The following is a 50,244-nucleotide window of genomic DNA, read 5'->3' as shown; positions in this document are numbered from 1 at the left end:
TTCTTGCCTGGGGGGGGGGCGCGGAGTTTTTTAAAACACACATAGCCTAGGCGGGCTATATGGCCCGGTTCCCCTTGCCCCCGGCGCGGGGCATCGCCCCGCGCGCCTCTTTTCTGCCCAAGGACCGACAGCATGTTTTCAAACTTTGATAGTGAGATTTTAGTCGCCGCCCGCTTGCTGCTCGGCGGCGCCTTTGTCTTTGCCGGCCTGCGCAACATTCAGAACGCGGCCTTTGTGACCCAATTGATGACGACGCGCGGCGTGCCCCAGGCACGGCTGGTGCTGTGGCTGGGGATTGTCCTGCAGATCGTCGCCGGAGTGCTGGTGATCGCGGGCATCTGGACCGCTCCGGCGGCGGCATGCCTGATCCTGTTCCTGATTGTCGCCACGCCGATGTTCCATAACTTCTGGGATCACCAGGGGCCCGAGCGCGCGTCCGGTATCAATGGCTTTGTCGGCAACGTCGCGCTGACCGGAGGATTTCTGGCGCTGATCGCGCACTTGCTTTGACAGCGATCATCGCGTCGACGTAGCCCGTTACGCCGCATACCGCAAGCCGCCATCACAGGTCAGGACCTGGCCGGTGACGAAGCTGTTCGAAACCAGGAACGCAATCGCCTCGGCGACGTCCTCGGCCCGGCCGATACGGCCGACCGGCGTCTTGCCGGCATACTCGGCAAACACCGCCTGCCGCTGATCGTTGGGCAGGAAATCCCACCATGGCGTGTCGATGACACCCGGTGCCACGACATTGACGCGTAACGGCTTCAGCTCCATCGCCAGGATCGGCACCACGGTCAGCAGCATGCCGTTGACGGCGGCGATGCCGGCGACACCCGGCGCCGACAATTGCGCCGACACCGCCGAGATGAAAGTCACCGAACCGCTCTTGTTCAGCGTCGGCAAGGCGGCCTGCAGGCAGGAGAGCTGTGGCCGGACCTTCTCGTCGACGCCGCCGCCGATGTCGGTCAGGTCAAGCGTTTCGAACGGGCCGAGCCCCTTGCCGCCGCTGGCGGCCAGCACCAGGTGATCGAAAGGGCCGAGATCGCTGAAGAACCGGCGAACCTCGTCCGGCTTCGCGGCATCGAAGGCAGCTCTTTCGACCGCGCCGCCAAGGCTGTGCCATGCGTTGTCGAGCCTTTCCCGGTTGCGCCCGGTGATCGTCACCTTCATGCCCGGCCCGAGCAGCTTTTTCGCGGTGGCGAGGCCGATGCCGGAGGAGCCGCCGACGACCACGGTGTGACTGGTTTTCTCGATCATGAATTTTCTTTCTTCGATGTTGCGGAAGCGGGTGCGAGCCCGACTAGGCCGAGGGTCAATTCGCGCAACTGCTGCCTCGCCTTGGCGTCATAGGCTTGGGCATCGGCGCGGGATTCTCTTTGGCCGTCGAAATAGAGGCCGCTTCGCCCTTCGAGCGCCGGCGACGTCGCGAGATTGATGATGGCCTCGGCGCCGGTTTTGACCGAACTCCACGGCGTGATGCCCGCCTGCCGCACCATCGTAGTGTTCATGTAGCTTGCCGGATGCAGGCTGTTGACGGTCACATTGGTGCCGTTCAGTTGCTCCGCCAGATCGATGGTAAACATGATCTGCGCCAGCTTGCTCTGGCAGTAGGCACGGACGCCGTCATAGGAGCGGGTCAGCATGACGTCGTCGAAATCGATCGCCTGCTGGCCTGCCGAGGCGACGTTGACGATCCGCGCCGGCGCGCTGGCCTTGAGCAGCGGCAGCAGCTCCGTGGTGAGCAGGAAGCCGGCGAGATAATTGACGGCAAAGCGCAGTTCGTAGCCGTCGGCGCTGACCTGCCGTTTGGAGTTGGGGCCGGCGGTGCCGACGCCGGCATTGTTGATAAGGATATCGAGCCGCTTGGTCCTTGCGCGCACGGCCTCGGCGAGGCGGCGGACTTCCGCCAGGGAGGAGAGATCGGCGACGAGAAGCTCGGCCTTGCCGCCGGCGGCTTCGATCTCGGCCACGATCGCCTTGCCCCTAGTCGCGTCGCGGCCATGCACCAGGATGCGGGCGCCGCCGGCGCCGAGCCTTTGCGCGACGACGCGGCCGACGCCGTCGGTCGACCCTGTGATGAGGATTGTCTTGTCTTTCAGTTCCATGTTCAGAGCCTCCGTCTCATCGTTCTGAGCGGAAAGATGGGGCACCAGCCACTTGCCAAACAGTTCAAACTTTATCCTGGTATCGATACTGCTATAATAGCGCCGATGGATTCCACCACGCACTCCGCCGAAGACAGCCGCCGCCGCGAGCTTGGCGCCTTCCTGCGCTCGCGGCGCGAAAGGCTGACGCCTTCGGCCACGGGCATCTCGACCGGCTTGCGCAGGCGCACACCCGGGCTGCGGCGCGAAGAGGTGGCGATGATCGCCGGCGTCGGCACGACCTGGTACACCTGGCTGGAGCAGGGCCGCGACGTTCGGCCGTCGGTGGAAGTGCTTACGGCGCTCAGCCAGGCGCTGCGCCTGGACGCGGCCGAGCAACGGCATCTGTTCATCCTTGCCGGCCGACCGCAGCCGGAGCGTCGCGTCGACGCGCCGGAAAAGGTCGATGGCCCGTTGCTGCACATGCTGCAGAGCCTGGTCCTGCAGCCGGCCTATGTCGTTGGGCGGCGCTGGGACGTGCTGGCCTGGAACTCTGCCGCGGCAGCCGTGTTCGGCGACTATGGTCTGCTGGAAGGCGATGCCCGTAACATCGTCCACATGGTTTTCACCAGCCCGCAGCATCGGCGCCTGCTCGTCGACTGGGAGGAATTGGCGCGTGCCGTGCTGGCGTCATTCCGGGCAGAAAGCGCCAGATATGTCGGCGATCCGGATTTCGAGCGGCTGATCGCGCTGATGACGCGCTCGAGCCCGGAGTTTCGCGCCTGGTGGCCGCTACGCGACGTCGCCCGCAACCTATCGGGTGTGAAGCATGTCAGGCATCCGATAGCGGGCGCCATGGCGTTCGAGCATATGAGCCTGTCGATCGATGACGGCTCGGACATGAAGCTGATCGTCTACACGCCGCTCGCCGAGCAGAACTCGATCGCCAAGCTCGAACAACTGCTGGAGACGCTTCCGGCCGAGCGGCGCAGCGCGTGAACCATCAAGGCTAGCCCTTCGGCTTCAGCCCCTCGATGAACAATTGCTCGAGAAATCTTGCGGCATCCTCGAAGCGGCCATCGCCGCCGCGGTCGGGGCCGAGCACGGCGCGGACCTGGACGTCGAAATCGGCATAATGCTGCGTCGTCGCCCAGATCGAGAAGATCAGGTGCCAGGGGTCGGTGCGGGAAATCTTACCGGCGCGCATCCAGCCCTTGATGACGTTGGCCTTCTCGTCGACCAGTGTCTTCAACTCGCCCTCCAGCATCGGCATGATGCGCGGCGCGCCCTGCAGGATCTCGTTGGCGAACAGCCGGCTCTCGCGCGGGAAGTCGCGCGCCATTTCGAGCTTGCGCCTGATGTAGCTGCGCAGTTCGGTCAAGGGATCGCCGATGTCGTCGAGTTCGCGCAACGGCGCCAGCCAGGTGTCGAGAAGCCGCTGCATCAGCGTCTCGTGGATGTCCTCCTTGCGGCGGAAATAATAGAGCAGGTTCGGCTTCGACATGCCGGCGGCTTCGGCGATCTGGTCGATGGTGGAGCCGCGAAAACCGTTGGTCGAGAAGACTTCGAGCGCCGCCTCGAGGATGAGCTCGCGCTTTTCCAGCTGGATGCGGGTGCGGCGAGGAGCGGAGCTTTCGACCGCCCCCGTCACCTCGAAAAACCTTCACTGCGAGGAGTGTCTGGACCAATTCTCTGGACCAGTTTTTCTCCGCCCTGTGGAGCGCACTTCGAAAGCCGCATTTCCGCTAGTAATCCCTTGACCGCTGATAAGGCGGTGCTAACGTTTGTCCAACCGGTCAAAAATTTGCGTAGCACGAAAACGTCGCGAAGACCAAGTGTTGGAAAGACCAAGCGTCAGCCGCACCGAAACAGGTTACAAGGGGAAGTCTTGGTCATGTCCAACCGGCTGAAAGTCACGCCGAACGATCTCAGCGCATTCTGGATGCCGTTCACGGCAAACCGGCAGTTCAAGCAGGCGCCGCGCATGATGGTGTCGGCCAAGGACATGCATTACACGACCAGCGACGGGCGCAAGGTTCTCGACGGCACCGCCGGCCTGTGGTGCGTCAATGCCGGCCACTGCCGTCCGAAGATCACCGAGGCGATTCAGAGCCAGGCGGCCGAGCTCGACTATGCACCCGCTTTCCAGATGGGCCACCCGATCGTGTTCGAGCTGGCGAACCGGCTGGTCGACATCGCGCCGAAGGGTATGGACCATGTGTTCTTCACCAATTCCGGATCGGAATCGGTCGAGACCGCGCTGAAGATGGCGATCGCCTATCACCGCGTAAAAGGCGAGGGCTCGCGCACCCGCCTGATCGGCCGCGAGCGCGGTTATCACGGCGTTAATTTCGGCGGCATTTCGGTTGGTGGCATCGTCACCAACCGCAAGATGTTCGGCACGCTGCTCGGCGGCGTCGATCACATGCCACACACGCATCTGCCGGAAAAGAACTCCTTCACCAAGGGCGTGCCCGAGCACGGCGCAGAATTGGCGAACGAGTTGGAGCGCATCGTCGCCCTGCACGACGCGTCGACCATCGCCGCCGTCATCGTCGAACCGGTTGCCGGTTCCACTGGCGTCATCCTGCCGCCGAAGGGCTATCTGCAGAAGCTGCGCGAGATCTGCACCAAGCATGGCATCTTGCTGATTTTCGATGAGGTCATCACCGGTTTCGGCCGTCTCGGCACGCCGTTTGCCGCGGACTATTTCGGCGTCACGCCGGACATCATGACCACCGCCAAAGGCGTCTCCAACGGCGTCATCCCGATGGGCGCGGTGTTCGTCAAGAAGGAAATCCACGACGCCTTCATGACCGGCCCCGAGCACATGATCGAGTTCTTCCACGGCTACACCTATTCGGGCAATCCGATCGCCTGCGCGGCGGCGCTGGGCACGCTCGACACCTACAAGGAAGAGGGGCTGCTGACGCGCGGCGAGGAACTGGCGCCGTACTGGGAGGACGCGCTGCACTCGCTGAAGGGCGAGCCGAACGTCATCGATATCAGAAACATCGGCCTGATCGGTGCAATCGAGCTGGCGCCGATCGCCGGCCAGCCGACGAAGCGGGCCTTCTCGGCCTTTGTGAAGGCGTTCGAGCGTGGTGCATTGATCCGCACCACCGGCGACATCATCGCGCTGTCGCCGCCGCTGATCATCACCAAGGGCCAGATCAACGAATTGATCGACCATGTGCGCGAAGTGCTGAGGGCGGTGGATTGAACCAGGTGCAGCTTTCCCTCCCCCTCGAGGGGAGGGTGGCCGCGAAGCGGCCGGGTGGGGTCGGTGCGGCAGCGCGCCAACCTGACCTTCGGCCGCATAGGTGTCTCTGATGCCCCGGACCCGCGTGAGCTTCGAAATGCGCCAAAAGGCGCGCGCGCTTCGAGTTCATGCGACCAAAGGCGAATCGCTGCTTTGGTATGAACTGCGCGAATTGAAATCGGCCGGCATGAAATTCCGCCGCCAGTGTCCGATCGGGCCTTATATCGTCGACTTTACTTGCCTTGCGGTAAAGCTGGTCGTTGAAGTCGATGGTGATCTGCACGAACAGGAGAAGGGCAAACGGCACGACGCCGTCCGTGATGCCTATCTGCGATCGCTTGGGTTCGACATCTTTCGCGTCGATGAGCCCGATGTCATAAACAGCGCTTGGCATGTCGCACAGGTGGTCAAGGAGAAGGTCGCGCGCATGTCAGCCGACCCCACCCGACCGCTTCGCGGCCACCCTCCCCTCGAGGGGGAGGGGGACGCTGGCGTGCCGCAACCAATGAGGTTTTAGAATATGGCCGCCCCCGGCGAGAATCTGCGAATCAATTCAGACCGTTTGTGGGATTCGATAATGGAGATGGCGAAGATCGGCCCTGGCATTGCCGGCGGCAACAATCGCCAGACCGTTACCGACGAGGATGGCGAAGGGCGGCACCTGTTCAAGCGCTGGTGCGATGAGGCGGGGCTCGAAATGGGCGTCGACGAGATGGGCACGATGTTTGCCCGCCGCGAAGGCACCGATCCCAGCCTGCCGCCGGTCTATGTCGGCAGCCATCTCGACACCCAGCCGACCGGCGGCAAGTATGACGGCGTGCTCGGCGTGCTCGGCGGCCTGGAGGTCGTGCGCTCGCTCAACGATCTCGGCATCAAGACAAAGCACCCGATCGTCGTCACCAACTGGACCAACGAGGAAGGCGCGCGCTTTGCGCCGGCCATGATGGCGTCCGGCGTTTTCGCCGGCGTGCTCGATCAGGCCGACGTTTATTCGCATGTCGACAAGGACGGCAAGAAATTCGGCGAGGAGCTCGAACGGATCGGCTGGAAGGGTACCGGGAAAGTCGGCGAGCGCAAGATCCACGCCTTCTTCGAATTGCACATCGAGCAGGGCCCGATCCTCGAGGATGAGGGCATCGACATCGGTGTCGTCACCCATGGCCAGGGACTGAAATGGCTGCAGGTGACGCTGACCGGCAAGGAGGCGCATACCGGCTCGACGCCGATGCCGAAGCGCCGCAATGCCGGGCTCGGCATGGCGCGCGTGATCGAATTGGTGCACGAGATCGCCATGGACTACCAACCCGACGCCGTCGGCGCGGTCGGCCATATGGAGGTTTATCCGAACTCGCGCAACATCATTGCCGGGCGCACCGTCTTCACCATCGACATCCGCTCGCCGGAAAAGGAGGTGCTGGACGCCATGGACGGCCGCATCCGCGAAGGCATCGACACGATCTGTGACGCGCTCGACATCAAATATCAAATCGATCAGGTCGGCCATTTCGATCCGGTCACCTTCGACGCGGGCTGCGTCAAGGCTGTGCGGGATGCGGCGGAGCGCCTGGGTTATACGCATCGCAACATCGTCTCCGGCGCCGGCCATGACGCTTGCTGGATCAACCGCGTTGCACCCACCGCAATGGTGATGTGCCCCTGTGTCGACGGTCTCAGCCACAACGAGGCCGAGGAAATCACCAAGGAATGGGCGGCGGCCGGCGCCGACGTGCTGTTCCATGCGGTGGTCGACACGGCGGTGATTGTCGTATGATGGGATAGCTGCCGCCTCGCAACGCCGCTCGCAAGAAGCGCGAAGAGAATAAGGGAACAAGAAAATGTCCAAAGTCATCAAGAATGGCACCATCGTCACCGCCGACCGGACGTGGAAGGCCGATGTGCTGTTCAAGCACGGCAAGATCATCGCCATCGGCCCGGACCTGCATGGCGACCACGAGTTCGACGCCACCGGCTGCTATGTGATGCCGGGCGGCATCGACCCGCACACCCATCTCGAAATGCCGTTCATGGGCACCTATTCGTCCGACGATTTCGAGAGCGGCACGCGCGCCGCGCTTGCCGGCGGCACGACGATGGTCGTCGATTTCTGCCTGCCGGCGCCGCAGCAGTCTCTGCTCGAGGCCCTGCAGATGTGGGACAACAAGACTTCGAAGGCGTCCTGCGACTATTCCTTCCACATGGCGATCACCTGGTGGGGCAAGCAGGTGTTCGACGAGATGGCCACCGTCGTCGACAGGGGCATTACCTCGTTCAAGCATTTCATGGCCTACAAGGGGGCGCTGATGGTCGACGACGACGAGTTGTATTCGTCGTTCCAGCGCTGCGCCGACCTTGGCGCGCTGCCGCTGGTCCATGCCGAGAATGGCGACGTGGTGGCGGCACTGTCGCAAAAGCTGCTGGCGGCGGGCAATAGCGGCCCGGAGGGACACGCCTATTCGCGCCCGCCGGAAGTCGAAGGCGAGGCGACCAATCGTGCCATCATGATCGCCGACATGGCCGGCGTGCCGCTCTATGTCGTGCATGTCTCCTGCGAGCAGGCGCACGAGGCCATTCGCCGGGCGCGCCAGAAAGGCATGCGGGTGTTCGGCGAGCCGCTGGTCCAGCACCTGACGCTGGACGAGAGCGAATATTTCAACAAGGACTGGGACCATGCGGCGCGGCGCGTCATGAGCCCGCCCTTCCGCAACAAATGGCACCAGGATTCGCTGTGGGCCGGCCTGCAGGCCGGGTCGCTGCAAGTGGTGGCGACCGACCATTGTGCCTTCACCACCAAACAGAAGCGCAACGGCGTCGGCGACTTCACCAAGATCCCGAACGGCACGGGCGGGCTCGAGGATCGTTTGCCGGTGCTGTGGACGACCGGCGTCAAAACCGGCCGGCTGACGATGAACGAGTTCGTCGCGGTGACCTCGACCAACATCGCCAAGATCCTCAACATGTACCCGAAAAAGGGCGCCATCGTCGAAGGCGCGGACGCCGACATCCTCGTATGGGACCCGAAGCGCAAGAAGAAGATCACGGCCAAGAAGCAGCAGTCGGTGATCGACTACAATGTCTTCGAAGGTTTTGAGGTAACCGGCCTGCCGCGCTTCGTCTTCTCGCGCGGCGAACTGTCGATCGAGGAAAACGAAGTCAAGGCAAAGCCCGGCCATGGCGAGTTCGTCGCTCGCGAACCGAATGCGGCGGTCAATCGGGCGCTGTCGACGTGGAAGGAAATTTCCGCGCCGCGCAAGGTGGAACGGACAGGCATCCCGGCGACGGGCGTTTGAGCTTGGCGAGCCAGGGAGCGATTATCTCAATGGCCGCGGTGATCCTTGCCGCCGGGCCGGCGGCGGCGGACGTCCTTGCCGGCTCCTTTGGCAATGAGGTCGGTTGCGTTGGTGTACGGCTCGGTTATCAGGACAGCGACGATTATGTCGTGCTGACCGCCGACGGCGTCGAAACCTATGGCAGCGGCTGCCAGTTCGCACAGCGACTGACGACGGCGCCTGGCACCCTGTTGTTGAGTTCCACCTGTTTCGCCGAGGGCGAGGAGGGGACGAGCACTGATGTCGTCAAGGTCATCAACAAAGGAGGGGACGGTTTCTTCGTGACCATTCCCGGCCTTGAGGAGATAGGGCCGCTGAAATCATGTTCGTGACGGTGCCGATGACGGCTGCTGCCTCGATGCCGGCGTCAGGCGACCAACCCGTCCAGTTCCGGCAGCAGGACGACGCTTTCCTGTTCGTTGGGGTCGGTGCGGGCGATGACCGCCGAGGCGGGGCTGTCGCTCAGATTGGCCGGCAGATGCGGCACGCCGGGGGGAATATAGAAAAGATCACCGGCCTTGACCACGATGTGCTGTTCGAGCCGCTCGCCATACCAGGTATGAACTTCGCCGGAGAGCACATAGATCGCGGTTTCATGGTTTTCGTGCATATGCGCCTTGGCGCGGGCGCCCGGAGGCATGGTCAGCAGATGCATGCAGATGCCGGACGAGCCGACTGTTTCGGCGGCGATACCGGCGAAATAACTCAGGCCCTGTTTGCCTTCATAAGAGCTTTCAGGGCGGATAAGATGGCAAGTGGGTTTGGGCGACATCGGGGCAACTCCGGGCGTCTATCTGATGCGACAAGGGCGAGCAGAACTGGGGCGAGTAAAACTGGGGCGAGTAGGACTGGGCGAGTGGAAAGCAACATCGGGGTAAAATCAATGGGATTCCGGCCGCGGCAGTGGCCGGAAGCGACAGGCTACGGCCGATGACGGGAGCATCGCCAACCGTTGTTTCGGCAAGCAAGCTTGGCCTGACCTTCCAGACCAATGACGGTCCGGTGCAGGCGCTGTCGAATGTCGACCTGACCATCGGCAAGGGCGAATTCGTGTCCTTCATCGGGCCGTCCGGCTGCGGCAAGACGACCTTGCTGCGCGTGATCGCCGATCTGGAGAAGCCGACATCGGGAGCCATTTCCGTCAACGGCATGACGCCCGAGCAGGCGCGCCAGAGCCGCGCCTATGGCTATGTCTTCCAGGCGGCCGCACTTTATCCGTGGCGCACGATCGAGCGCAATGTGGCGCTGCCGCTGGAGATCATGGGACTGTCGAGGGCGGAGCAGGCGGCGCGCATCAAGCGAACCCTCGACCTCGTCAACCTCAGCGGCTTCGAGAAGAAATACCCGTGGCAGCTTTCGGGCGGCATGCAGCAGCGCGCCTCGATCGCACGGGCGCTGGCCTTCGACGCCGACCTTTTGTTGATGGACGAGCCGTTCGGCGCGCTCGACGAGATCGTGCGCGACCACCTCAACGAACAGCTGCTGGAGCTTTGGGAACGAACCAACAAGACCATCTGCTTCGTCACCCATTCGATCCCCGAGGCGGTCTATCTGTCGACGCGCATCATCGTGATGTCGCCGCGCCCGGGGCGTGTCAGCGACGTAATAGAATCGACGCTGCCGAAAAAGCGGCCGCTCGATATCCGCGAGACGCCGGAGTTCCTGGCCATCGCGGCACGGGTGCGCGACGGGCTGAGGGCAGGGCACAGCTATGATGATTGAGGCGCAGGACAGGATTCCGGCTTCGCCTAACGACGAAGCGGCCACCCACGCCTTCGTCATCCTAGGGCGGAGCCGCCGCGAAGCGGCGCGCGCAGACCCTAGGATCCATGCCGTGACTTCGGCCGAAGGGCGCAAACAGTCGAGAATAAGCGCCACTCGGAGCGGTGCGCAGGGAGCCATTTTCCGCACCGTTGCGGAGCGGGAAGGTAACGGCATGGATCCTAGGGTCTGCGCCGCGTCGCTTCGCTCCTTGCTTCGCCCTAGGATGACGAAAGCGTGGTTGGGCGCTCCCTTTACGCACGCCGCTTCGCGGCTGCTCGGCCCTAGGAAGACGAAAGAAACGATTGCCGGGGCGAAAGTACCCGGCCTCCGCTTCGCTCCGGCCACCCTCTCCCCGTTGGGGAGAGGAGGGCGCCAAGCACCCGAGTGTCGCTAGATGGATAGCTTCCGCGACAAGCTTGTTCCGGTGACCTCGATTCTCCTGGGCGTCGTCGTCGTCTGGTACGTCATGGCTGTCATCCTCAACGCGCCGTTCCAGCGCGATCTCGACCGCCGCGCCAATCAGACACCGGGCATTGTGGAATTCATCGGCAAGACGCTGGCACAGCCGAAGCCGACGCTGCCGGCGCCGCATCAGGTGGCGGTAAATTTTTTCGAAAACACCTTTCTGCGCAGCATTACCTCGAACCGCAGCCTTGTCTACAATGCCTGGGTGACGCTGTCGTCGACACTGCTCGGCTTTGCCTTCGGCTCGGCGCTCGGCATCGTCATCGCCGTCGGCATCGTGCATGTGGCGACGCTCGACCGCAGTCTGATGCCGTGGATCATCGCCTCGCAGACCATTCCGATCCTGGCGGTGGCGCCGATGATCATTGTCGTGCTGGCGGCGGTCGGCATCACCGGGCTGATTCCGAAGGCGCTGATCTCGACCTATCTGTCGTTCTTCCCGGTGGTGGTTGGCATGGTGAAGGGGCTTCGCTCGCCCGAGCTCACCCATCTCGACCTGATGCACACCTATAATGCCAGTCCCTCGCAGACCTTCTGGAAATTACGGGTGCCGGCCTCGGTGCCGTTCCTGTTCACCTCGATGAAGGTGGCGGTGGCCGCCAGCCTGGTCGGCGCGATCGTCGGCGAGCTGCCGACCGGCGCCGTCGCCGGCATCGGCGCCAAATTGCTCGCCGGCGCCTACTACAGCCAGACGATCGACATCTGGTCGGCGCTGGTTGCCGGCTCGGTGGTCGCGGCACTGCTGGTTATGCTGGTCGGCATTGCCGGGCGCCTAGTCGACCGCGCCATGGGCGGGAGGCCGGCATGAGCTCCATCCTGAGCCTTTCCTCAATCACCCCTCGATCCTGGCAAGGGTATGCCGCGCTTGTCCTGCTTGTCGGCGCGCTGCTTCTTTGGCCGCTCGTCAGTGCTACGCCCGGTTACGGCATGGCGACTACGGTTTTGATTTTCATTTTGCTGCTCGTGGCAATCGAAGCCGACAACTTGCCACCGATGATCGGGGTGGTGTTGCTGTTCCTTGGCGCGCACGGCGCGGCGTGGATGCTGCTCGCCGGCATAACCGGCAATGAAGGCAGCGCTCGCGGCTCCTTCTATCTGCTGCTCGCCGCGGCGTGGTTTTTGGCCTGGCGCTGCGTAACGGTCTTGTCGTCGTTTCGCCCGACATCGCGCTGGGCGTCAACCGCCCTGCGCCTGATCATTCCGGCCATCTTCGGCGCCTGGATCCTGATCATCTGGGAAGCGGTGACGCGTGGTGCCGGCATTCCCTTCATCCTGTTGCCGCCGCCAAGCGCCATCGGTGCACGCATCGTCGGCTCGCTGCCGGTGCTGGGGGCCGATGTCAGGCAGACCATCTTCAAGGCGGTCATCTTCGGCTATGTGGTGGGGAGCAGCGCCGGCTTCCTCGTTGCCATAGCCGCCGACCGCGTGCCGTTCCTGCGGCGCGGGCTTTTGCCGATCGGCAATATGGTGTCGGCGCTGCCGATCATCGGCGTCGCGCCGATCATGGTCATGTGGTTTGGCTTCGACTGGCAGTCGAAGGCAGCGGTGGTCATCATCATGACCTTCTTCCCGATGCTGGTGAACACCGTCGCCGGGCTTGCCGCCTCCGGCCATATGGAGCGCGACCTGATGCGCACCTACGCCTCGAGCTACTGGCAGACGCTGTTCAAGCTGCGGCTGCCGGCGGCGGCACCCTTCATCTTCAATGCGTTGAAGATCAATTCGACGCTGGCGCTGATCGGCGCCATCGTCGCCGAGTTCTTCGGCACCCCGGTGGTCGGCATGGGATTCCGCATTTCGACGGAAGTCGGGCGGATGAACATCGACATGGTGTGGGCGGAAATCGCAGTTGCAGCACTTGCGGGTTCGGTCTTTTATGGCGTGGTCGCTCTTTTCGAGAGAGCAATCACGTTTTGGCATCCCTCTGTCCGTGGTGGATAGGGGCGGTGGGTTTAGGGCGCTAACTTCAGAGGGTAAAAACATGAAAAGACTTGTTGTTTCGATGCTGGCCGGCGCGATGTCGCTTGCCGCGTTCCAGGCGATGGCCGCAGACAAGGTGACGCTGCAGCTGAAGTGGGTCACCCAGGCACAGTTCGCCGGCTATTATGTCGCCAAGGCCAAGGGCTTCTATGACGCCGAGGGCCTCGACGTCGACATCAAGCCCGGCGGCCCGGACATTGCACCGGAGCAGGTTATTGCCGGCGGCGGCGCCGACGTCATCGTCGACTGGATGGGCGGTGCGCTGGCTGCGCGCGAGAAGGGCGTGCCGCTGGTCAACATCGCCCAGCCGTTCAAGAAGGCCGGCATGGAGCTGGTCTGCCCGAAGGACGGCCCGATCAAGACGGAAGCCGACTTCAAGGGCCACACGCTCGGCGTCTGGTTCTTCGGCAACGAGTATCCGTTCTATGCCTGGATGAACAAGCTTGGCCTCAAGACCGACGGCGGGCCGGACGGCGTCACCGTGCTCAAGCAGAGCTTCGACGTGCAGCCGCTGATCCAGAAGCAGGCGGATTGCATTTCGGTCATGACCTATAACGAGTACTGGCAGCTCATCGACGCCGGCTACAAGCCGGAAGAGCTAACCGTCTTCAACTATTCCGCCATGGGCAACGATCTGCTCGAAGACGGGCTCTATGCGTTGGAGGACAAGCTCAAGGATCCGGCCTTCGAGGACAAGATGGTGCGTTTCGTGCGCGCTTCGATGAAGGGCTGGAAATACGCCGTCGACAATTCCGACGAGGCGGCCGGCATCGTCATGGACAATGGCGGCCAGGACGAGAACCACCAAAAGCGGATGATGGGCGAAGTCGCCAAGCTGATCGACAATGCCGATGGCAAGCTCGATCCGGCGACCTACGAGCGCACCGCCAAGGCGCTGCTCGACCAGAAGATCATCAGCAAGGAGCCGACCGGCGCCTACACGACAGCGATCACCGACAAGGCCATCAAATAGGGCTGTCAAACTGGCTTGTAGCGGAAAAGGGGCGGGTGACCGCCCCTTTTTAGTGGGGTAAAATGAACGTTACCCGCGGAAACATCCGCTCGCAAAATCGTTGTGCCGGTGCATCCAACTCAAGGATGTCACAACGGAGGTTTCCATGCGCATCCAGTCCTTCACGCCGATGCTTTCGGCGCTGGCCATTTCTGCAGCCATCTTCTCGGTGTCACCGGCCCTGGCCGAAACCGTAAAGATGACGGCGACGCTCGATGGTGCTCAGCAGAACCCGCCCGTCACCACGAAGGGCAAGGGCACCGCCACGCTCAGGTTCAACACCGCCACCAAGAAACTCAGCTGGACCGTGAGATATTCCGGCCTCAGCGGACCGGCGAAGGCCGCACACATTCACGGCCCGGCGGAAAAGGGTCAAAACGCCGACCCGGTGGTACCGTTCGAAGGCAAGCTGAAGAGCCCGATCAAGGGTTCGGCGACATTGACCGATGCCCAGGCCACCGATCTTGAGGCGGGCAAATACTACGTCAACATCCACACCGCGGCCCACGCGGACGGCGAGATCCGCGGCCAGATCGAGAAGGCCGAATAGGCAGATCACGACGACAAAACAGGGCAACTGCCCTGTTTTGTCAGGCCTTGTCGCGAATCTGGGTCATCGTGCGGGTCGGCGTGATGGCTTCGGGGTCGAGCCTGATCTCGACGATCGACGGCTTGCCGCTGGCCCGCGCCCGCTCGAAGGCCGCCGCGAAGTCGGCGGTCTTTTCCACGGTCTCGCCATGGCCGCCATAGGCGCGGGCCAAAGCAGCAAAGTCGGGATTCCTCAAATCCGTAGCGACGACGCGTCCGGGATATTCGCGCTCCTGATGCATGCGGATGGTGCCGTAGATGCCATTGTTGACGACGATGACGATGATCGGCAGCCCGTATTGCACGGCGGTGGCGAATTCCTGGCCGTTCATCAGGAAACAGCCGTCGCCGGCGAAGGCGATCACGTCGCGGTCGGGGAAAAGCTGCTTGGCGGCGACCGCCGCCGGCGTGCCGTAGCCCATTGAGCCTGACGTGGGCGCGGCTTGCGTGCCGAAACGCCGGAACCGATGGTAACGATGCACCCAGGTGGCGTAGTTGCCGGCGCCATTGGTGAGGATGGCGTCGTCCGGGAGCATCGTTTCGAGATAATTCATGATCGGCCCCATCTGGACGGCGCCGGGCCCACTTTCCGGTGGCGTCGACCAGTCGAGATACGCGGCATGCAGCTTCGCTGCCTCCGCCGCCCACACCGGCGTTGCGGCCGGCTTGCGTCTGGCAAAGGCTTCGACGAAAGCGGCAGGCGAGGCATTGATCGCCAGCGCCGGCCGGTAGACGCGGCCGAGTTCGCCGGCGTCGGCATGGATATGGACCAGCGTCTGGTCGGGGTAGGGGCTCTTCAGCAGCGTGTAGTCGGACGACGGCATCTCGCCCATGCGGCCGCCGATCAGCAGCACAAGGTCGGCCTGCTTGATGGCGGTTGCTACCTTGGGATTGATGCCGATGCCGACATCGCCGGCATAGTTTGGGTGGAGATGGTCGAACAGCATCTGGCGGCGGAAGGAGCAGCCGACCGGCAGCGACCAGGCTTCGGCTATCGCCCGCATCCGTGCAACGGCCTCCGCGTCCCAGCGCGTCCCGCCGAGGATGACGAAGGGCCGCTTTGCCTTGTTGAGCAACACTTCCAGCGCGTCGAGCTCGATTTCGCCAGGCCGCGTCTCGACAGGGGTGTAATGCCGGGCTTCCGGTGCCTCGGCGAGGCTGGTCAGCATGTCCTCGGGCAGCGAGATGACGACCGGGCCGGGCCGGCCGGACGTCGCCACCGAAAAAGCGCGTGTGACAAATTCGGGGATGCGCGCGGCGTCGTCGATCTCGACCACCCATTTGGCGATATCGCCGAAGAACCTGACGTAGTCGACCTCCTGGAATGCCTCGCGCCCCTTGGCGTGGCTAGCGACCTGGCCGATGAACAGGATGAGGGGGACTGAATCCTGCATGGCGATGTGGATGCCGGCCGAAGCATTGGTGGCGCCCGGGCCGCGGGTGACGAAGCAGATGCCGGGCCTGCCGGTCAGGCGGCCATGGCAGTCGGCCATCATTGCGGCACCGCCCTCCTGGCGGCAGACGATGGTGCGGATCGGTGAATCATGCAGCGCGTCGAGCACCGCCAGATAGGATTCGCCGGGCACGCAATAGATACGGTCCGTTCCGTTGGCTTCGAGCGCATCGACGATGAGTTGTCCGCCGGTCTTCATTTTCCTGACCTCTCCAGTTCGGCAAGGATTTCTTCGGTGTGTTCGCCGAGACGCGGCGACGGGCGCTCATAGACCAGCGGCGTGCCGGACATGACCATCGGCGCCCGCACCGAGGGCAAGAGATTGCCATGGCCGTCATCGAGGTCGAGCCGCATGCCGCGCTCGATGGTCTGCGGGTCGGCAAACATCTGGCCGATGTTGTTGATAGGGCTGGCCGGCACTCCGGCTGTCTCGAGTCTGGCCAGCAGCGGGTCGCGATCGAAGGCTTTCAGCGCCTCGATCATGTGCTCGCGCAGCTTCGCCCGGTTGGCGACGCGGGCGGGATTGGTGGCGAAGTCAGGGTTCGACGCCAGCTCGTCGAGACCGACGGCAGCGCAGAACTTTGCGAACTGGCCGTCATTGCCGACCGCCAGGATGATGTGGCCATTTTTCACCGGCACCACTTCGTAGGGCGCGATGTTCATATGCGCATTGCCCATCTGCACCGGCGATTGTCCGGAGACGAGATAGTTGAGGTTCTGGTTGCCGAGCGTCGAGATCTGGGTGTCGAAGAGCGCCATGTCGATATGCTGGCCTTTGCCGGTCTTCTCGGCATGGCGAAGGGCCGCCTGGATGGCAATGACCGAATAAAGCCCGGTGAAAACATCTGAAATAGCCACGCCCGCCTTCTGCGGTTCGCGGCCGGCTTCGCCGGTGATCGACATCATGCCGGCCATGGCCTGGATGATGAAATCATAACCGGCGCGCGGGGCGTACGGTCCCGACTGGCCAAAACCGGTGATCGAGCAATAGATCAGCCGCGGGTTGATTTTCTTCAGGCCGTCATAGTCGAGGCCGTATTTCTTCAGTCCGCCGACTTTGAAGTTTTCGATCAGCACGTCCGATGTCGCGACCAGTCGGCGCACCCTCTCGGCGCCCTCGAGCGTCGAGAAATCGATGGCGATGGAGCGCTTGCCGCGGTTGCAGGAATGGTAATAGGCGGCCGAAAGGTTCTCGCCGTCATGGCCGATGACGAAGGGCGGTCCCCATTTGCGGGTGTCGTCGCCGCCGTCCGGGCTTTCGACCTTGATCACGTCGGCGCCGAGGTCGGCAAGCAACTGCCCGGCCCATGGCCCGGCAAGGATGCGCGCGAGTTCGATGACGCGGATGCCTTTGAGCGGAGGCTCAGTCATGGATCACCATGGTTGGTCGAAAGCGCAGGCTTAGATCTTTTTTGTGCATGTCGTTATCCCAAAACCGCTGCGCACCCTCGGGTCGAGCCCAAGGGCATGCTTTGGGCGACATCCCACTATCAATCCCGGGTGCCGCTGTCACGGCCCTTGCAATGGGCCAAGTATCACTGTGCCCTCAGCACACGGTCGGCCCAGGCGGCAAAATCCTCCATGATGATGTCTCGATTGATCTCGTTCAGGCTTTCGTGGCGGGTTTCGGCGTAAACCTTTGAAACGAGATTCGAAAAACCCATCATGTGCATCCGGCCGGCAAGATGGCTGACCGCCTTGCCGCCGTCCGAGGCCGGATCCTGCTCGCCTCCGACCAGATTGACGAACAGGTCGCGCCGCACGCCGGAAAAATTGCGGTCGCTGCCGCAATGCAGCGTCATCTTGACGATGTCCTGCCACATCGACACCGATGCGTCCCAGCCGCAGAGCGGGTCGGCGATGTATTTCTCGACTTCAACGGCATCGCGCGACAGCCAGTCGAACGGCGTCCGGCGATTGGGCACCGCCTTGCCCCAGGCCCGGAACGTCAGCCGGGGCAGCATGCGCGACGGCACGTCTGAGCCAAGCCGGAACTTTTCCCAACCAAGCATGGCCAGCGCGATTTGGCCGAGCAGTCCGGCCGAGAAATTGCCGTTCCAGATCGCGGCGGCATGGATGCGCGCCGAGTTGCGGAGGACAAAGTTCAGCGCGACCGACGCGCCCAAGGAATGGCCGAAGACGATGACCGGCAGGCCAGCCCTTTCCCTGGCGATCAGATCGTGGACGGCGGCGACATCGGCGATGACCTTGGCACCGCCATTCGCATCGGCGAACCTGCCAGGTGGCGCGTCGGGCGCCTTGGTGGCGCCGTGGCCACGGTGGTCGTGCGCGAAGACCTGGTAGCCGCGCGCGCCGAGGAAATCGGCGAAGCGGGCATAGCGCGCGGCGTGTTCGGCCAACCCGTGGTTGATCTGAACGATGGCGCGCGGTTGGCCGATGGCGTGTTTCACATAAAGGTTGAGCTCGGCGCCGGTCGGCGATCGAAGCACAAGCTGTTGGTCGAATGACATCGCCGCGTCGTCTCCAACGCCCCGACACGATACCGGACGCGAGTTTTGTTTGCGCCGGCGCCGGTTTTGCGTCAATCCGGCGTGACCGATTTGCGCGCTGACGTTTACCGCACGTTCGCAATTCTGACATGGTGGCATCGGCAGTCTGTTGCCGCAGTTTTTCAGCCGAGGGACCCTTATGCGGACAGGTTTTGTTTTCGGATTGGCGCTTGCGGCCGTGCTGCTTGCCGGCGCGGCGCGGGCCGATGTGAAGATGACCGGCGCTTTCGTCGCCGATACCGCCTGTCCGGCAACGCAGGCGATCAAGAGCGGCAAGAATCCCGGCAACATCTCGACCGCGGCTGGCCAGAGCTATGATCTCCTGGCCGGCAACAAGGACGCGCCCACGCACTATCTCATTCGCGTGCCGGGCGCCGATCCGGAGCGCCGCTGGGTCAAGACCGGCTGCGGCCACGTTTCGGGCGGCAGCGCATCGACGATGCCGGCTGCACCGGCGCCTGCCGATCCGAACAAGCCATCGGCGTCCGGAAAACCGGAATATGTCTTCGCGCTGAGCTGGCAGCCGGCTTTCTGTGAGACCAAATCCAGCAAGGCCGAATGCCGGGCGCAGACCGCCGCCGGTTTCGATGCGACCCACTTCACCTTGCATGGGTTGTGGCCGCAGCCGAATGGAAATTTCTATTGCCAGGTCGCGGCAGGCGACAAGGCGAACGACGATCCGGCGCACTGGCGGGATTTGCCGCCGGTCACGCTGGACCCGAATACGCGGTCGGAACTCGACCAGGTGATGCCGGGCACCGCATCCGCCCTCGAAAGGCATGAATGGATCAAGCACGGCACCTGCTACGGCAAGAGCCAGCAGGAGTATTTCTCCGACGCCTTGAACCTGATGCGCGCGGTGAACGCTTCGCCGGTGCGCGATCTCTTCACCAAGAACATCGGCAAGCAGCTCACGTCCGATCAGATTGCCAGCACCTTCGACAGTGCCTTCGGCAAAGGCGCGGGCGACCGGGTCCGCGTATCCTGCGTGGTCGATCCCTCGAGCGGCAGGCGGCTGATCGGCGAGCTGACGCTCGGCCTGGCCGGCCCGATCGCCTCGAACGCCTCGCTCGGTGCCCTGCTGCTTGCCTCGGCACCGACAACCAAGGCCGGCTGCCCGAAGGGCACGGTCGATGCCGTCGGGTTCCAGTAGACAGGCCGAACGCAACTGTCGCTTTGCACCGGGGATGGTATGATCCCTGGGCATCATTCGTAGGGGGTGGCGATGAGTGGCATGACGAGCGGCGCGCTGGCGCGGCTGGCGTTCTGGGCCAAGGGCATGACGGCGATCCGCGACGGCCATATGGAGTGGCCGGGCTTTTCCTACACCGAAGTGGAGTGGGTGCGCATGACCACGCTTGCCAAACCCGTCGGCGGCGGCACCTACCAATTGTTCACGCTGGTCAACGCGGCGATCTTCATCGCCATTGCTGCGCTCGGGATCTTCGGTGTCTTCCTGCCGCTGGCGGCGCTGCTGTTCCCGGTGCCGGCCGAAACCAGTGCGCTCAAGTTTTCGCTGCTCCTGGCGGCATGCGCCTTCCTGATCATCGGCATCGGCCTGCCGATTTCGCTGAGTCTTTCGACCGCACTGGTGGCGCCGAAGTCGCTACGTGCCGCGCTCGTCGCCGTGCCCGGCGACCAGGCGCTTGCCGCAAAAGTGTCATGGCAGATCAACCGGATCACGCTCGTGCTCTGCGGCCTGCTGATGCCGGGCATCCTTCTGTTCATTGCCTACGACATCGATGCCGGTCCGATTATTACCGCGTTGAAATGGCTGGCGATCGCGCTGATGGCGATTTCGGTTGCGATCGGCGGATGGCAGCGGCGCAAACGATCCTGATTGAGCCAATCGGAGGCCAGGGTAGCGTTACGCGCCGGCGCTGCGCTCCGGCCTGGTCCATGTGTTGCGGCCGTCTGCTTCGTTGCCGCCCGGTTCGCCGACAACGCGATCGCGTCCGGTCGATTTGGCCTTGTAGAGACGCTGGTCGGCGAGCGCAAAGAGATCGGCAAGGCAACGGGTCGTCTCGCTGACTGTCGAGATGCCGGCGCTGACGGTGATGTCGAACCGGCTGGTGCTTGCGGACGTCTTGACCGCTTGCCTGACGGTTTCGCCCAGCAGTCTGGCGAGCGGCTGCGGACGCCAGCCGAGGATGGCGAATTCCTCGCCGCCGATCCTGAACAATTGATCTTCGGTCCCGACAAGTTCGCCAAGCAAAATCGCCAGGGCTTTCAGCACCTTGTCGCCCTCGGCATGGCCGAAGCGGTCGTTGATCGATTTGAAGTGGTCGACATCGATGATCAGCAGGCTGAGCGGCCTGGCGGTTCGCAGGCTGGTTGCAACGGCGGCCTCGCCATCGCTGTCGAAGCGCCCCCTGTGCAGCAGGCCGGTGAGGCCGTCGCGACCGACATGCTCGACCAGCGCTTCATAGCGCTCGCGATAGGTCAGCGTGTCGAAAATGTCGGAAAGCCCGCGCGGCGCCGGCACCTGCCGCGCCTCGAACCACCTGATATAGGCGACCAGCATAGTGCTGTAGACCAGGGCCGCTGCCATCTTGGCGAACCAGCCGCCAAAGAACACCGCCACCGGCGCACCGGTGACGAAATGCAGCGCCGTGAAAAAGCCTGCCTGGTCGAAGGTGAGCACGCAGGCGACGGAGACCAGGATGCGGGTGAAAAGCGCCTTGCGCAGATATTTGCCGAGCTTTTCATAGAGCAGGATGATCAGGATGGCGTCGATGAACAGCAGCGTCGTGCCCCACACCATCAGCCAGCCCATCTCGTCGATGAAGCCGATGTCGGGAAGCTTGCCGCCGGGCAGGGCGGCAATATCGTGCAGGCGCAGGATCAGCACGAGGCCGATCATCAGGGCATTGCCGAGCAGCAGGCCGTAGATGGGCTGCCGGACGGTTGCCGCGTCCTCCTTGATGTAGAGCAGGAGCAGCATGACCAGCTTGCCGGAAAACAGCACGGCCGAACCCGGCGATACCATGCCGAACGGCAGCGCGACGTAGAAGACGCTGGCGAGGTAGGTTTCCAGGAAATGCATGACGCCAAGAGCGCAGACAAAGACGCCGAGGCCGATGCGGCCCCTGAACCGGAAAAGCGTGACCATGATGCCGAAATAGAGAACCGCTTCGGCAAAAAGCAGGAAACTGTTCAGCACGGCCCGATCTCTCTCCCCGAAATCGCGGCTGCCAGCGATTTCCCATCCAACACTGTTTTGACGCGGAATGGTTAATGGGAGCTTTCGCAAGGGCGCCGGCACGAAATGAAGCGGCTAAGCGTTTGCGGGTGCGACCAAATCCGCTTGGGGCCAAAACTGTTTGCCGTTCGGGGCCGCATCGCTTACATAGCCCCCAACTTCCATTCAATCCGACATCAGTCGACTTTTCAGGGAAAGCGCGCGTGGCACGCCAGTTCATCTATCACATGGCCGGCCTCAACAAGGCCTACGGCACCAAGAAGGTGCTCGAGAACATTCATCTGTCCTTCTACCCGGACGCCAAGATCGGCATCCTCGGTCCCAACGGCGCCGGCAAGTCGACGATCCTCAAGATCATGGCCGGCATCGACAAGGAGTGGAGCGGCGAGGCGTGGCTGGCCGAAGGCGCGACCGTCGGTTACCTGGCGCAGGAGCCGGCACTCGATGCGAGCAAGACCGTGTTCGAGAACGTCATGGAAGGCGTCGCCGCCAAGACTGCCATCATCGAGCGCTACAACGAATTGATGATGAACTATTCCGACGAGACGGCCGACGAGTCGGCCAAACTCCAGGACGAGATGGACCGGCTCAACCTGTGGGATCTCGAACAGCAGGTCGAGATGGCGATGGAAGCGCTGGGCTGCCCGCCCAAGGACGCCGACGTCACCAAGCTGTCGGGCGGCGAGCGGCGCCGCGTCGCGCTCTGCCAGCTGCTGCTGCGCCAGCCCGACCTTCTGCTGCTCGACGAGCCGACCAACCATCTCGACGCCGAGACGACGGCGTGGCTGGAAAAGCATCTGCGCGCCTATCCGGGCGCGGTGATGATCATCACCCACGATCGCTACTTCCTCGACAATGTCACCGGATGGATCCTCGAGCTCGACCGCGGCCGCGGCATTCCCTATGAGGGCAACTACACCAAATATCTCGAAGCCAAGGCCAAGCGGCTCAAGCAGGAAGGCCGCGAGGACGATGCGCGCCAGCGGGCGATCGGCCGCGAGCGCGAGTGGATCCAGTCCAGCCCGAAGGCCCGGCAGACCAAGTCGAAAGCGCGTATCCAGGCGTTCCAGGACCTGCTGGATGCCGCCGACAAGCGGCGTCCGAGCGACACGCAGATCGTCATTCCGCATGGCGAGCGGCTCGGTAATGTGGTGATCGAGGTCGAGGGCCTGTCGAAGGGCTTTGGCGACACGCTTTTGATCGACGATCTTGAATTCAAGCTGCCGCCGGGCGGCATCGTCGGCGTCATCGGCCCGAACGGCGCCGGCAAGACGACGCTGTTCCGCATGATCACCGGCCAGGAAAAGCCGGACGCCGGCACCATCCGCGTCGGCGAGACGGTCAAGCTCGGTTATGTCGATCAGAGCCGCGACGCACTCGACCCGACCAAGACCGTCTGGGAAGAGATCTCGGGCGGCGCCGAAGTGGTCAAGCTCGGCAAGTTCGAAGCCAACACCCGCGCCTATTGCGCATCGTTCAATTTCCGCGGCGGCGACCAGCAGCAGAAGGTCGGCAACCTATCCGGCGGCCAGCGCAACCGCGTGCATCTGGCCAAGATGCTGAAGACCGGCGGCAACGTGCTGCTGCTCGACGAACCGACGAACGATCTCGATACCGAAACGCTGGCCGCACTTGAAGACGCGCTCGAGAGCTTCGCCGGCTGCGCCGTCATCATCTCGCACGATCGCATGTTCCTCGATCGTCTGGCGACGCACATCCTCGCCTTCGAGGGCGACAGCCACGTCGAATGGTTCGAAGGCAATTTCGAGGATTACGAGCAGGACAAGATCCGCCGGCTTGGTCCGGATGCGGTCAACCCGCACAGGATGACGTATAAGCGGCTGACGCGGTAAGACATTTACAGGGCGGCGAATTCTCAAATGATCTGAGGAACCAAGATGGCCGATTGGTCCGCCGCCCTCTACCTGAAATTCGAGGATGAGCGCACCCGGCCGGCGCGCGATCTGGTCGCGCAGGTGCCGGTGCACGCACCGCGCCGGGTTGTCGACATCGGCTGCGGGCCGGGTAATTCGACCGAATTGCTGGTCGAGCGCTGGCCGCAGGCGCAGATCAGCGGCTTCGATACGTCGCCCGACATGATCGAGAAGGCGAAGGCCGGCCTGCCCGGCGTCACCTTTGCCTTGGCGGATGCGGCGACGTGGCAGCCGAACGAACCCGTCGACGTGATCTTCGCCAATGCGGTGTTTCAATGGCTGCCGGAGCATCCGGCGGTCTTCCAGCGGCTGATGGGATTTTTGGCGCCCGGCGGCGCGCTTGCCGTGCAGATGCCGGACAATATGGGCGAGCCATCGCACCGGCTGATGCGGGAGACCGCGGCCGAGATGCCGTTTGCCGAAAAGCTCGGCGACGCTGCCCGCGCGCCGCTGCCGCCGGTCGCGTTCTATTACGACCTTTTGTCGCCATTCGCGGATCGGCTCGATATCTGGCACACGATCTACAACCATCCGCTGACCGATGCCGAGGCGATCGTGGAATGGGTGAAGTCGACCGGGCTGAAGCCGTTCCTCGATCCGCTCGATCAAGACGAGCGACAACTTTTCCTGAAGCGCTACACGGACAGGATCAGCGAAGCCTATCCGAAAATGGCAAGCGGCAAGGTGTTGCTGCGCTTTCCCCGTGTCTTCATCGTGGCGCGGCGTTCTGCCTAGAAACTCTTAGCTACACCCAAAAACAGCCAGCAGCGGATGCTTGACCGGCTTTCGCCGTCATGCGCATCTCGCTGGGGAAGGGATAACGGCCCTTCATGGGCCATTGGGGGGTGGATGATGACACTGAAAAAGCTCATTTTCGGCGGCAGCATTTGTGCGGCCGCTGTGCTTGCCTTTTCGATATCGGCGGAGGCCAAGCGAGCGCGCTGCTTCACCAGCGACGACGGCTATTTCTCGTGCAGCTACCGGGCGCTGGACGATGCCGGCAGCTTTCGCATCTCGGCGCCGGGCTATCCGACTTACGTCCTGGAGATCGACGGGCCGGGTTTTGCCTATGGCTATGTCAATCTCGGCCGCCGCAACGTGCCGCTGCCCGGGCAATTCGTGCGCAGCAACGATGACGGTGCCTGCTGGAACAACCCGCAGACCAATACCAAGCTCTGCGCCTGGTAAAGACCTTCCAGGGACTTGATTTAAGCCGGCATAAACTGGCTAGGTGCAAAAGAGGTTGCGCCGAGCTTATTGCGGCGTCGACATGAAGCCGCAACGCCTGCGCACGGGACGAACTGGAAATGCATCGCGTCATCATCAGCGGCATCGGCGTTGAAATCCCCGAAGCTTCGATCACCAATGAGGAGCTCGTCGCCAGCTTCAACAGCTGGGTGGACATGGAGAACGTCCGCCGCGAGGTGTCGGGCGAGCCGCTCCTGCAGAAATCGGACAGTGCCTTCATCGTCCATGCCTCGGGCGTCCAGACCCGCCATGTCATCGAACGGGAGGGCATCCTCGACCCGACCCGCATGGCGCCGCGCTTCCCGGCCCGGCCCGACGATGCGCTGTCGCTGGAGGCCGAGTTCGGCATCGCCTCGGCCGGCAAGGCGCTCGATCATGCCGGGCTGAAGCCCGGGGATATCGACCTGGTGATCTGCTCGGCCTCGCACCATCAGCGGCCCTATCCGGCTATCGCCATCGAAATGCAGCAGGCGCTGGGCACGAAAGGCGCCGGCTTCGACATGGGGCTTGGCTGCTCTTCGGCGGCGGCGGCGTTGCACATTGCGGTCAATCTGGTGCGGGCAGGGGCGCACAAACGCGTGCTGGTGACGACGCCGGAGATCATCACCGGCCATCTCAATTTTCGCGACCGGCAGACGCATTTCATCTTCGGCGACGCTTCCGTGTCGATGATCGTCGAGGGGCTCGCCCAGGGCGAGAAGCGGCCGGGACGCTTCGAGGTGCTCGACACGCGCGCCTGGACGCAGATGTCGAACAGCATCCGTACCAATCTCGGCTATTATACCCGCGCCACCCAGGACGATCCGTACATGATCGATCTGGAAGGCAATCTGATCAAGCAGATCGGCAACAAGGTGTTCAAGGAAGTCACCGTCGCCGGCCACAAGTTCATTGTCGAGTTCCTGGCCGAACACGGGCTGACTCCGCAAGCGATCCGGCGCTTCTGGCTGCATCAGGCCAATGCGCGGATGAACGCCATGATCCTGAAACTGTCGTTCGGCCATGACGTCGACCATGACCGCGCGCCGATGGTGCTGGAGCGCCTCGGCAACACGGCTGCCGCCGGTGCCATCATCGCCCTGTCGGAGAACCATGCCGATATGAAAGCCGGCGACTACGGCCTGCTCTGCGCCTTCGGCGCCGGCTACTCGATCGGCGGCGCGCTGTTGCGCATGCTCTGACTATTTCCGCGCGAACGGAACCAGCATCGGAACGCGCCTGGCATAGTCGTCGTAAGCGCTACCCAGTTCGCCGCGCAGAAAACGCTCCTCCAGCCTTGCCTTCATGACGATGCCGGCAGTGAGAAGAATGGCGCCGGCAACGCCCCAGACGGTGCCTTTCGCCGCCATGGTGGCGAGGATCGCCAGAAGCAGCCCGGTGTAGATCGGGTGGCGAACCAGCCGGTAGGGACCGGTGTCGATGACGCGGTGCTCTGCCTTGGCGGTGACCGTGCCCGACCACAGGCGGCCGAGATGCAGCCGCGCCCACCAGGCAAATGCCAGGCCTGCAGCAATCAGCGCGACGCAGATCCACGCTTCGGCAAGGTTCGGCGTCCAAAGCCTCAGCGGGCCGGCATAACCGTGCGCCGGGATGAAGAGCAGGATCGTGCCGACCACCAGCACCGCCCGGTAGGGCAGTTCGGCCTCGAAGCCGGCGCGTTTTTCGGCCCGGTCGGCCCAGAAGGCGGCCGCGGCCCATGAGACAACCCAGAGTAGCCAGAGCTGCGCGATTGCCGATGCGGGATGCATGATAACCTCCGCATAACCTCCGCGGGCTTAACCTGACCGATATTATCAACCGATGCAGCGCGGCAGCAATGCGGCACGCTTTTGCATGGGGCTGATTCAACCGGGAAGCTGGTGGTGCCGACCCGTATCAGCCGTCTTGATTGGAGCATCAACGCTTTCGACTGGACCCTATGAATCGACTTCGGCTAACTGCATCCGGTCGCTAGGAATGAAACCAATGCCGGATCTGTTTCCCGCAACCGGAAATCCGGTCGAGATCGTGCCGGCGCGAAAACTCGCCGCCAGGGTGGCGGCGCTCTATCTCGCACCATTCGATCGTTTTGAGACACGAGCGGTGGATGCGCTGCAACTCGGTTTCGACGGCATCGAGGGCGATTTCCACGCCGGCACGACGCGGCGCTCCGGCGGGCGGGAACCCTGGTATCCGCGCGGCACCGAGATGCGCAACGAGCGGCAATTGTCGATCGTCGCGGCGGACGAACTGGCAATCGTTGCCGAACGGATTGGCATTACCGAGATCAAGCCGGAATGGATCGGCGCCAATCTCCTGATCGAAGGCCTGCCGCGCCTCTCCATGCTGCCGTCTGGCACGCTGCTGTTCTTCAAAGGCGGCGCTGCCGTCAAGATCGACGCGCAGAATGGGCCTTGCCGCATCGCAGGGCGATCCGTCGCCGAAAATGCCGGGATGGCCGATCATGACGGCGGCGCGCTGCTGTTCCCGAAGGCGGCGAAGCGCTTGCGCGGGCTCGTAGCCTGGGTCGAGAAGCCCGGCACGATCACGGCCGGCGAGGAGATATCGGTGCGCGTGCCGGAGCAGTGGATTTACCGGGCCTAGTTGTTTTCCAGGCAAGGCGACTTTGCCGGTCACGGCGTATTTTGTTCTTGCTTTGTGCCGGCAGCTATGCTATTAATTTTGGTGCTGATTCGCACCGACGACCCGCCCACCGAGGCGGGTTTTTTGTTTTGAGGTTTCGAAGGTTCCGATGTTGCCGACGTGAGGTTGGCGGGACAGCGCCCCTCTCTGTCCTGCCGGACATCTCCCCCACTTGGGGGGAGATTGGCCGTCACGTCTCGATTTCGCTAATCACAACGGTGAAGAGCGCAGAACTCGACGCGTGTGCTTGCCATCCTCTACGCCTCATCCTCATCGTCGAGCAAACGGGTGGCGCGCCAGCGGGTCAGCACGATGTTGGTTTGCTCGATGACGAAGAACCGCGCGGAATCGCGGTCATAGCCTTCGGCGAGCAGTTTTTCGTAGTCGGTGTGGGCGTGGCGAATATGCGCAATCGTCGCCAGCCACACGGCAATGCTCGGCGGCAAGCTCTTCATGTGCACGGCGCCGGCATCGGCACGGATCTTTTCCATGTCGGCATAAGGCGCCAGCGGCAGAAGCGCTGTCAGCGCCTTGGCGATGGCGCGGCGGCGGCCGGTCGGGGCGCTCACTGCTCGTCCGATCTGGACGACTCGTTCCGCCCAGCCATGGTCGCCTCGGCGAAAGCATCGGTCGAGGCGAAATAGGGCTTGATGTCGATGACCGGCGTGCCGTCGAGCACGTCGATGGCGTCAAGCTCGACACGGCCGGTGTCGATGTCGAGTGCGACGAGCTTGGCAATATGCAGTCCGACAGGATTCGGCCGGGCAGGGGAGCGTAGCGAAAAGACGCCTTTCGGCTCCGTGGCATGGCGGGGTTTCTGGACAATCAGTTGCCGCGGCGCATGGTGCAGCCAAGACAGGATGACGACGTGGCTGGCACGTTCCAGCCCAAGCAGGCCGTCCCGATAGAGCGGATCGATCGTGAGAACCGCCGGCTGTCCCGTCTCCCGCGCTGCCTTCATGTTCTTGGGGCAGGTCTCCCGCGTGACCCAAGGCGAAGCGATGCGGCCGATGAAGACGACATGGCCATCCGGCGGCATCGTTGCCGGGTCGGTTTCCAGAAGCTTTTCGCCGCTGCGCGTTTCGAACATGGGTCTCGCCTCGATCATGCTTGCGGCCTTGCGCGGTCCGCCACGCATGCGTCATTTTCTTGTCCGGAAGCGACATAGCGCTTGCAAGCCTATCAAAACCGACATAAACATATGTTTATATCTTTTCAAAGAGAATGCTCGCATGCATGTCGCTCTCGACACGATGGTAGATACATTGAAGGCGGCTGCCGAATCCAGCCGGCTGCGTATATTGGCGCTGCTGTCGCGCGGCGATCTGACCGTGTCCGATCTCACCGAAATCCTCGGCCAATCGCAGCCGCGCGTCTCGCGCCATTTGAAATTGCTGCTGGAGGCAGGGCTGATCGGCCGCTACCAGGAGGGCTCGTGGGCGTTCTTCCGGCTATCGGATTCCGACTCCTCGCGCGATTTCGTGCTCAGGCTGGTTTCCGGCATCCGCGGCGCCGATCCGCAGGTCGAGCGTGATCTCGAACGGCTGGCCGCGGTCAAGCGCAAGCGGCAGGACCGGGCTGCCGAATATTTCTCGGTAAACGCCGCAAGCTGGGACCACATCCGCTCGCTGCATGTGCCGGACCGCGCGGTCGAAGCAGCCCTCATCAAGCTCGTCGGCAAGCGGCCGTTCCAGTCGATGCTCGATCTCGGCACCGGCACCGGACGGCTGCTCGAGATCTTTTCGCCGCTCTATCGGCGCGGTGTCGGCATCGACATGTCGCGCGAGATGCTGACGGTGGCGCGCGCCAATCTCGACAAGGCCGGCGTTTCGAATGCGCAGGTGCGGCAGGGCGACATTTTTGCGCCGCCGGTCGAACGCGACGCCTTCGATCTCGTTACCATCCATCAGGTGCTGCATTATCTCGACGATCCTGCCCGTGCCATCCGCGAGGCGGCTCGTCTGTTGCGCCCGGCCGGCCGGCTGGTGATCGTCGATTTCGCGCCGCACACGCTGGAGTTCTTGCGCGAGGAGCACGCGCATATGCGCCTCGGCTTTTCCGACCGGCAAATTGGCGACTGGTTTTCCGAGGCCGGCCTCGACCTCGAGGACAGCCAGGAATTCGAGCCGCGCGGCGGCAACGAGGCCAAGCTCACCGTCAAACTCTGGCTCGGCCGCGATCGGCGGATGCTGATTGCCGAGCCTTCCAACGACAGACAACCGGCCAATGCGTATCCGATAGGGGAAACAGCCTGATGAACCAGTTCCGCTTCTCCCGCCGCCCCGACATCGGCGACAAGGTCAGGGTTTCATTCGAGTTCTTTCCTCCGAAAAACGATGAGATGGAAGCAAGGCTGTGGGACACGGTCACCCGGCTGGAGCCGCTCAAGCCGAAATTCGTCTCCGTCACCTATGGCGCCGGTGGTTCGACCCGCGAGCGCACGGCCCGCACCGTCAAGCGTATCCTTAATGAAACGACGCTGACACCGGCGGCGCACATGACTTGCGTCGATGCGGCGCGTCACGAGGTCGATGCGGTGATCCGGGAATTCGCCGACATGGGCGTCAAGCGTTTCGTCGCCCTGCGCGGCGATCCGGCCGAGGGCGTCGGCGCGGCCTACCGGCCGCATCCGGAAGGCTATGCCAATGGCGCCGAACTGGTCGATGCGCTGAAGGGCGCCGGCGATTTCGACATATCGGTCTCGGCCTATCCGGAAAAACATCCGGAAAGCCCGGATTTCGCCACCGACTTCGACATGCTGAAGCGCAAGGCGGACAACGGAGCGACGCGGGCGATCACCCAGTTCTTCTTCGACAACGACCTTTATGAACGCTATGTCGAGCGGGCACGGCGGGCCGGCATCTACATACCGATCGTGCCTGGCATATTGCCGGTGCACAATTTCACGCAGGTCGCCAACTTCTCGGCGCGTTGCGGCGCCTTGGTGCCGGCATGGCTGGCCGAGCGCTTCGATGGGCTGCAGAACGACCCGCAAACGCATGCGCTGGTGGCGTCTGCCGTGGCCGCCGAGCAGGTGCTGGACCTTGTCGAGCGCGGCGTCGGCGATTTCCACTTCTACACGATGAACCGGGCCGATCTGGTCTTTGCCATCTGCCACATGATCGGCATCAGGTCGCACGAAGTCGAGGCGGCTGGATCCGCCGCGGCGTAAAGCGGCAAAGCCCCTTTTTGAAATGTCAAAGATCGGGGGAATGCAAAAGGCCGGGCAAAATGCCCGGCCTTTTCAATGGTTTGGAGTATTCGGTGCTGGTCTTCCCCCGCTCAGCGGCCTTATGGAAGGACGCCCATAATGAGGGCGCCGATGAATGCAAACGCAGCACAAATCATCAATGCGTTGATCGGCCTCGTCAGTCCCATGTCATAGCCTCCTCTTAAAGAGCTATGGCGAGAGTCTAGGGTCATTTGTGCCACAGGCAAGGAGAAACTTTGCTGCAATGCGACGAAATTGTGGAATTTGCGACCTGCCGTTTGCCGTTAGGCATTGAAACTCTTTGTCAAAAGCCGGCTCGGGACCTGTGAATAATTTGTGGCAAAGCCGGGGCATGGCAGCGCTACCGTTGGCCGAAATCGAATCGATTTCGAGCTGACATTTTGGGAACATGCATTAACGCCGCCCGAACAGGCGACCGTCGATGGTGACGAGGCCAAGCGCAATCAGCGCCATGCCGCCCAATTCGAACAGTTCGAGCCGCTCGCCCAGGAACAGGAAGCCGAGCAGGATGGCACTGGCCGGCACGATGAGCGTGACCAGCGAGGCGTTGGTGGCGCCGGCCGAGGCGACAAGGTTGAAATAGAGGATATAGGCGAAGGCGGTCGACAGCAGCGCCAGCGCCAGCACCGCCGCCCACACCGGCGGCGAGGCCGAAAACAGATTGGCGGTCCCGTAGGTGAACAGAACGACCGGGATCATGATGATGGTCGAGCAAGTCAATTGGCCGGTGGCAATGACCGGTGACGGCACACCCTTGAAGCGGCGGGCGATCATCAGCGCCACCGCATAGGAGACCGAGGCACCGATCAGCGCGAATTTCGCCCAGACCGGGCCGCCGAGCCCGGCGACGAGGCCGGGACCGATCATCACCGCCGTTCCCGCGATACCGAGGGCGATGCCAGCAAGCTTGTTCCATGACAGCTTTTCGTCGCTGGTCAGGGCGTTGGCGAGGATCAGCGTCCAGAACGGCGTCGTCGAATTGAGCACCGAGGCGACGCCGGCGCCAAGCTCGGTCTGGCCGGCAAAGATCAGCGAGAAAGGGATGACATTGTTGGCGAGCGCCAGCAGGAAGAACAGGCCGGCATGCGGCAAAGCGAGGCGAAAGGACGGGCCGCGAACCGCAAGATAGAGCTGAAGTGCCGCCGCCGCGATGGTGACGCGGAACAGCACCAGCACCAGCGGCGGAAGTTCCGCCACCGCAATGCGGGCAAAGAAGAACGAACCGCCCCAGATGGCGCCGAGCAGCAGAAGCTGCGCCCAGTCTTTGAGCACCATCGGCCCGCGCATTGTGGTGGTGGCAGCCATCGCCATTGATCGTCCTCCCAGACGAGATGCCTTGCTCTTCAGGCGTCTGTTCACGCCATACCCGATCCGGCCGCAAGGGCCACCCGAAACCTGAGCGATGGCCTAGCTCGCCCATAACCGGCGTACAGAAAGGCGTAGCGCCGCGAAGCCGGGGCGGCGAGACATAGAATTGTTTTCATTAGCCGCTAGCTTGGATTAATTGTGCGCAGCCTCAGTCAAGGGATTCGTCCATGCAGCGATTCGAAAATGCCCGCGAGGCAGCGCTGGCGCTGCGCCCGGACGATCCGATCTATTGCTTCCGCCCGCAGGTGCTGAAGGCGGATGCCAAACAGTTCATGGGCATGTTTCCCGGCAAGACCGCCTATGCGGTCAAGACCAATGGCGAGCAGATCGTGCTCAACGCACTGGTCGAGGCCGGCGTCAGCGCCTTCGATGTGGCCTCGCCCGGCGAATTCGCTGCCGTGCGCGCCGTCTCGCCGGACGCCGAGATGCTCTACATGCACCCGGTCAAGGCGCAGTCGGACATCAGGCTGGCGCTGGAAAAGTACGCCATTCGCGTCATTTCGCTCGACCATGAGGACGAAATCACCAAGCTGACCAGGGTGGTGCGGGCGCTCGACATCGATCCGGGCGCGATCACCGTGTTCGTGCGCATCCAGACGAAAGGCTCGGCGGCCTACGAACTGTCGAAGAAGTTCGGCGCCGGACCGGCCAATGCGGTGGAACTCGCCGAACGGCTGAACCGGACCGGCTACAAGGTCGGGCTGTGCTTTCATGTCGGCAGCCAGATCGAGGATCCCGACACCTATGAGCGGGCGCTGGCCTCCGCCGACTGGGTGCGCAACCGCGTCGGTTTCGACATTGCCGGGCTCGATGTCGGCGGCGGCTTTCCGGCCGAATATGGCCATGACCCGAACAGCCGCAAACCGGAAATGCCGTCGCTCGGCCAGATCATGTCGCGGTTATCGGGCGACCTCCAGGAGTACCAGTTCGACCAGATGCCGCTGGTGGCCGAGCCCGGCCGGGTGATCGTGGCGCGCTGCCTGTCGCTGATCGTGCGCGTGCTGCTGCGCAAGGGCAAAAGGCTCTACATCAATGACGGCATCTGGGCGTCGCTGTCGGATTCCTGGACCGGCAAGATCACGCTGCCGGCACGCTTCATCCCCGATCCCGCGATCCGCTCGCGCAATGGCGAGGACAAGACCATCGTGCCATTCAAGGTCTGCGGCGCGACCTGCGATTCCGTCGATATATTGTCGCGGCCGTTCTGGCTGCCCGAAACCGTCGATACCGGCGACTGGATCGAGATCGGCCACATCGGCGCCTATTCGCTGTCGCTCCGGACACGGTTCAACGGCTTCTATCCCGACACCTTCGTCGAGGTAGCAACGCCATTCGACGAAGGCGATGCGCCGCAGGGGTTTGCCAGCCTGGAGACGATGGCGGATTAGTTGATGGTGAATAGCGAATAGTGAATAGTGAATAGTGAATAGTGACTGGAAGTAGTTCTTGCGTTCCGTCCGCTTCGGTGAATTGTCACCATTCACCATTCACCATTCACCATTCACCATTCACCATTCACCATTCACCATTCGGCCCGCGTAGTCAGGCTACTCCGCCGCCGGCCTGGATGTTCTCGCCGGTCAGCCAGCGAGCCTCGTCGGAAGCCAGGAAAACCGCGACATCGGCGACGTCGCGCGGTGCTCCGATCCGGCCGAAGGGCGACATGCCGGCGGCCACGGCCCGGTCCCGCTCCGGAAGCAGGTCGGTGTCGGTGAAGCCCGGTGAAAGCGCATTCACGGTAACGGCACGCGGGCCGAGTTCGCGCGAGAGGACGCGGACGAACTGCTCGACGGCTCCCTTGCTGCCGAGATAAAGCGCCGTCTGCGTGAAGAACATCCTGGTTCCACCGGTGGAGACGGCAATGATGCGGCCACCGTCGCGAACGCGGCGCGCCGCTTCCTGAAGCGTGAAGAAGGTGCCCTTGGCATTGGCGCCGAAGACGTGATCGAAGTCCGCTTCGGTGGCCTCGACGAGCGGCTTTATGACGGCGACACCGACATTGGCGACGACGATGTCAATCGGCCCCATCTGCCGTTCGGTTTTGTCGAACAACTTGCGAATGTGGAGGATGCTGGAGACGTCCGCTTGGATGGCGACGGCTTTTCCGCCATTCCCTTCAATGGCGGCAACGACTTCCCTGGCTGCCTTCTCGTTGCCGACATAGTTGACGACCGCGGCAGCACCCTTGGCCGCGAACCCCTCCGCGATGGCGCGTCCGATGCCGCGCGAGCTACCGGTCACAAGTGCGGTTTTGCCTTCAAGTGGACGATGCATGGCTGTTCCTTCGTCTGACTACGGTCGCCTCGATCGAGCGGCGTTCCGGGGAAAAGCTAGGAGCATGCTATTGCTCAGAGAATAGCCTATTATCTAACTGACTTGTTAAGCCTGAGGTACATAATGCGAGGAAGCGAGTTTTCCGAACTCACGGCATTTGCAACAATTATCGAAGAGGGCAGCTTTGTCCGCGCCGCGGGCAAGCTCAGGATTTCGCCTCCAGCACTCAGCCAGACGATACGCGGGCTGGAAGAGCGTCTCGGTGTCCGCCTGCTCAACCGCACAACGCGCAGCATGTCGCCGACCGCTGAGGGCGAGAAGCTGTTTGCCCGCATCGCATCGGCATTCAGCGAACTGGAAGGGGCCGTCGCGGACGCTCATGCATCACGCGGCCGGCCAGCAGGCTCGCTGCGCATCAATGTTCCGCGCATCGCCGCCACGCGTTTCATCGCGCCGATCCTCGGCGATTTCCGCCGCGCCTATCCCGATATCGCCCTCACAATCATTGTCGACGACATGCTCACCGACATCGTCGAGGGCCGCTTCGATGCCGGAATCAGACTGGGTGAGCGGCTGCACAAGGATATGGTGGCGGTGAAGCTCAGCGAGGAGCTCGAGATGGCTGCAGTGGCGGCGCCGAACTATCTGGAGCATCACCCGATACCCCGTCACCCCGCGGACCTGCATCAGCACCAGTGCATCAATTTCCAGTGGCCGAGCGGCGGCAATCTCTACCGCTGGGAGTTCGCCCGAGGCCAACGTGCCCTGGAAGTGGCCGTCAGCGGTGGCCTGACGGTCAACGATACGGACCTGATGATCGGGGCGGTTCTGGATGGGGTCGGCGTGGCTTACATGCTGGAATACCAGGTCCGGCCGTGGATCGAAGCGGGAAAGCTAATCCGTGTTCTCGAAGCCTGGTCGCCGAGATTTCCGGGTTTTTATCTATATCACGCAAGTTCCCGGCAGGTTCCCGCGCCGCTGCGAGCCTTTATCGATTTCCTGCTTGCCTAGCAGTGATGTGAAAATAGTGAATAGTGAATAGTGAATAGTGAATAGTGAATAGTGAATAGTGAATAGTAGTAGCTCTGGTGTTCAGTGCGGCTCCGGTGCTATTCCATTTACAATTCACAATTCACAATTCACAATTCACAATTCACCATTCACAGTCTCGCCAGCAGCTCGAGCGTCGGCCAGCCGTCGACCGGCAGGCCCAGCCGCATCTGCTCCTTGCGGATCGCTTCGCGGGTGTTGGTGCCTAGAATGCCGTCGACGGTGCCGACGTCATAGCCTTTCGCCTCGAGCTTGGTCTGTAGCGCCTTCATCTGGTCGCCGTTGAGGCCGGGTTCGGGGTTGCGCGGATCGAATCGCGGCGCGCCCCCCAGCCGGGCGGCAAGATTTGCCGCGGTCAGGGCATAGGTGAAGGATTGGTTCCACTCGAGATAGACGTCGAAATTGTCGTAGGTGAGGAAGGCTGGCCCGTTGCGACCCATGGGCAGCGCCAGGCCGGCCTTGAGGCCGTTGTCGAGAAGCGGCGTGCCGTCGGGCCTGGTAACGCCCCACTGGGTCCATTGCGTCAACGGCAGCTTGTTGGTGCGCCCCGTTTGCTCCCACGGCAAATCGTCGGGAACACGGACTTCCTCGATCCAGGGCTGGTCGCGCTTCCAGCCACGCGACTGGATCTTGCTGGCCGTGCTCATGATCACGTCCGGCGCGCTGCCGCGCAGGTCGACCAGGCCATTGCCGTCGCCGTCGACGCCGTGACCGAGATAGTCGGAAGGCAACATCTGCGTCTGGCCGATCTCGCCGGCCCAGGCACCGGTCACGTCGGCCGGCACCACGCCGCGATCGATCAGCATCAGCAGCGGCACGATCTGCGGCCGGAACAACTGCGGGCGGCGGCAGTCATGCGAGAGGCTGACCAGTGCGTTCAGTGTGTGGAAATCGCCTTGCACGGCGCCAAAATCGGTTTCCAGGGCCCAGAAAGCGGCGATGACCGGCGCCTGCACGCCGAATTCGCGATCGGCGCGGGCAAAGATCTCGGCATACTTTTGCAGGTTGGCCGCACCTTGCTTCAGCCGATGCGACGAGATCATGCGGTTCGAGAATTCGATGAAGGTCTGGGTGAAGACGCCCTGGGCGCGGTCGCGTGCCAATGCCTTCTCATCGAGGGTGGCGTTTTCCAGCGCATCAAGGCCGGCAGCGCCGACGCCCGCCGCCCTGGCCTCCGCCGCCACGCCCTGCTTCCATGCCTCGAAATCGCCGCCGCATTGCTGTGCCGCGGCCGGCACGGCGGTCAGGAGCAGCGCCGCGAGAAATCCAAAGCGCGATCGCATCGCCATCCTTCCGAGAAGATTACCAGCGGTTGCGGGCATTCGTCATTGGCTGTGTCGAAAAGCAGGCGGCAGGCCTGGTGTCAACGGGTGTTCTGCCGCAACCACTCCTTCCACGCGGCTTCGGAGCCGTTGAAGACGTTGATGTCGGCGTTTCCGGCCATGCCCGGCACGACGCCCGTTCCGGTATACTGCCAGAAGGTGAAGGGATGGCTGCCGTATTTCTGGCGCGGATGCCCGGCGACGGAGCGCAGCCAGTAGGGGTAGCCGGGGAAGCCCGATAAACCATTATCTTCGAAGAAGTCGACCGACGTATAGATGATCGGCTTCTTGCCGTAGTGTTTTTCGACGATTTCGAGGAATGTGCTCATCTCGCTGCGTACCGTGGCGGGATCGGGCCGCAGCTTGCAGGTCGGCGATTTCGGGTTCCATTCCATGTCGAGAACCGGCGGCATCGCCGAACCGTCTTTGGGCACGTTCTGGATGAACCAGCGCGCCTGGGTAGCGGCGGGCGTGCAAAAGTAGAAGAAATGATAGGCGGCGCGGGGGACGCCTGAGGCCTTGGTGCGGCTCCAATGCTCGTTGAAAGCTTCATCGAACCGGTCTCCGCCTTCGGTTGCCTTGATGAAGGCGAAAGAGATGCCGCTGGCCCTGGCCGCCGGCCAGTCGATCGAGGTCTGGTATTTGGAGACGTCGGTGCCGTGGACGGCATAGCTCCACGGTGCGCCGCTGTCCCATTCATGCGGGTCGGAATCGGCAAAACGCGGCGCGCGTACCGCAACCGTCGGGGCGCTGGATGACGACAGCGATGGCGTCAGATCCTCGACCGTCGAGCAGGCACCAAGCAGCATCAGCGTGATGAGGACCGCGAAACGGCGCATCGCTACTTCCCGAGCCGGTTTCAGCCGGCCGCTGATGGGTCTTTCCGCGGGTGGCCCCTCGACCGGGCGCGGCGTGTCTGAAACCGACTTACGCGATGCGCCTTGATCTTCGTTTCATGCGTTCCCAAACCGTTGCGCGGTTTTGGGACGCACGCATTCAAGCCCCGCCGGACGGTCACCCCACAGGATCGCCCGGTCTGTCCCAAGCGCGTCGCTTCGACGCGCTTAGATCTCTGTCTATGCATGTCCTTGTCCCAAAACCGCTGCGCACTTTTGGGCGACATGCACCTGTGATCGCCGATCATGGTTGATATTCGGTTGACGGCGCTCGACAAGAGCCGCGATTTTGCCGAAACAATGGCGGCAAATCGATGACGTAGATCGAGCGCGCCGGGGGAACTCAAAATGCAGATCCTTTTGAAGTTCGTCAAATGGCTGCTCGGCCTGGCTGTGCTGGCCGCCGCGGTACTCGCCGGCTGGCTGTATTTCGCCCCGCCGGCACTGATCCGCGTTGGTTCCGGCTATGCGGCCAAGATCGTCTGCTCGAACGTCTTCATTGCAGGGCGAGATGCCGACGACGTGCTTGCCGTCGATGTGCAGGCGCCGGGTCATCCATTGCTGAAGCTGATGAGAGTGTCGGTCGACAAGGAGGAGGGAACGGTTTCGGCGGGCCTGTTCGGCGCGCTCGGCAAGAGTGTCGCGGTTGCGCGCGACGGGCTCGGCTGCGCCTCGGTTCCCGACGGCGATATTGCCGCCGCCGAGGCTGTCGCGGGAGCTGCACCGACGCCGGCGCCGCTGCCCGATGCGATGTGGCCGGAAGGCGACGATGTCGGTGCCTCGCAGGATCCAGAGGTCGCGAAAGTCCTCGACGATCCTTCAATGACCGGCGCCGGGATGCGGGCGGTGGTGGTGGTCAAGAACGGCCGCATCGTCGCAGAGCGCTATGGCGACGGCTTTTCCGAAAAGACGCCGCTATTGGGCTGGTCGATGACCAAGACGGTGAATGCGGCGATCGTCGGCACGCTGGTGAAGGACGGCAAGCTGGCGATGACCAACCAGGGTCTGTTCGGTCCCTGGAAGGGAGATGGCCGCGCCATGATCAGCCTCGCCGACATGATGGCGATGTCGAGCGGGCTGGAATTCAACGAGGATTATGGCGACGTCGCCGATGTAACGCGGATGCTCTATCTCGAACCGGACATGGCGGGCTTTGCCGGATCCAAGCCGCTGACCGGCGAGGTCGGCAAGGTGTTTTCCTATTCGAGCGGCACGGCGGTGATGCTGTCCAGGCTGTGGCAGGACGCAATCGGCGACAAGGACAAGGCACTGGCCTGGCCGAGGACCGCCCTGTTCGATCCGCTCGGCATGCAGAGCGCTGTGCTTGAAGCCGACGAGCACGGCACCTTCGTCGGCTCGTCCTATCTCTATGCCACGTCACGCGACTGGGCGCGCTTCGGCCAGTTCCTGCTGCAGGGCGGCGTCTGGAACGGCAAAGCGATCCTGCCCGCCGGCTTCGTCGACTGGATGCGGGAACCGGCAACTGCCTCGAACGTCTACGGCAAGGGACAATTATGGATCGAAGGGCCGGGCGACGAGGAAAACCCCGGCGCCGGCATTGCCGTCGGCCTGCCCAAGGACACCTATTGGATGGAGGGGCATGACGGACAAACGGTCGCCATCATCCCCTCGGAGCAACTGGTTGTGTTGCGGCTCGGGCTGACGCCGGCCAGGCTCGGCTACCGGCCGCAGGCGATGGTAGCGGCGCTGGTCAAGGTGCTGCATTAGGCTGTATCGATATTCAGGTGATGCCGGCCTGCAAACGGCGGTTTCCTGCGCTTCCGGTGCTCACGTACCCAAAAGTACGCTCCGCTCCGGTTCTCGGAACCCACCGTTTTCGACTCGGCCTGACCTGAATCTCAACACATCCTGGCTATCGACTGGGGCCGACCACAGCGAGCCAGGCATAGCCGCGATAAAGCGTTTGGAAACGGAAGCTTGCGCCAACTCTTGCAGATTCCGAATCCAGAACCGCGCGCAGCGATTGACGTGGCTCGACATGGAATTTTTTCAGCCAGCCGCGCAGCAGCGTGCGGAACCAGCCGGGCAGGGCTTCCTGCTGGCCAAAATCGACGACATGCAGCGAGCCGCCAGGCGACAGGGCAGCAAGAGCCGCGGATACCGTCTTCTCCCAGCCGGGGATCATCGACAGCGAATATGAGACAAAGACGCGGTCGAAACTTTCGACGCCGAACAGCGCCTTTGCGTCGAAATCCGTGGCATCGCCGCGCTCCAGCGTGACGCGACCGGAGAGGCCTTCGCGGGCAAGGGCGGCGGTGGCCGTCTCCAGCATCTCGGCCGAAATATCGAGGCCGAAGAAGCGCGCGCCGGGATAGCGGCGGGCGGCGAGGATGATGTTGCGGCCGGTGCCGCAGCCAAGCTCGAGCACGGTGCCGCCGGCCGGCACATCCAGTTCGGCGATAAGCCGGTCGCGGCCGAGCAAATAGTATTTGCGGGTCAGGTCGTAGATGTGGCGCTGCCAACGATAGACGCCGTCCATCAACTCGGCATGGCTGGCCGGCAATTCGGTCGCGCTCATGCGCCGTGCTTCACGTAGAGATGGAAGCCGCCATAGATGGCCGAGCGATCGCGGGCCGAGTACTCGCGCGAGGCGTCGTTCTCGTAGCGCCACTGGTCGAGCAGCGAATTCGAGACGCGGCCGGGCAGCAGGCTGGGTTCCGCCGCGGTGCGGAAGATGACGCGGGCGCCGGTGGAGGCGGTTCGGGTGATCTCGGCCCACAACCCGTTGAGCTGGTCGTCGGTCATCCAGTCCTGTGCATCGAGCAGCACGAAGCGGTCGACCGAGCCGGCATCCTTGCCGGCAAGGAACTCGATCAGATTGGCGTGGTGGATGGCAACGCGATCGACATTGTTGCGGATCGTCTTGTAGTTGCGCTTTTCGAGATAGGCGGGCAGGGCGGCCTCGCCCGGATTAGGGTAGCGGCGGGCGAAAGCCTGCCAGGCGAAATAATTGGTCTTCAGCGGAAAATCGCAGGCGAGCTTTTCCAGTCGTGCCTTCAGCACGCTGGCCATGGTGCCGTCACCCGAGGTGATCAGCGAATCGTACTGGGCCGGCGGAATGCCGAGGCCGAACAGCGAAGCCTTTCGCGATGTCGCCCATTTTAGCAGCGGTTTTTCGAAGACCGGCGCCAGCTCTTCGTCGAAGAAGCGGCGCTGATCGGCGATGCTCTTGGCGTCCATGATGCCGGCCGGGTCGACACCGAAGAATTTTGCGGTGCGGTGGCCCATGGCGATGAACAGGCCGAGCAGGCCGGTCTGGTAGAAATTACGGTCGAAGACGGCGATGCGGCGACGGCCGCGCCAGTTGCGGCGCTCCCAATAATGGCGGCTGACCGGGTCGAGATGCGGTGCGATGAAGCGATCGTAGGCCTGCGAATTGTGCCCGGTCCCAGCCGCGCCGAAGAAACGGAACAGGTCGCCCTGCGACGGCAGGTGACGCACCGCTGCGAGCTTCATGCGGTTCAGCGCAATATGCGCGGCGTTGAGGTCGACGGCGTCGATCCTTTCCGGCGACCGGGTGAGATAGGCGAGGATGTTACAGCCGCCAGACGCGATGGTGACGATACGGTGGCCCGTCCCGAGCTGCATCGCGTCCATGTCGATTTCGGGGTCTTCCCAGATCTGCGGGTAGACAAGGCCGGAGAACAGGAAGGCAAACAAGCGCTCGGAGATGCCGGCTTTCGACAGCGGACGGTTCTGGTAGACGGCCTTGCCGACTTCCTTGCCGCGGCGAAAAACCAGTTCCCCAGAAATGTCCGTCATGGCAAGGCGATTCCCCGTTTGCTTTGCCGCAAGCGGGTAGCGCAGGGTCATGACAGGCCAGTGACAGCCGGAGGCATCGAGAATTCTACTCCGGTGGTCATCTGGTGCGGTTTTCTGCGCTTCCGACGCTCACGGACCCAAATGTCCGCTCCGCTTCGGTTCTCGAAAACCACCCCACCTGACTCGCGGGAGCGAATTCTGGCTGCCTCCTCTAGGAGCGGCCAAATCCGCCGGGGGTCGGCGTCGTCACGATGACCGCCTCGCCGGCGTCGAGCACGGTCTGGTCGCAGGCCTTCAGGACCTCGACGCGGCCATCCTTCCGGCGGACCTTGGTCGAGCCGACCTCGCCATCGCCGCCTCCGTCCAGTCCCTGCGGCGGGCGGTTGCGATGCGAGGACAGGATCGCGCATTCCATCTTTTCGAGGAAGCGGATGGTGCGCTTGGTGCCGTCGCCGGCATTCCATTTGCCTTTGCCGCCGGAGCCTTCGCGGATATGGAAATCCTCGAGCAATACCGGGAAACGCAGTTCCAGCACTTCCGGATCGGTCAGGCGCGAATTGGTCATATGGGTGTGGACGCCGGAGGTGCCGGCAAAGCCGCGGCCGTCGTTCATCCGGCCGGCCGGCGAGCCCGAGCAGATCGTCTCGTAATACTGGTACTGCTTGTTGCCGAAGGTGAGATTGTTCATCGTGCCTTGCGCATTGGCCAACGCCCCCATCGCCCCGAACAGCGCGTTGGTGACGTGCTGCGAGGTCTCGACATTGCCGGCGACGACTGCCGCGGGATAGGCGGGCTTCAGCATCGAGCCGTCGGGAATGATGATATTGATCGGCCGCAGACATCCGGCATTCATCGGGATGTTGTCTTCGACCATGACGCGGAAGGCATAAAGCACAGCTGCTCGGGCGACTGGCTCTGGCGCATTGAAATTGTTCTTCATCACCGGCGACGTCCCGGTGAAGTCGACGGTCGCTTCGCGCTTCTCCCGGTCGACCGATATCTTCACCTTGATCTTTTGGCCGGTGTCGGTCGGATATTCGTATTCGGAACTGTCGGGCAGCCGCTCCAGAACGCGGCGCACGCTTTCGGCGGCATTGTCCTGGACGTGACCCATATAGGCTTCGACCACGCCAAGGCCGAAATGCGCGACCATCTTGCGCAGCTCGGCGACGCCCTTTTCGTTCGCGGCGATCTGCGCCTTGAGGTCGGCGATGTTCTGGTGCGGATTGCGCGCCGGGTAGGGGTGGTCGGTGAGCAGCGTCTCCAGGTCCTTCTCGCGGAACCGGCCGCGATCGACGATGCGGAAATTGTCGAACAGCACGCCTTCCTCGTCGACGGTTGTGGCAAGCGGCGTCATCGAGCCGGGCGCCGTGCCGCCGATGTCGGCATGGTGGCCACGCGAGGCGACGTAGAAGAGGATTTCCTCCCCCCTTGAGGGGGAGGTGCCGCCGGAGGCGGCGGAGGGGGTCGCTGCGGCAGTGCTCGACGCACTTGTGGTGCCTTCTGAGAGGACCCCACCCGGCCGCTTCGCGGCCACCCTCCCCTCAAGGGGGAGGGAAAACACCGGCGTCACCACGGTAATGTCAGGCAGATGGGTGCCGCCATTGTAAGGTGCGTTGAGGGCAAAGACATCGCCGGGATGGATGTCGCCGGAGTTGAGCCGGATGATGGTCTCCACGGAGCGGTCCATCGAGCCGAGATGCACTGGCATATGCGGCGCGTTGGCGACCAGCGCGCCGTTCCGATCGAAAACGGCGCAGGAGAAATCGAGCCGCTCCTTGATGTTGACGGAATAGGCAGTGTTTTGCAGCGTTACGCCCATCTGTTCGGCGATCGACATGAACAGGTTGTTGAAGACCTCCAGCATCACCGGATCGGCTTCGGTGCCGAGTGCGGCGTGCCGGCGCTTCTTCTCGACGCGCCGCATCAATACGTGGTCCTTGGCGGTGATCTCGGCCTGCCAGCCCGGCTCGACGACAATGGTCTGGTTCGGCTCGATGATCAAAGCGGGGCCGGCGATCTTGTTACCGGGCTTCAGCGTTTCGCGAGGGAAGATGCCGGCGTCGCGCCAGACGCCGTCGACAAAGATTTTCCGGGTCCCGGAAGAACTTGCGGCCACGTCTTCAACAACTGAATCGCCTTCGTCGCGGCCGGTGCCGCCGGTATCGGTACCTTCGACGCCGACCGATTCGACGATCATCGGCTTGTCGTCGTAGACGAAACCGAACTGCGCCTTGTGCGCCAGTTCGAAGTCCGCCTTGGCCTGCGCAATCGAGCCGTGCCCAAAGTTCACTGGCAGCGCGGTATCGGTGCCGTCGTATCGGATCTGCAGCACCGGCTTCGAGGCGACCGCGTCTTCGCTGATGCCTTGCGCAGCGAGTTCGTCGATGACGGCTTTGCGCAGCGTTGCGATGAGTTCATCGATTGCTGGCTCGGAATCTTCCGCCAGCGGCTTCAGCAGCGCCTGCTGGCGTGACGCAAATACAGAGGACAGGCCGATGCCGTATGCCGAGAGCAGGCCAGAGAACGGATGGATCAGCACCGCCTCCATGCCAAGCGCATCGGCGACCAGGCAAGCGTGCTGGCCGCCAGCGCCGCCGAAACAGTTCAGGAGGTATTCGGTGACATCGTAGCCGCGCTGCACCGAAATCTTCTTGATGGCGTTGGCCATGTTTTCGACGGCGATGGTGATGAACCCTTCGGCGACGGTTTCCGGCGAGCGGCCGTCGCCGATCTCGGCGGCAAGGGCCGCGAATTTTTCGCGAACCGTCTGCACGTCGAGCGGTTCGTCCTGGCCCGGTCCAAAAATAGCCGGGAAGAACTCGGGCTGCAGCTTGCCCAGCATGACATTGGCGTCGGTGACGGCCAACGGGCCGCCGCGCCTATAGGCGGCCGGGCCGGGATTGGCGCCGGCCGAATCCGGCCCGGCGCGGAAGCGGCCGGCCTCATAATGCAGGATCGAGCCACCGCCGGCGGCGACCGTGTGGATGCGCATCATCGGCGCGCGGATGCGTACGCCGGCGACCTCCGTGTCAAAGGCGCGCTCGTAGTCGCCATCATAGTGCGCGACATCGGTGGAGGTGCCGCCCATGTCGAAGCCGATGACCTTGCCGAAACCGGCGAGTTTTGCCGTCTCGACCATGCCGACGACACCGCCAGCCGGGCCGGACAACAGCGCATCCTTGCCTTGGAACATGTCGGCGGCGGTGAGGCCGCCCGACGACATCATGAACATGAGGCGAGGGCTTTCCCTCCCCCTTGAGGGGAGGGTGGCGGCGAAGCCGCCGGGTGGGGTCGGCTCGACTGGGTGCGACACTCTGGCGGTGCCTTCTGAGATGACCCCCTCTGGCTGCTGCGCAGCCATCTCCCCCTCGAGGGGGGAGAGGGCACCCAGTTCCTCCGCCACCTTCTGCACATACCTTGCCAGGATCGGCGACAGATAGGCATCGACCACCGTGGTGTCGCCGCGGCCGACCAGCTTGATCAGCGGCGAGACCTCGTGACTGACCGAGACCTGCGAGAATCCGAGCTTTCGACAGACTTTGGCGACCGCCTTTTCGTGCTCGGGGTGTTTCCAGGCATGCATGAAGACGATTGCGACCGCATCGATGCCGTCCGCCTTGGCCTGTTCGATGGCAGGACGCACGACGGCGATGTCGAGCAGGCGCTCGACACTGCCGTCGGCGCGAACCCTTTCGTCGATTTCGACGACACGCTCATAGAGCTGTTCGGGAAGGATGATCTGCTTGGCAAAGATATCGGGCCTCGCCTGATAGGCAATCCTCAGCGCATCGCGGAACCCTTTGGTGATGAGCAGCAGCACGCGGTCGCCCTTGCGCTCGAGAAGCGCATTGGTGGCGACCGTGGTGCCCATTTTGACATCGCCGATCAGAGCGGAGGGGATTGGGGCGCCGGGCTGGACGCCGAGCAGTTCGCGAATGCCCTGGATGGCAGCATCGGCATAGGCTTCGGGATTTTCCGAAAGGAGTTTCCTGGGATGCAGCCCGCCCTCGGGGTCACGGCCGATGACGTCGGTGAAGGTACCGCCGCGGTCGATCCAGAAATCCCATTTTGCGGTCATTGCAGCGCCTCCGGGCATTTTCATTTATGCATCCTGTTAATGCTCGACGCTTTGTACGGCCAAGCGCTTGATGTTACACGCGGAAACGCAACGTTACGAAACTCATCATGAGCTGATGCATTGTGCCCTCGATCGTCGCCGGTAACGGTGGCGTGATTAGAGGAGAGATATCATGAAGAAACTCATTCTTGCGTCGGTGTCGGCGCTTGCGTTGCTTGGCCTTGCCGCCTGCAGCAACAGCGGCACCGACAACACCACGACGCAGAGCACCAACCCGCCGGCATCCGACCAGACGATGAAGCCGGCCGCTCCTGACGCAAACAAGCCTGCCGAGCCGGCGCCGGCGCCCGCTCCTGCGCCGGCTGCCCCTGCGCAGTAGTCAATGTGACAAACCAAGAAAGGCCGGCTCACACGCCGGCCTTTCTGCTGCTTACGATATCCGCGCCTCGCGGCCGAGTGCGACGATGCTGGTAACCGCACGCGAAAAGTACCGTCTCGCCCCTTACGTGCCGCCGAAACGACGGCACCAAGGCGCAAATCGCCGGGCTCATTGCTTGCGCGCCGCGGCTGCCCTCTGTGGATTTTCCACGGGTGAGCGCTAGCGCCCGCCGCCGCAGCAGGAATTGCGTCAAATCGATTGGGCCAGCCCCCGCGGCACTGTCTTGGCTTGATAGCGATGGGCGGTTGGTCCTATGAAGCCCTCATGTCGATTTGGGACCGCCTCGGCGACTTCGTCACACGCGTTTCATCTTCAGCGTCGTCAGGCGTCGCCGAAGTGGTCGAGGCCGTGCGCACGGTTTTCTCCGGCGATGCCGATCTGCGCCGGCGCGTCGCCTTCTCGGTGGCGATGATCGCCCTGTCGGCCAAGATGGCCAAGGCAGACGGCATCGTCACGCAAGACGAGGTGCGCGCCTTCCAGGACATATTCGAGGTGCCGAAGGAACAGAGGCGCAATGTGGCGCGGCTCTACGATTTGGCCAAACGCGACATTGCCGGTTTCGAGACCTATGCCGAGCGGATGGCGCAGCTTTGCGGTTCGGGCCATTCGAACTGCCTGATGCTGGAGGATATACTCGACGGGCTGTTCCACATCGCCAAGGCCGACGGGCTGGTGCATGAGCGCGAGGGCCAATTCCTGCATCGCATCGCCGAGATCTTCCGCATCGATGAGGCGCATTACCAGAGCATCCTGGCGCGGCATGTCGATCTGGGTGCCGCCGATCCTTATGTCGTGCTCGGCATCGAGCGTGGGAAGCCGTTCGAGGAGGTCCGCAGGCGCTACCGCAAGCTGGTCTCCGACAATCATCCGGACCGGCTGATCGCACGCGGCCTGCCGCAGGAATTCATCAAGATCGCGACGACCAGGCTGGCGGCGATCAACGCGGCCTATGAGATGATCGAGCGAGGCCTGCGGCACGCATGAGCGGCTTTCCGCCCGACGAGCCGAGCGCCGAGGTCAGGGTATCGCCGAATTTCGGACCACGGCGCGGGACGCTCGGACCCGATATGATCGTGCTGCACTACACCGGCATGGCGACCGGCGCCGGTGCCGAGGCATGGCTGTGCGATCCGGCAAGCGAGGTCTCGTCGCACTATCTGGTCCATGAGGACGGCCGCATTGTTCAGATGGTAAGGGAAAGCGACCGCGCCTGGCATGCCGGCAAGAGCTCGTGGTTCGGACAGAGCGACGTCAACTCCTGCTCGATCGGCATCGAGATCGTCAATCCGGGGCATACGCTCGGCTATCGCAACTTTCCAAAACCGCAGATCGACGCGGTGATCGGCCTGTGCGCCGGGATCATCAAGCGCCATTCCATTCCGGCGCAGCGGGTGCTCGCCCATTCCGACGTGGCACCGGGGCGCAAGGTCGATCCGGGCGAGAAATTCCCATGGAAAATCCTGTTCGCCGCCGGTGTCGGCCATGTTGTGTCGGCAGCACCGATCCGGCGCGGCGCCGTGCTGAAGCCAGGCGATACCGGCGCCGAGGTCGAGGCGCTGCAGTCGATGCTGGCGCTCTATGGTTATGGCGTCGAGATCACCGGCGCTTTCGACCGGCAGACCGAAATCGTGGTCGAGGCATTTCAGCGGCATTTCCGGCAGCGCCTGGTCGATGGCATGGCTGACGGATCGACGATCCGCACGCTGGAAAGGCTGCTCGCTTCCGCAAGGATAGCCTCTCTCAAATAGTCTTTCCCAAGCTTCAAAGTTACAATCTGTTACCCAAAGTGACTTGCCTCGCCTTCTTTGGCGCCAATTCGGTCGTCAAAGGCGATCCGTACAGATTGTCGGACCTCTATCCCCCAGATGTTCCGATGTTGATTGAGGGTATCTGCGCGAAGTTCTTTGTGCAGATCAAACAGAACAGGATCACATGCAGAAATTGACCGTTTTAACGGCAGCCATTGCTGCCGGCGTAATGACTTTTGCCTTCAGTGCAGCGAACAGCGCACCGCTGAGCCAACGGGCCGATCAGGGCTTCAGTGCCGCAGCCGGCAAAACCGCCACGCCGAAAGCAACCCGTGGTACGAAAGTAGAGAAGACCGCCACCGCAAAAGTGGAAAAAGCGGCCGCGGTAAAGACGGAAAAGCCAGCCTCCGCAAAAAAGCCAACCGCTGCGAGAAAGACAATCTCCAAACAGCATGTGAAGCGTAACCGCAAACGCATCGACCACATGGCAACGGCGTCGGTCGCTCCGAAAAGCAGGCCAGCGCCCCAGGCGGCGGTTGTCGGCGCCAGCGGACAGTATTCGGCGATCATTGCGCGTTATGCCGCCAGCTATGGCGTCCCGGTGTCGCTCGCCAATGCCGTAATCAAGATCGAGAGCAACTACCAGCCGAACCAGGTCGGCAGCGCCGGCGAGATCGGCCTGATGCAGATCAAGCCGGCGACGGCAAGGATGATGGGCTATAGCGGTTCTGTTCAGGGTCTCTACGATCCCGATACCAACATCAAATACGGCATGAAGTACCTTGCCATGGCGCGGGATCTCGGCGGTGGCACGACCTGCGGCACGATCCTGAAATACAATGCCGGCCACGCCGCCACACGGATGAACCCGGTGTCCGCAGCCTATTGCGGCAAGGTCAAGGTGCAGCTGGCAGCACTTGGAGCGCCCGCCTGACAAGCGATAACTTGCTTTTTCGTTTGCGTTTTCGGGCCTGAACCCCTTTATACGCCTTGCCAGCTGGCCGGGCGGCCGCACCCGCGAAGCCGAAAGGCTGCGGGTGAGGAAAGTCCGGGCTCCATGGAGACACGGTGCCGGTTAATGGCCGGCGGGGGCGACCCCAGGGAAAGTGCCACAGAAAGCAAACCGCCACGATCCAATCGTGGCAAGGGTGAAAGGGTGGGGTAAGAGCCCACCGCGCGACTGGCAACAGGAGCGGCACGGTAAACCCCACCGGGAGCAAGACCGAATAGGGGCGGTGCGAGGGGAAACCCTCGAGGGCTGTTTCCGGCTCACCGTCCGGGTAGGTTGCGTGAGGCGTATGGCAACATGCGCCCAAGATGAATGGCCGCCACGTTCTCGCCCCGTAAGGGGCGAGGGCCATACAGAACCCGGCTTACAGGCCAGCTGGCAGTTTCCCGAACAAAAAGAAATCTCCTGATATCAGCAGGTTGCGTCTTCGGGCGCAGCCGCTGATTCACTTTTCGACCCGGCAATCCCGCGCGACATTCCTTGAAAATGGTGCGATTAAATCGTACCATTTGGATGGCAGTACTGAGGAGCGCGTCATGGGCCAGGTCGATAAACGCAGCATCACGCTGTCGCCGGAACTGGCCGCGGCGGTCGACGACGTGGTCGCCGCCGGCGAATATGCCTCGGCAAGCGAGGTGATCCGCGACGCGCTGAGGCAATGGAAGGATCGGCGCGACCTGCTCGGCTACACCGTCGAGGAATTGCGCAGACTGGTGCAGGAGGGGATCGACAGCGGGCCGGGGCGGTTTGCGTCGATCGACGAAATAAAGAGCGAAGCGCGGAGACGATTGAAACCCGACAGCGCGGCATGAATTTGCTGGCCGGCGCAAGATCGACGCCGGCGATCTGAATTCGTGATTGCCGATTCAGCCCCCGATTGCGTCTAGCGACGCCTCGATCGCCTGCCAAAGCTCTTCCACCGGCTCGCAGCCGATCGACAGGCGAACGAAACCGGGCGGAACGGCATCTCCCCTCTTTGATCGCCGTTCGGCCGAGGTGTGTACGCCGCCGAACGATGTCGCTGCCTGCATCAAGGCGCAGTTGTTGATGAAATCTTCGGCCTTGTCCTCCGAGGCGAGCACGAACGAGATGAGAAATCCGAAGCGCTCCATCTGGGCGCGGGCAAGATTGTGCGATGGGTCGCTCTCCAGTCCCGGAAAGCGCAAGCCGCTGATCGCGCGATGGTTTTTCAGCCGTCGCGCTATCATTTCGGCGGAAGCGCACATGCGGTCGAAACGCACCTCCAGCGTTTCGAGGCCGCGATGCACCAGCCATGCCTCGAACGGCCCGGGGATGGCGCCCGACGTCTCGCGCCAGTCGGTCACCCTCGAGATAATGTCCGCGTCGCGGCTGGCGACATGGCCGAACAGCACATCGGAATGGCCGTTTGGTGCCTTGGTGTCGGCGGCAATGACGATATCGGCGCCGAGATCGAGCGGGCGCTGGCCGAAAGGCGTCATCGTCGTGTTGTCGACCACAAGCACCGCGCCCGCTTTGTGCACGGCTTCGGCGACGGCTGCGATGTCGCATATGTCCAGTCCTGGGTTGGCGGGCGTTTCGACGAAGGCAAGCCGATACCCATCGAAGCC

At 62.9% G+C, this 50,244-nt stretch carries 48 protein-coding genes and 1 other RNA gene (1 of these 49 cut by a window edge); 30 read left to right on the top strand and 19 right to left on the bottom strand.

Features of this window, described 5'->3' with window-relative positions; all coding sequences use genetic code 11:
• Positions 1 to 132: 132 nt before the first annotated feature.
• Entirely contained in the window at positions 133 to 510 is a 378-nt protein-coding gene (locus NKH70_RS16165; RefSeq protein ID WP_353025620.1) for a DoxX family protein, read from the top strand.
• 27 nt (positions 511 to 537) lie between these two features.
• Here the strand turns inward: NKH70_RS16165 and NKH70_RS16160 are convergent, their stop codons facing one another.
• Together NKH70_RS16160 and NKH70_RS16155 are read right to left on the bottom strand one after the other, a co-directional pair.
• Positions 538 to 1,260 (bottom strand): SDR family oxidoreductase, encoded by a 723-nt coding sequence (locus NKH70_RS16160; RefSeq protein WP_352716893.1) that lies wholly within the window; start codon positions 1,258 to 1,260, stop codon positions 538 to 540.
• Entirely contained in the window at positions 1,257 to 2,108 is an 852-nt protein-coding gene (locus NKH70_RS16155) for an SDR family oxidoreductase (RefSeq protein WP_352912723.1), read from the bottom strand. The genes NKH70_RS16160 and NKH70_RS16155 overlap by 4 nt, the downstream gene beginning before the upstream one ends.
• A 105-nt stretch (positions 2,109 to 2,213) precedes the next feature.
• Between NKH70_RS16155 and NKH70_RS16150 the strand changes: the two genes are divergently transcribed.
• On the top strand, positions 2,214 to 3,086 hold the full coding sequence (locus NKH70_RS16150; protein WP_352912724.1) for a helix-turn-helix transcriptional regulator: 873 nt from the start codon (positions 2,214 to 2,216) through the stop codon (positions 3,084 to 3,086).
• Between the two features lie 10 nt (positions 3,087 to 3,096).
• Here NKH70_RS16150 and NKH70_RS16145 read toward each other — a convergent pair whose 3' ends face one another.
• Positions 3,097 to 3,738, bottom strand: coding sequence for a TetR family transcriptional regulator C-terminal domain-containing protein (locus NKH70_RS16145; protein WP_352912725.1), 642 nt, complete (start codon positions 3,736 to 3,738; stop codon positions 3,097 to 3,099).
• 243 nt (positions 3,739 to 3,981) lie between these two features.
• Here NKH70_RS16145 and aptA point away from each other — a divergent pair, with 243 nt between their 5' ends.
• The 5 genes from aptA to NKH70_RS16120 all read left to right on the top strand — a co-directional run bounded on the left by aptA (position 3,982) and on the right by NKH70_RS16120 (position 9,007).
• Positions 3,982 to 5,310, top strand: a complete 1,329-nt coding sequence (gene aptA, locus NKH70_RS16140) for an omega-aminotransferase AptA (RefSeq protein ID WP_352465212.1) — start codon at positions 3,982 to 3,984, stop codon at positions 5,308 to 5,310.
• Positions 5,311 to 5,446: 136 nt separating this feature from the next.
• A complete protein-coding gene (locus NKH70_RS16135; protein ID WP_353015259.1) occupies positions 5,447 to 5,866 on the top strand; it encodes an endonuclease domain-containing protein in 420 nt (139 codons plus the stop codon).
• A gap of 3 nt (positions 5,867 to 5,869) precedes the next feature.
• On the top strand, positions 5,870 to 7,120 hold the full coding sequence (locus NKH70_RS16130) for a Zn-dependent hydrolase (RefSeq protein ID WP_353025619.1): 1,251 nt from the start codon (positions 5,870 to 5,872) through the stop codon (positions 7,118 to 7,120).
• Positions 7,121 to 7,184: 64 nt separating this feature from the next.
• Positions 7,185 to 8,636, top strand: a complete 1,452-nt coding sequence (gene hydA / locus NKH70_RS16125; protein ID WP_352912728.1) for a dihydropyrimidinase — start codon at positions 7,185 to 7,187, stop codon at positions 8,634 to 8,636.
• A gap of 29 nt (positions 8,637 to 8,665) precedes the next feature.
• A complete protein-coding gene (locus NKH70_RS16120) occupies positions 8,666 to 9,007 on the top strand; it encodes a hypothetical protein (RefSeq protein WP_352912729.1) in 342 nt (113 codons plus the stop codon).
• 35 nt (positions 9,008 to 9,042) lie between these two features.
• Here NKH70_RS16120 and NKH70_RS16115 read toward each other — a convergent pair whose 3' ends face one another.
• The gene (locus NKH70_RS16115; RefSeq protein ID WP_352912730.1) at positions 9,043 to 9,447 is read right to left on the bottom strand and encodes a cupin domain-containing protein; all 405 of its coding nucleotides are present in this window, start codon (positions 9,445 to 9,447) and stop codon (positions 9,043 to 9,045) included.
• Between the two features lie 158 nt (positions 9,448 to 9,605).
• On the opposite strand from NKH70_RS16115, the gene NKH70_RS16110 reads away from it, so the two are divergent.
• The 5 genes from NKH70_RS16110 (at position 9,606) to NKH70_RS16090 (ending at position 14,446) form a co-directional block, all read left to right on the top strand.
• Entirely contained in the window at positions 9,606 to 10,397 is a 792-nt protein-coding gene (locus NKH70_RS16110; RefSeq protein ID WP_352912731.1) for an ABC transporter ATP-binding protein, read from the top strand.
• A gap of 436 nt (positions 10,398 to 10,833) precedes the next feature.
• Complete coding sequence (locus tag NKH70_RS16105) at positions 10,834 to 11,712, top strand: ABC transporter permease (protein ID WP_352979630.1); 879 nt, start codon at positions 10,834 to 10,836, stop codon at positions 11,710 to 11,712.
• Positions 11,709 to 12,845 carry an ABC transporter permease gene (locus NKH70_RS16100; protein WP_352912733.1) on the top strand — a complete coding sequence of 379 codons (1,137 nt, stop codon included), beginning with the start codon at positions 11,709 to 11,711 and terminating at the stop codon, positions 12,843 to 12,845. The genes NKH70_RS16105 and NKH70_RS16100 overlap by 4 nt, the downstream gene beginning before the upstream one ends.
• Positions 12,846 to 12,885: 40 nt before the next feature.
• Complete coding sequence (locus NKH70_RS16095; RefSeq protein WP_023675876.1) at positions 12,886 to 13,857, top strand: ABC transporter substrate-binding protein; 972 nt, start codon at positions 12,886 to 12,888, stop codon at positions 13,855 to 13,857.
• A 145-nt stretch (positions 13,858 to 14,002) separates the two neighbouring features.
• On the top strand, positions 14,003 to 14,446 hold the full coding sequence (locus NKH70_RS16090) for a CHRD domain-containing protein (protein ID WP_352912734.1): 444 nt from the start codon (positions 14,003 to 14,005) through the stop codon (positions 14,444 to 14,446).
• A 40-nt stretch (positions 14,447 to 14,486) separates the two neighbouring features.
• Here the strand turns inward: NKH70_RS16090 and NKH70_RS16085 are convergent, their stop codons facing one another.
• From NKH70_RS16085 to NKH70_RS16075, 3 genes are all read right to left on the bottom strand, one after another.
• Entirely contained in the window at positions 14,487 to 16,136 is a 1,650-nt protein-coding gene (locus tag NKH70_RS16085; protein WP_352912735.1) for a thiamine pyrophosphate-binding protein, read from the bottom strand.
• The gene (locus NKH70_RS16080; RefSeq protein WP_352979626.1) at positions 16,133 to 17,308 is read right to left on the bottom strand and encodes a CaiB/BaiF CoA transferase family protein; all 1,176 of its coding nucleotides are present in this window, start codon (positions 17,306 to 17,308) and stop codon (positions 16,133 to 16,135) included. The genes NKH70_RS16085 and NKH70_RS16080 overlap by 4 nt, the downstream gene beginning before the upstream one ends.
• 164 nt (positions 17,309 to 17,472) lie before the next feature.
• Positions 17,473 to 18,408, bottom strand: coding sequence for an alpha/beta fold hydrolase (locus NKH70_RS16075; protein WP_352912737.1), 936 nt, complete (start codon positions 18,406 to 18,408; stop codon positions 17,473 to 17,475).
• A gap of 178 nt (positions 18,409 to 18,586) precedes the next feature.
• Here NKH70_RS16075 and NKH70_RS16070 point away from each other — a divergent pair, with 178 nt between their 5' ends.
• Both NKH70_RS16070 and NKH70_RS16065 read left to right on the top strand, forming a co-directional pair.
• Entirely contained in the window at positions 18,587 to 19,600 is a 1,014-nt protein-coding gene (locus NKH70_RS16070; RefSeq protein WP_352716865.1) for a ribonuclease T2 family protein, read from the top strand.
• Between the two features lie 72 nt (positions 19,601 to 19,672).
• On the top strand, positions 19,673 to 20,287 hold the full coding sequence (locus NKH70_RS16065; protein ID WP_352912738.1) for a hypothetical protein: 615 nt from the start codon (positions 19,673 to 19,675) through the stop codon (positions 20,285 to 20,287).
• Between the two features lie 27 nt (positions 20,288 to 20,314).
• On the opposite strand, the gene NKH70_RS16060 is transcribed toward NKH70_RS16065, so the two are convergent.
• Positions 20,315 to 21,610: a GGDEF domain-containing protein gene (locus tag NKH70_RS16060; protein WP_352912739.1), complete on the bottom strand. Its 1,296-nt coding sequence runs from the start codon at positions 21,608 to 21,610 to the stop codon at positions 20,315 to 20,317.
• 242 nt (positions 21,611 to 21,852) lie between these two features.
• Between NKH70_RS16060 and ettA the strand changes: the two genes are divergently transcribed.
• From ettA to NKH70_RS16040, 4 genes are all read left to right on the top strand, one after another.
• Positions 21,853 to 23,502 (top strand): energy-dependent translational throttle protein EttA, encoded by a 1,650-nt coding sequence (gene ettA, locus NKH70_RS16055; protein ID WP_352912740.1) that lies wholly within the window; start codon positions 21,853 to 21,855, stop codon positions 23,500 to 23,502.
• A gap of 45 nt (positions 23,503 to 23,547) precedes the next feature.
• The gene (tam, locus tag NKH70_RS16050; RefSeq protein WP_352912741.1) at positions 23,548 to 24,318 is read left to right on the top strand and encodes a trans-aconitate 2-methyltransferase; all 771 of its coding nucleotides are present in this window, start codon (positions 23,548 to 23,550) and stop codon (positions 24,316 to 24,318) included.
• A gap of 117 nt (positions 24,319 to 24,435) precedes the next feature.
• Entirely contained in the window at positions 24,436 to 24,771 is a 336-nt protein-coding gene (locus NKH70_RS16045; protein ID WP_352912742.1) for a hypothetical protein, read from the top strand.
• A gap of 119 nt (positions 24,772 to 24,890) precedes the next feature.
• On the top strand, positions 24,891 to 26,012 hold the full coding sequence (locus tag NKH70_RS16040) for a beta-ketoacyl-ACP synthase III (RefSeq protein ID WP_352578734.1): 1,122 nt from the start codon (positions 24,891 to 24,893) through the stop codon (positions 26,010 to 26,012).
• Here the strand turns inward: NKH70_RS16040 and NKH70_RS16035 are convergent, their stop codons facing one another.
• Positions 26,013 to 26,579, bottom strand: a complete 567-nt coding sequence (locus NKH70_RS16035; protein WP_352912743.1) for a methyltransferase family protein — start codon at positions 26,577 to 26,579, stop codon at positions 26,013 to 26,015.
• 217 nt (positions 26,580 to 26,796) lie between these two features.
• On the opposite strand from NKH70_RS16035, the gene NKH70_RS16030 reads away from it, so the two are divergent.
• Positions 26,797 to 27,414, top strand: coding sequence for an MOSC domain-containing protein (locus NKH70_RS16030; RefSeq protein ID WP_352979621.1), 618 nt, complete (start codon positions 26,797 to 26,799; stop codon positions 27,412 to 27,414).
• A 296-nt stretch (positions 27,415 to 27,710) separates the two neighbouring features.
• Here NKH70_RS16030 and NKH70_RS16025 read toward each other — a convergent pair whose 3' ends face one another.
• Positions 27,711 to 28,022, bottom strand: coding sequence for a DUF2293 domain-containing protein (locus NKH70_RS16025; protein WP_292659440.1), 312 nt, complete (start codon positions 28,020 to 28,022; stop codon positions 27,711 to 27,713).
• Positions 28,019 to 28,543 (bottom strand): tRNA (N6-threonylcarbamoyladenosine(37)-N6)-methyltransferase TrmO, encoded by a 525-nt coding sequence (gene tsaA / locus NKH70_RS16020; RefSeq protein ID WP_352912745.1) that lies wholly within the window; start codon positions 28,541 to 28,543, stop codon positions 28,019 to 28,021. Before tsaA ends, NKH70_RS16025 begins: the two co-directional genes overlap by 4 nt.
• Positions 28,544 to 28,685: 142 nt before the next feature.
• Here tsaA and NKH70_RS16015 point away from each other — a divergent pair, with 142 nt between their 5' ends.
• Together NKH70_RS16015 and metF are read left to right on the top strand one after the other, a co-directional pair.
• Positions 28,686 to 29,708, top strand: coding sequence for an ArsR/SmtB family transcription factor (locus NKH70_RS16015; RefSeq protein ID WP_292659442.1), 1,023 nt, complete (start codon positions 28,686 to 28,688; stop codon positions 29,706 to 29,708).
• Positions 29,708 to 30,625 carry a methylenetetrahydrofolate reductase [NAD(P)H] gene (gene metF / locus NKH70_RS16010; RefSeq protein ID WP_023676795.1) on the top strand — a complete coding sequence of 306 codons (918 nt, stop codon included), beginning with the start codon at positions 29,708 to 29,710 and terminating at the stop codon, positions 30,623 to 30,625. The genes NKH70_RS16015 and metF overlap by 1 nt, the downstream gene beginning before the upstream one ends.
• 453 nt (positions 30,626 to 31,078) lie before the next feature.
• Here the strand turns inward: metF and NKH70_RS16005 are convergent, their stop codons facing one another.
• Positions 31,079 to 31,996, bottom strand: coding sequence for a DMT family transporter (locus NKH70_RS16005; protein ID WP_352912746.1), 918 nt, complete (start codon positions 31,994 to 31,996; stop codon positions 31,079 to 31,081).
• 224 nt (positions 31,997 to 32,220) lie between these two features.
• On the opposite strand from NKH70_RS16005, the gene NKH70_RS16000 reads away from it, so the two are divergent.
• Positions 32,221 to 33,441 carry an alanine racemase gene (locus NKH70_RS16000; RefSeq protein WP_023721223.1) on the top strand — a complete coding sequence of 407 codons (1,221 nt, stop codon included), beginning with the start codon at positions 32,221 to 32,223 and terminating at the stop codon, positions 33,439 to 33,441.
• A gap of 154 nt (positions 33,442 to 33,595) precedes the next feature.
• Here the strand turns inward: NKH70_RS16000 and NKH70_RS15995 are convergent, their stop codons facing one another.
• Positions 33,596 to 34,327: an SDR family oxidoreductase gene (locus NKH70_RS15995; protein ID WP_353025612.1), complete on the bottom strand. Its 732-nt coding sequence runs from the start codon at positions 34,325 to 34,327 to the stop codon at positions 33,596 to 33,598.
• A gap of 123 nt (positions 34,328 to 34,450) precedes the next feature.
• On the opposite strand from NKH70_RS15995, the gene NKH70_RS15990 reads away from it, so the two are divergent.
• Positions 34,451 to 35,338, top strand: a complete 888-nt coding sequence (locus NKH70_RS15990) for a LysR family transcriptional regulator (protein WP_352912747.1) — start codon at positions 34,451 to 34,453, stop codon at positions 35,336 to 35,338.
• Positions 35,339 to 35,487: 149 nt separating this feature from the next.
• Here the strand turns inward: NKH70_RS15990 and NKH70_RS15985 are convergent, their stop codons facing one another.
• Together NKH70_RS15985 and NKH70_RS15980 are read right to left on the bottom strand one after the other, a co-directional pair.
• Positions 35,488 to 36,660, bottom strand: a complete 1,173-nt coding sequence (locus tag NKH70_RS15985; RefSeq protein WP_352912748.1) for a lytic murein transglycosylase — start codon at positions 36,658 to 36,660, stop codon at positions 35,488 to 35,490.
• Positions 36,661 to 36,740: 80 nt separating this feature from the next.
• Positions 36,741 to 37,538: a glycoside hydrolase family 25 protein gene (locus NKH70_RS15980; RefSeq protein ID WP_352912749.1), complete on the bottom strand. Its 798-nt coding sequence runs from the start codon at positions 37,536 to 37,538 to the stop codon at positions 36,741 to 36,743.
• A gap of 405 nt (positions 37,539 to 37,943) precedes the next feature.
• Between NKH70_RS15980 and NKH70_RS15975 the strand changes: the two genes are divergently transcribed.
• Positions 37,944 to 39,323: a serine hydrolase domain-containing protein gene (locus NKH70_RS15975; RefSeq protein WP_352716839.1), complete on the top strand. Its 1,380-nt coding sequence runs from the start codon at positions 37,944 to 37,946 to the stop codon at positions 39,321 to 39,323.
• 145 nt (positions 39,324 to 39,468) lie between these two features.
• Here NKH70_RS15975 and NKH70_RS15970 read toward each other — a convergent pair whose 3' ends face one another.
• From NKH70_RS15970 to NKH70_RS15960, 3 genes are all read right to left on the bottom strand, one after another.
• Entirely contained in the window at positions 39,469 to 40,134 is a 666-nt protein-coding gene (locus tag NKH70_RS15970) for a class I SAM-dependent methyltransferase (protein WP_352912750.1), read from the bottom strand.
• The gene (locus tag NKH70_RS15965; RefSeq protein ID WP_352716835.1) at positions 40,131 to 41,429 is read right to left on the bottom strand and encodes a BtaA family protein; all 1,299 of its coding nucleotides are present in this window, start codon (positions 41,427 to 41,429) and stop codon (positions 40,131 to 40,133) included. The genes NKH70_RS15970 and NKH70_RS15965 overlap by 4 nt, the downstream gene beginning before the upstream one ends.
• Positions 41,430 to 41,589: 160 nt before the next feature.
• Positions 41,590 to 45,459 (bottom strand): hydantoinase B/oxoprolinase family protein, encoded by a 3,870-nt coding sequence (locus tag NKH70_RS15960; RefSeq protein WP_353025625.1) that lies wholly within the window; start codon positions 45,457 to 45,459, stop codon positions 41,590 to 41,592.
• 172 nt (positions 45,460 to 45,631) lie between these two features.
• On the opposite strand from NKH70_RS15960, the gene NKH70_RS15955 reads away from it, so the two are divergent.
• The 6 genes from NKH70_RS15955 to NKH70_RS15930 all read left to right on the top strand — a co-directional run bounded on the left by NKH70_RS15955 (position 45,632) and on the right by NKH70_RS15930 (position 49,467).
• Positions 45,632 to 45,838 carry a hypothetical protein gene (locus NKH70_RS15955; RefSeq protein WP_023676780.1) on the top strand — a complete coding sequence of 69 codons (207 nt, stop codon included), beginning with the start codon at positions 45,632 to 45,634 and terminating at the stop codon, positions 45,836 to 45,838.
• A gap of 324 nt (positions 45,839 to 46,162) precedes the next feature.
• Positions 46,163 to 46,882, top strand: a complete 720-nt coding sequence (locus tag NKH70_RS15950) for a TerB family tellurite resistance protein (RefSeq protein ID WP_352716832.1) — start codon at positions 46,163 to 46,165, stop codon at positions 46,880 to 46,882.
• The gene (locus tag NKH70_RS15945; protein ID WP_352979861.1) at positions 46,879 to 47,646 is read left to right on the top strand and encodes an N-acetylmuramoyl-L-alanine amidase; all 768 of its coding nucleotides are present in this window, start codon (positions 46,879 to 46,881) and stop codon (positions 47,644 to 47,646) included. Before NKH70_RS15950 ends, NKH70_RS15945 begins: the two co-directional genes overlap by 4 nt.
• Before the next feature lie 184 nt (positions 47,647 to 47,830).
• Positions 47,831 to 48,580 (top strand): lytic transglycosylase domain-containing protein, encoded by a 750-nt coding sequence (locus NKH70_RS15940; protein ID WP_352716828.1) that lies wholly within the window; start codon positions 47,831 to 47,833, stop codon positions 48,578 to 48,580.
• Positions 48,581 to 48,639: 59 nt separating this feature from the next.
• An RNA gene (gene rnpB, locus NKH70_RS15935) (RNase P RNA component class A) lies at positions 48,640 to 49,038 on the top strand.
• A 153-nt stretch (positions 49,039 to 49,191) separates the two neighbouring features.
• Positions 49,192 to 49,467, top strand: coding sequence for a type II toxin-antitoxin system ParD family antitoxin (locus tag NKH70_RS15930; RefSeq protein ID WP_352716826.1), 276 nt, complete (start codon positions 49,192 to 49,194; stop codon positions 49,465 to 49,467).
• Positions 49,468 to 49,521: 54 nt separating this feature from the next.
• Here the strand turns inward: NKH70_RS15930 and NKH70_RS15925 are convergent, their stop codons facing one another.
• Positions 49,522 to 50,244, bottom strand: the 3' portion of a protein-coding gene (locus NKH70_RS15925; protein WP_352912752.1) for a cystathionine gamma-lyase. 393 nt of this gene lie beyond the right edge of the window; 723 of the gene's 1,116 nt are visible here — the last part of the coding sequence; the start codon falls outside the window, past its right edge; its stop codon occupies positions 49,522 to 49,524.

This window comes from Mesorhizobium sp. M0991 (genome assembly GCF_040318915.1).
In the GTDB taxonomy this organism is placed as follows: domain Bacteria; phylum Pseudomonadota; class Alphaproteobacteria; order Rhizobiales; family Rhizobiaceae; genus Mesorhizobium.
The sequence above is the reverse complement of the archived record's forward strand: the minus strand, read 5'-3'. Positions and strand labels throughout refer to the sequence as shown.

Bases quoted from the DNA above. Each gene is read 5' to 3' on its own strand.
- NKH70_RS16165 (WP_353025620.1), top strand. From the start codon at position 133: ATGTTTTCAAACTTTGATAGTGAGATTTTAGTCGCCGCCCGCTTGCTG.
- NKH70_RS16160 (WP_352716893.1), bottom strand. From the start codon at position 1,260: ATGATCGAGAAAACCAGTCACACCGTGGTCGTCGGCGGCTCCTCCGGC.
- NKH70_RS16155 (WP_352912723.1), bottom strand. From the start codon at position 2,108: ATGGAACTGAAAGACAAGACAATCCTCATCACAGGGTCGACCGACGGC.
- NKH70_RS16150 (WP_352912724.1), top strand. From the start codon at position 2,214: ATGGATTCCACCACGCACTCCGCCGAAGACAGCCGCCGCCGCGAGCTT.
- aptA (WP_352465212.1), top strand. From the start codon at position 3,982: ATGTCCAACCGGCTGAAAGTCACGCCGAACGATCTCAGCGCATTCTGG.
- NKH70_RS16135 (WP_353015259.1), top strand. From the start codon at position 5,447: ATGCGCCAAAAGGCGCGCGCGCTTCGAGTTCATGCGACCAAAGGCGAA.
- NKH70_RS16130 (WP_353025619.1), top strand. From the start codon at position 5,870: ATGGCCGCCCCCGGCGAGAATCTGCGAATCAATTCAGACCGTTTGTGG.
- hydA (WP_352912728.1), top strand. From the start codon at position 7,185: ATGTCCAAAGTCATCAAGAATGGCACCATCGTCACCGCCGACCGGACG.
- NKH70_RS16120 (WP_352912729.1), top strand. From the start codon at position 8,666: ATGGCCGCGGTGATCCTTGCCGCCGGGCCGGCGGCGGCGGACGTCCTT.
- NKH70_RS16115 (WP_352912730.1), bottom strand. From the start codon at position 9,447: ATGTCGCCCAAACCCACTTGCCATCTTATCCGCCCTGAAAGCTCTTAT.
- NKH70_RS16110 (WP_352912731.1), top strand. From the start codon at position 9,606: ATGACGGGAGCATCGCCAACCGTTGTTTCGGCAAGCAAGCTTGGCCTG.
- NKH70_RS16105 (WP_352979630.1), top strand. From the start codon at position 10,834: ATGGATAGCTTCCGCGACAAGCTTGTTCCGGTGACCTCGATTCTCCTG.
- NKH70_RS16100 (WP_352912733.1), top strand. From the start codon at position 11,709: ATGAGCTCCATCCTGAGCCTTTCCTCAATCACCCCTCGATCCTGGCAA.
- NKH70_RS16095 (WP_023675876.1), top strand. From the start codon at position 12,886: ATGAAAAGACTTGTTGTTTCGATGCTGGCCGGCGCGATGTCGCTTGCC.
- NKH70_RS16090 (WP_352912734.1), top strand. From the start codon at position 14,003: ATGCGCATCCAGTCCTTCACGCCGATGCTTTCGGCGCTGGCCATTTCT.
- NKH70_RS16085 (WP_352912735.1), bottom strand. From the start codon at position 16,136: ATGAAGACCGGCGGACAACTCATCGTCGATGCGCTCGAAGCCAACGGA.
- NKH70_RS16080 (WP_352979626.1), bottom strand. From the start codon at position 17,308: ATGACTGAGCCTCCGCTCAAAGGCATCCGCGTCATCGAACTCGCGCGC.
- NKH70_RS16075 (WP_352912737.1), bottom strand. From the start codon at position 18,408: ATGTCATTCGACCAACAGCTTGTGCTTCGATCGCCGACCGGCGCCGAG.
- NKH70_RS16070 (WP_352716865.1), top strand. From the start codon at position 18,587: ATGCGGACAGGTTTTGTTTTCGGATTGGCGCTTGCGGCCGTGCTGCTT.
- NKH70_RS16065 (WP_352912738.1), top strand. From the start codon at position 19,673: ATGAGTGGCATGACGAGCGGCGCGCTGGCGCGGCTGGCGTTCTGGGCC.
- tam (WP_352912741.1), top strand. From the start codon at position 23,548: ATGGCCGATTGGTCCGCCGCCCTCTACCTGAAATTCGAGGATGAGCGC.
- NKH70_RS16045 (WP_352912742.1), top strand. From the start codon at position 24,436: ATGACACTGAAAAAGCTCATTTTCGGCGGCAGCATTTGTGCGGCCGCT.
- NKH70_RS16040 (WP_352578734.1), top strand. From the start codon at position 24,891: ATGCATCGCGTCATCATCAGCGGCATCGGCGTTGAAATCCCCGAAGCT.
- NKH70_RS16035 (WP_352912743.1), bottom strand. From the start codon at position 26,579: ATGCATCCCGCATCGGCAATCGCGCAGCTCTGGCTACTCTGGGTTGTC.
- NKH70_RS16030 (WP_352979621.1), top strand. From the start codon at position 26,797: ATGCCGGATCTGTTTCCCGCAACCGGAAATCCGGTCGAGATCGTGCCG.
- tsaA (WP_352912745.1), bottom strand. From the start codon at position 28,543: ATGTTCGAAACGCGCAGCGGCGAAAAGCTTCTGGAAACCGACCCGGCA.
- NKH70_RS16015 (WP_292659442.1), top strand. From the start codon at position 28,686: ATGCATGTCGCTCTCGACACGATGGTAGATACATTGAAGGCGGCTGCC.
- metF (WP_023676795.1), top strand. From the start codon at position 29,708: ATGAACCAGTTCCGCTTCTCCCGCCGCCCCGACATCGGCGACAAGGTC.
- NKH70_RS16005 (WP_352912746.1), bottom strand. From the start codon at position 31,996: ATGGCGATGGCTGCCACCACCACAATGCGCGGGCCGATGGTGCTCAAA.
- NKH70_RS16000 (WP_023721223.1), top strand. From the start codon at position 32,221: ATGCAGCGATTCGAAAATGCCCGCGAGGCAGCGCTGGCGCTGCGCCCG.
- NKH70_RS15995 (WP_353025612.1), bottom strand. From the start codon at position 34,327: ATGCATCGTCCACTTGAAGGCAAAACCGCACTTGTGACCGGTAGCTCG.
- NKH70_RS15990 (WP_352912747.1), top strand. From the start codon at position 34,451: ATGCGAGGAAGCGAGTTTTCCGAACTCACGGCATTTGCAACAATTATC.
- NKH70_RS15985 (WP_352912748.1), bottom strand. From the start codon at position 36,660: ATGCGATCGCGCTTTGGATTTCTCGCGGCGCTGCTCCTGACCGCCGTG.
- NKH70_RS15980 (WP_352912749.1), bottom strand. From the start codon at position 37,538: ATGCGCCGTTTCGCGGTCCTCATCACGCTGATGCTGCTTGGTGCCTGC.
- NKH70_RS15975 (WP_352716839.1), top strand. From the start codon at position 37,944: ATGCAGATCCTTTTGAAGTTCGTCAAATGGCTGCTCGGCCTGGCTGTG.
- NKH70_RS15970 (WP_352912750.1), bottom strand. From the start codon at position 40,134: ATGAGCGCGACCGAATTGCCGGCCAGCCATGCCGAGTTGATGGACGGC.
- NKH70_RS15965 (WP_352716835.1), bottom strand. From the start codon at position 41,429: ATGACCCTGCGCTACCCGCTTGCGGCAAAGCAAACGGGGAATCGCCTT.
- NKH70_RS15960 (WP_353025625.1), bottom strand. From the start codon at position 45,459: ATGACCGCAAAATGGGATTTCTGGATCGACCGCGGCGGTACCTTCACC.
- NKH70_RS15955 (WP_023676780.1), top strand. From the start codon at position 45,632: ATGAAGAAACTCATTCTTGCGTCGGTGTCGGCGCTTGCGTTGCTTGGC.
- NKH70_RS15950 (WP_352716832.1), top strand. From the start codon at position 46,163: ATGTCGATTTGGGACCGCCTCGGCGACTTCGTCACACGCGTTTCATCT.
- NKH70_RS15945 (WP_352979861.1), top strand. From the start codon at position 46,879: ATGAGCGGCTTTCCGCCCGACGAGCCGAGCGCCGAGGTCAGGGTATCG.
- NKH70_RS15940 (WP_352716828.1), top strand. From the start codon at position 47,831: ATGCAGAAATTGACCGTTTTAACGGCAGCCATTGCTGCCGGCGTAATG.
- NKH70_RS15930 (WP_352716826.1), top strand. From the start codon at position 49,192: ATGGGCCAGGTCGATAAACGCAGCATCACGCTGTCGCCGGAACTGGCC.